Origin of the sequence: Actinoplanes sp. CA-015351, assembly GCF_050955685.1 — a bacterium.
Lineage (GTDB): Bacteria > Actinomycetota > Actinomycetes > Mycobacteriales > Micromonosporaceae > Actinoplanes.
On the sequence record NZ_CP192102.1, the window covers coordinates 626,918 to 681,953 of the forward strand.

The following is a 55,036-nucleotide window of genomic DNA, read 5'->3' on the forward strand; positions in this document are numbered from 1 at the left end:
TCGGGACACCAAGCTCGGCCCGGAGGAGATCACCCGCGACATCCCCAACGTCAGCGAGGAAATGCTCGCTGACCTGGACGAGCGCGGCATCATCCGGATCGGTGCCGAGGTTGTCCCCGGCGACATCCTGGTCGGCAAGGTCACGCCGAAGGGCGAGACCGAGCTCACCCCCGAGGAGCGTCTGCTCCGCGCCATCTTCGGTGAGAAGGCCCGGGAAGTCCGGGACACCTCGCTGAAGGTTCCGCACGGCGAGACCGGCACCGTCATCGGTGTCCGCACGTTCTCCCGCGAGGACGGCGACGAGCTGCCCCCGGGCGTGAACGAGCTGGTTCGCGTCTACGTGGCGCAGAAGCGGAAGATCCAGGACGGTGACAAGCTCGCCGGTCGTCACGGCAACAAGGGCGTCATCTCCAAGATCCTCCCGGTCGAGGACATGCCGTTCCTTGAGGACGGCACCCCGGTCGACATCGTGCTCAACCCGCTCGGTGTGCCCTCGCGTATGAACATCGGCCAGGTTCTGGAGACCCACCTCGGGTGGATCGCCAAGACCGGCTGGGAGGTCGAGGGCGACGACGCGGACTGGAAGCGTCAGCTCCGCGCCATCGAGGCTCACGAGTCCCCCGCCGACAGCAACGTCGCGACCCCGGTCTTCGACGGTGCTCAGGAGGAGGAGATCAAGGGCCTGCTCGAGTCGACGCTGGTGAACCGGGACGGCAAGCGCCTGGTGAACGGTGACGGCAAGGCGCAGCTGTTCGACGGCCGCTCCGGTGAGCCGCTGCCGGACCCGATCTCGGTCGGCTACGTCTACATCCTGAAGCTGAACCACCTGGTCGACGACAAGATCCACGCTCGGTCGACCGGTCCGTACTCGATGATCACGCAGCAGCCGCTCGGTGGTAAGGCCCAGTTCGGTGGCCAGCGGTTCGGTGAGATGGAGTGCTGGGCGATGCAGGCCTATGGTGCGGCTTACGCCCTCCAGGAACTGCTGACCATCAAGTCCGACGACGTCCTGGGCCGAGTGAAGGTCTACGAGGCCATCGTCAAGGGCGAGAACATTCCGGAGCCGGGAATCCCGGAGTCCTTCAAGGTGCTTCTCAAGGAGCTCCAGTCGCTGTGCCTGAACGTCGAGGTGCTTTCCAGCGACGGTGTTGCCCTGGAGATGCGCGAGACGGACGACGAGGTCTTCCGGGCCGCGGAGGAACTCGGCATCGACCTGTCACGGCGCCCGAACGAGGGCGTCAGCAGCGTCGAAGAGATCTGACGGAAGCGGCCCCGCCGGTGTGAGGAAACTCAGCCTGGCCGGGGCCGCACCCGCCGGCCTTGAATTCACCCGAGCAACGAAACACGAGGGATAGTCCAAGTGCTCGACGTCAACTTCTTCGACGAGTTGCGCATCGGCCTTGCTACCGCTGACGACATCCGGCAGTGGTCGCACGGCGAGGTCAAGAAGCCCGAGACGATCAACTACCGCACCCTCAAGCCCGAGAAGGACGGACTCTTCTGCGAGAAGATCTTCGGTCCTCAGCGGGACTGGGAGTGCTACTGCGGCAAATACAAGCGGGTCCGGTTCAAGGGCATCATCTGTGAGCGCTGCGGCGTCGAGGTGACCCGGTCCAAGGTCCGCCGTGAGCGCATGGGTCACATCGAGCTGGCCGCGTCGGTGACCCACATCTGGTACTTCAAGGGCGTGCCGAGCCGGCTGGGCTATCTGCTCGACCTGGCTCCCAAGGACCTTGAGAAGATCATCTACTTCGCCTCGTACGTCGTCACCAGCGTGGACGCCGAGTCGCGTCACCGTGACATGTCGACAATCGAGAACGAGATCTTCGCCGAGAAGCGGCAGTCCGAGAACGGCCGCGACTCCGAGATCGAGAAGCGTGCCGCCAAGCTGGAGCAGGACCTGGCCGAGCTTGAGGCCGAGGGTGCCAAGGCCGACGTGCGCCGCAAGGTCAAGGAAGCTGGCGAGCGCGAGATGCGCCAGATCCGGGACAAGGCGCAGCGCGAGATCGACCGCCTCGACGAGGTGCTCGACACCTTCCGCAAGCTCGACTCCAAGCAGCTGGTCACCGACGAGCTGCTCTACCGCGAGCTCCGTGACCGCTTCGGTGAGTACTTCACCGGTGGCATGGGTGCGGAGGCCATCAAGGCTCTGCTCGAGAACATGGACCTCGACGCCGAGGCGGAGAACCTTCGGGAGATCATCCGCACCGGTAAGGGCCAGCGGAAGATCCGGGCGCTCAAGCGGCTCAAGGTCGTCGCGGCGTTCCTGAACACCCGTAACTCGCCGCTCGGCATGGTGCTGGACTGCGTCCCGGTCATCCCGCCGGACCTGCGCCCGATGGTGCAGCTCGACGGTGGCCGCTTCGCGACGAGCGACCTGAACGACCTGTACCGCCGGGTCATCAACCGGAACAACCGCCTCAAGCGACTGATCGACCTCGGCGCTCCCGAGATCATCGTCAACAACGAGAAGCGGATGCTCCAGGAGGCCGTCGACGCGCTGTTCGACAACGGCCGTCGTGGCCGGCCGGTCACCGGTCCGGGTAACCGCCCGCTCAAGTCCCTCTCCGACATGCTCAAGGGCAAGCAGGGCCGGTTCCGTCAGAACCTGCTCGGCAAGCGCGTCGACTACTCCGGCCGTTCCGTCATCGTCGTCGGCCCCCGGCTCAAGCTGCACCAGTGCGGCCTGCCGAAGCAGATGGCGCTGGAGCTGTTCAAGCCGTTCGTGATGAAGCGCCTGGTGGACCTGAACCACGCGCAGAACATCAAGTCGGCCAAGCGCATGGTCGAGCGTCAGCGCCCGGTGGTGTGGGACGTCCTGGAAGAGGTCATCAGCGAGCACCCCGTGCTGCTGAACCGCGCGCCGACCCTGCACCGCCTCGGCATCCAGGCCTTCGAGCCCCAGCTGGTCGAGGGCAAGGCGATCCAGATCCACCCGCTCGTCTGTACGGCGTTCAACGCCGACTTCGACGGTGACCAGATGGCGGTGCACGTGCCGCTGTCCGCCGAGGCTCAGGCCGAGGCCCGGATCCTGATGCTGTCGTCGAACAACATCCTCAAGCCGGCCGACGGCAAGCCGGTCACCATGCCTACCCAGGACATGGTCATCGGTCTGTACTACCTGACCCACATGACCCGTGGTGCCAAGGGCGAAGGCCGGGTCTTCAGCTCGGACGCCGAGGCACGGATGGCGTTCGACAACGGTGAGCTGCACCTGCAGGCGCCGATCAAGCTCCGTCTGCAGAACGTCGTCGGTGTCGACAACGGCGCCAAGGGCGAGACCTGGGTCGCGCCGGAGGACTGGATCGAGGGTGGCCAGGTCACCGTCGAGACGACTCTCGGCCGCGTGATCTTCAACGAGACGCTTCCGGTCGGGTACCGGTACGTCAACTACGAGATCCGCAAGGGTCAGCTGTCGGCGATCGTCAACGACCTCGCCGAGCGCTTCCCGAAGGTCGTCCTCGCGGCAACCCTGGACGCACTCAAGGAGGCCGGCTTCCACTGGGCCACCTGGTCCGGTGTGACGATCGGTATGGGCGACGTCATCGCGCCGCCGCGTAAGCCGGAGATCCTCGCCAAGTACCAGGCCGAGGCCGACCGGATCGACAAGCAGTACCAGCGTGGCCTGATGACCGGTGAGGAGCGCCGCGGCGAGCTCATCGAGATCTGGACCAAGGCGACCAACGAGATCTCCAAGGAGATGGAGACCGCGCTGCCGCAGGAGAACCCGCTCTGGGTCATGATCAACTCCGGCGCCCGCGGTAACCTCCTCCAGCTCCGGCAGATCGCCGCGATCCGTGGTCTGGTGGCGAACCCCAAGGGCGAGATCATCCCGCGCCCGATCACCTCGTCGTACCGCGAGGGTCTGACCGTTCTGGAGTACTTCATCTCCACGCACGGTGCCCGCAAGGGTCTTGCCGACACCGCGCTGCGTACCGCCGACTCGGGTTACCTGACCCGTCGTCTGGTGGACGTGTCGCAGGACGTCATCATCCGCGAGGAGGACTGCGGCACCGACCGCGCCATCCCGATGGCGGTGACTGATGCGGAGCGGGTCGACGGCAAGCTGGTCGTGCACACGCACGCCGAGACTGGCGTGCACGCTCGTACCCTGGCCGACGACATCGACGACGCCAACGGCAACCGTGTGGTGTCGCGTGGTGACGACCTCAACTCGATCATGGTGGACGCGCTTGTCGCGGCCGGCGTCGAGACGGTCCGGGTGCGCAGCGTCCTGACCTGTGAGTCGAAGCTGGGTGTCTGCGCGGCCTGCTACGGCCGCTCGCTGCCGACCGGCAAGGCTGTCGACATCGGCGAGGCCGTCGGCATCATCGCGGCCCAGTCGATCGGTGAGCCCGGCACGCAGCTGACGATGCGTACCTTCCACACCGGTGGTGTCGCGGGTGAGGACATCACCCAGGGTCTGCCGCGTGTCCAGGAAATCTTCGAGGCCCGCGTGCCGAAGGGTAAGGCGCCCATCGCCGACACCCCCGGTCGCGTCCGCATCGAGGACGGCGAGCGCTCCCGCAAGATCATCGTGGTGCCGGACGACGGCAGCGAAGAGATCGTTTACGACAAGATCTCGAAGCGCGTCAAGCTCCGCATCCCGGACGGCGGCCACGTCGGCGTCGGCGAGAAGCTCACCGAGGGCACCATCGACCCGCACGAGCTGCTCCGCATCATGGGCCCGCGCGCGGTCCAGGTCCACCTGACCAGTGAGGTCCAGGAGGTCTACCGCTCGCAGGGTGTGCTCATCCACGACAAGCACATCGAGATCATCATCCGCCAGATGCTCAAGCGGGTGACGGTCATCGACTCCGGCGCGACCGAATTCCTTCCGGGTGTTCTGGTCGACCGGGCGCTCTTCGAGTCGGAGAACCGCCGGCTCGTGGGCGAGGGTGGCGAGCCCGCTGCCGGTCGTCCGGTGCTGATGGGTATCACCAAGGCCTCGCTGGCGACCGACTCGTGGCTCTCCGCGGCCTCCTTCCAGGAGACCACCCGGGTGCTCACCGACGCTGCGATCAACTCGCGCAGCGACTCGCTGGTGGGCCTCAAGGAGAACGTCATCATCGGTAAGCTCATCCCGGCCGGTACCGGTATCTCCAAGTACCGCAACATCCGGGTCGAGCCGACCGAGGAGGCCAAGGCCAAGGTGTACTCGATGACCGGGTACCCCGAGACCGACTACGGCTTCGGGCCGGCCAGCGGGCAGGCTGTGCCGCTGGACGACTTCGACTTCGGGTCGTACCGCTAAGGGTTTCTTCTGATGGGGCGGTCGCGCATGGCGCGACCGCCCCATCAGCCTTTATAAGATGGTTTTATGACTGTCTCCGTGGTGCCGGCACGGCACCCGATGGACCCGGACCCGGTGGCCTCCACCAAATCGCGGGCGGTTTTTGTGCTCGGGCTTGTGGGGCTGCTCACCGGTGTGTTCGTGGGTGGGGTCATCCCGGCCACCCTCGCCCTGCTGCTGGCCCGGCAGGCGCATCGTGAGGCATATGCGGCAGGCGGCTATCTGACCGGCTCAGCGTGGATCCTGCGGGGCCGGCGGCTGGCCTGGGCCGGCCTGGTGCTGGCATTGACGTCGCTGGTGGTCGCCGTGATCGTCGCCCTGCTGCATCTGGCGACGGCGCCCGGGGGACAGGACTTCGCACCCGGCACCGACTGATGCCGGGCTGCGCCCCGGCTCGTACGGGTGACATGCTTTCGGTATGACCCAGCCGCCGCAGTCCTCCTACTACGGCCCGCCACCTCAGCATCACTACGGCCCGCCGCCGGTGGCCCCGCCCTCAGCGGGCTGGGAGCTGGACCGGGTCGATGCGGTCGGCGGCACCGGGTTCGGCCTGGCGCAGCTGCGTGTCGCGCCCATCACGTCCGGGCTGGCGATCGGCTCGCTGGTGGCCGGCATCGGCTCGATCCTGGTCTCGGTGCTGGCTCTCTGCTTCAACGGTGTCGGCGCCGCCGAGGGCTGGGGTGTCTGGGTCGGTGGCGCGTTCACTCTCCTCAGCGTCCTGGCCGGTGGGGGAGCGGTGGCGGCCGGGATGATCGCTCTGCGGCAGATCCGCCGCTCCGGCCAGGTCGGCCGGGTCCGGTTCACCGGGCGGGGTGTCGGCATCGCCGGCATCATCTGCGGAGCGGCAGGCGCGGGAATAGGTCTGCTGGCTCTGTTGCTGGGACTGGTGTTGCAGATGTCCTGAACGGCCCCTCGGCGAGCGCCGTCCGGGAGCGTGCGACCCCTGTTCCGGCACCGCGACGATGTCACGCAGAAGCACCCGGTACACTGGTATACGGAGATGTCCATCATGGGAACCCGGCCCTCATTTTGACCTGGGTGCTCGTGATGGGTAATCTTTCCCTTCGTGCCCGGGCTAGCCCGGGCAACTCGTGCGTGCACCCGATTCGGAACGTGCGACGGGTATTGCAGCACGACGGGCGGAACCCGGTGAGGGTTCCTGTCCCGACAAAGACAAGAAAGACCCGGAGCGCGTGGGTAACCACGCGTAACGGGACCGTGAGCCGGACGACACGCCCGACCGCGGGTGTGGGAGACGCCCCTCCTGGGCGGCCCCCGCACACAGAAGCAGACTTACTCGGTGCGGCCGTAACACAAGGAAACGGCCGAAGGGAGCGGAGAAACCCGGTGCCCACGATCCAGCAGCTGGTCCGAAAGGGCCGCCAGGCGAAGACGAGCAAGACGAAGACGCCGGCGCTGAAGGGAAGCCCCCAGCGGCGCGGCGTGTGCACGCGCGTCTACACCACTACCCCCAAGAAGCCGAACTCTGCGCTGCGCAAGGTCGCTCGTGTGAAGCTGAGCAGCCAGATCGAGGTCACGGCTTACATCCCGGGCGTCGGTCACAACCTCCAGGAGCACTCCATCGTGCTCGTGCGCGGCGGCCGTGTTAAGGACCTTCCGGGCGTCCGTTACAAGATCGTCCGTGGTTCGCTGGACACCCAGGGTGTCCGGAACCGCAAGCAGGCCCGCAGCCGTTACGGCGCGAAGAAGGAGAAGAGCTGATATGCCGCGTAAGGGACCCGCTCCGCGCCACCCTGTGGTCGCAGACCCGGTGTACAACTCCCCGCTGGTGACTCAGCTGGTCAACAAGATCCTGGTGGGCGGCAAGCGCCAGCTCGCCGAGCGCATCGTCTACGGCGCCCTTGAGGGTGCCCGCGAGAAGAGTGGTGGCACCGACCCGGTGGTCATCCTCAAGCGCGCGATGGACAATGTGAAGCCGACCCTCGAGGTCCGCAGCCGCCGCGTTGGTGGCGCGACCTACCAGGTTCCGGTCGAGGTTCGCACTCCGCGGCAGTCGACCCTTGGTCTTCGCTGGCTCGTCCAGTACTCGAAGGCCCGCCGTGAGAAGACCATGATCGAGCGCCTCCAGAACGAGCTGCTCGACGCCAGCAACGGCCTTGGTGCCGCTGTCAAGCGTCGCGAGGACACTCACAAGATGGCGGAGTCCAACAAGGCCTTCGCGCACTACCGCTGGTAAGACCCTGCTGCGGGCCCGGCCATGTGCCGGGCCACGGCAGTCGTACCGGTCCACGAGACGACGACGAAGAAAAGTAGGGATGGAAGTGGCCGCCGCAGACGCGCTCGCCAAGGTTCGCAACATTGGCATCATGGCGCACATCGACGCTGGTAAGACCACGACGACTGAGCGCATCCTGTTCTACACCGGCATCACGTACAAGATCGGTGAGGTCCACGAGGGCGCAGCCGTCATGGACTGGATGGAGCAGGAGCAGGAACGCGGTATCACCATCACCTCCGCCGCCACGAAGTGCGAGTGGAAGGGCTACACGATTCAGATCATCGACACGCCCGGCCACGTCGACTTCACGGTCGAGGTCGAGCGGTCGCTGCGTGTGCTCGACGGCGCGGTTGCGGTCTACGACGGCGTTGCCGGCGTGGAGCCGCAGACTGAGAACGTCTGGCGCCAGGCGGACAAGTACCACGTCCCCCGGATGTGCTTCGTCAACAAGCTCGACCGGACCGGCGCGGACTTCTTCCGTTGCGTGCAGATGATGATCGACCGGCTGAACGCCACGCCGCTCGTTCTGCAGATCCCGATCGGGCTTGAGGGCGACCACATCGGCGTCGTCGACCTGATCAACATGAAGGCGCTCACCTGGCGCGGGGAGACCCAGAAGGGTGAGGACTACGCGATCGAGGAGATCCCGGCCGATCTGGCCGACTCCGCGGCCGAGTGGCGCGAGAAGCTCATCGAGACCCTCGCCGACGTCGACGACGCGGTGATGGAGAAGTACCTCGAGGGCGAAGAGGTTTCGATCGACGAGATCAAGGCCGCCATCCGGCGCGCCACGATCGCCAGCAAGGCCAACCCGGTCCTGTGCGGCTCGGCGTTCAAGAACAAGGGCGTTCAGCCCATGCTCGACGCCGTCGTCGACTACCTGCCGTCGCCGCTGGACGTTCCGGCCATCGAGGGCACGGCCACCGACGGCGAGACGCCGATGCTGCGCAAGCCGTCGAACTCCGAGCCGTTCTCGGGCCTGGCCTTCAAGATCCAGACCGACAAGCACCTCGGCAAGCTCACGTACGTCCGGGTCTACTCCGGCACGCTCGACTCCGGTTCCCAGGTGGTCAACTCCACCAAGGACCGCAAGGAGCGGATCGGCAAGATCTACCAGATGCACGCGAACAAGCGTGAGGAGCGCGCCACCGCGCAGGCCGGCGACATCATCGCCGTCCAGGGTCTCAAGCAGACCACCACCGGTGACACGCTGAGCGACCCGGCGAACCCGGTCATCCTGGAGTCGATGACCTTCCCGGAGCCGGTTATCCAGGTCGCCATCGAGCCGAAGACCAAGTCGGACCAGGAAAAGCTGGGCACCGCGATCCAGCGTCTGGCCGAGGAGGACCCGACTTTCCGCGTCTTCAACGACGAGGAGACCGGGCAGACCATCATCGCCGGCATGGGCGAGCTCCACCTCGACATCCTCGTCGACCGCATGCGGCGCGAGTTCAACGTCGAGGCGAACATCGGTAAGCCGCAGGTGGCGTACCGCGAGACCCTCCGCGGCAAGGTGGAGAAGCTCTCGTACGTCCACAAGAAGCAGACCGGTGGCTCGGGCCAGTACGCGAAGGTCGTCGTCACCGTCGAGCCGCTGCCGCTCGAGGCTGACGGCCCGACCTACGAGTTCGTGAACGCCGTCACCGGTGGCCGCATCCCCAAGGAGTTCATCCCCTCGGTGGACGCGGGTGCGCAGGACTCCCTGCAGTACGGTGTCCTCGCCGGCTACCCGCTCGTCGGCGTGAAGTTCACGCTGGTGGACGGTCAGTACCACGAGGTCGACTCCTCCGAGATGGCGTTCAAGATCGCTGGCTCCATGGCGATGAAGGAAGCAGCCCGCAAGGCTGACCCCGCGCTGCTGGAGCCGATGATGGCCGTTGAGGTCACCACCCCTGAGGACAACATGGGTGACGTCATCGGCGACCTCAACTCCCGCCGCGGCCTGATCCAGTCGATGGAGGAGCGCTCCGGCGCCCGCGTCGTCAAGGCTCTGGTTCCGCTGTCGGAGATGTTCGGCTACGTCGGCGACCTCCGGTCGAAGACGGCCGGCCGGGCGAGCTACAGCATGCTGTTCGACTCCTACGCCGAGGTTCCTGGGAACGTGGCGAAGGAGATCATCGCCAAAGCGACAGGTGCCTGACACCCGTCCTTGATCGATGAGGCACGTGCGGCCCGTCGAGGGCCGCACGTGCACTAGCAGTCGACAGAGTCCTGAGCGCCTTATCGGCGTGCCGGGCGAAAAGTAATGATCAGTCCACAGGAGGACACCAGTGGCGAAGGCGAAGTTCGAGCGGACTAAGCCGCACGTCAACATCGGCACCATTGGTCACATCGACCACGGTAAGACGACGCTGACTGCGGCCATCACGAAGGTCCTGCACGACGAGTTCCCCGAGCTGAACCCGTACACCCCGTTCGACGAGATCGACAAGGCGCCTGAAGAGAAGGCCCGTGGTATCACGATCTCGATCGCACACGTCGAGTACCAGACCGCGGCGCGTCACTACGCGCACGTGGACTGCCCCGGCCACGCCGACTACATCAAGAACATGATCACCGGTGCCGCGCAGATGGACGGCGCGATCCTGGTGGTTGCCGCGACCGACGGCCCGATGCCGCAGACCAAGGAGCACGTGCTCCTGGCCCGCCAGGTCGGCGTTCCGTACATCGTCGTCGCCCTGAACAAGAGCGACATGGTCGAGGACGAGGAGCTCCTGGAGCTCGTCGAGCTCGAGGTTCGCGAGCTGCTCAGCACCTACGAGTTCCCGGGCGACGACCTGCCGGTCGTTCGCGTGTCGGCGCTCAAGGCCCTCGAGGGTGACCCCGAGTGGACCGGCAAGCTCCTCGAGCTGATGAACGCGGTCGACACCGCGATCCCGCAGCCCGAGCGTGAGACCGAGAAGCCGTTCCTCATGCCGATCGAGGACGTCTTCACGATCACCGGCCGTGGCACCGTGGTTACCGGTCGCGCCGAGCGTGGCATCCTCAAGCCGAACGAGGAGGTCGAGATCGTGGGTATCCGCGAGAAGTCGACCAAGACCGTTTGCACCGGCATCGAGATGTTCCGCAAGCTGCTCGACGAGGCTCGCGCTGGCGAGAACGTCGGCCTGCTGCTCCGCGGCATCAAGCGCGAGGACGTCGAGCGCGGCATGGTCGTCGTGAAGCCGGGTACCTCTACTCCTCACACGGAGTTCGAGGGCCAGGTCTACATCCTCTCAAAGGAAGAGGGCGGCCGGCACACCCCGTTCTTCCAGAACTACCGCCCGCAGTTCTACTTCCGTACCACGGACGTCACCGGCGTCGTCACGCTGCCCGAGGGCACCGAGATGGTCATGCCGGGCGACTCCACCTCCATGTCCGTGAAGCTGATCCAGCCGATCGCCATGGAGCAGGGCCTGAAGTTCGCGATCCGTGAGGGTGGCCGCACCGTCGGCGCCGGAACGGTCACGAAGATCACCAACTAATTGACGGATGTTCACGGTGTGATGTCGTGAACAACCCTCATCGGTGACCCCGATTAGCGTTGTCGGAGACAATCCGGCATACTAGTCAGGTTGCGTCCGCGCGGGGTGGGCAGCTGCTCGTTCAGTTGCCCACCCTCGCCGGGTGTCCGGGTGTGTTCTTTGGCCACCCGCCACCCTTAGATCCCCGTGATCGACCCGCTTCAGGCAACTGAGGCGGAATCAGAGTGCCCAGCATTCTGGGGCACGGCGCGACACGCCCGACCGCGGGGGTCGGACAACGCAGGATCATTGGTCCTGCGGGCATGCGGAAGCCACCGCTTCCGCACGTAGCGGCATCGAGAGAAGGAAACAGAAGCCACCATGGCGGGACAGAAGATCCGCATCCGGCTCAAGGCCTATGACCACGAGGTCGTCGACTCCTCGGCGCGGAAAATCGTCGAGACGGTGACGCGCACCGGGGCACAGGTCGCAGGCCCGGTGCCGCTGCCCACGGAGATCAACCGTTTCTGCGTGATCCGTTCGCCGCACAAGTACAAGGACTCGCGCGAGCACTTCGAGATGCGCACGCACAAGCGACTGATCGACATCATCGACCCGACTCCGAAGACGGTCGACTCGCTTATGCGCCTCGACCTGCCGGCTGGGGTCGACATCGAGATCAAGCTGTAGGGATCCGACAAATGGACAGGCAAGTAAAGGGGATCCTGGGCGCCAAGCTCGGCATGACCCAGGTCTGGGACAACAACAAGGTTGTTCCGGTGACCGTGGTGCAGGCCGGCCCGTGCGTCGTGACCCAGGTCCGCACCGATGAGAAGGACGGCTACTCCGCTGTCCAGCTGGCATACGGCTCGATCGACCCCCGCAAGGTCAACAAGCCTGAGGCCGGCCACTACGCCAAGGCCGGTGTGTCGCCGCGGCGCCACCTCGTGGAGCTGCGCACCGCCGACGCCGGCGAGTACGAGCTCGGCCAGGAAGTCACTGTCGACGGTTTCGCCGCGGGCGGCTCGATCGACGTGACCGGCAAGACCAAGGGCAAGGGCTACGCCGGCGTTATGAAGCGGCACGGCTTCCACGGTCTGCGTGCCAGCCACGGTGTCGAGCGCAAGCACCGCTCGCCCGGCTCCATCGGCGCCTGCGCGACCCCGGGTCGTGTCTTCAAGGGCGTCAAGATGGCGGGTCGCATGGGTGGCAAGCGCTTCACCGTGCAGAACCTGACCATCCAGGCGGTCGACGCCGAGCGCAACCTGATCCTGGTCCGCGGCGCGGTTCCCGGTCCCAAGGGCGCTCTCATCCTGGTCCGTACCGCGGCGAAGAAGGGCGGTGCCAAGTGAGCTCGGTTGACGTGATCAACGCCGAGGGCAACAAGGCCGGCTCGGTTGACCTGCCCGGCAACGTCTTCGACGTCCAGGCGAACATCCCGCTGATGCACCAGGTCGTCGTGGCCCAGCTGGCCGCGGCCCGCCAGGGTACGCACAAGGCGAAGACCCGCGGTGAGGTCGCCGGCGGCGGCAAGAAGCCGTACAAGCAGAAGGGCACCGGTCGCGCCCGTCAGGGCTCGATCCGCGCGCCTCAGTTCACCGGCGGTGGCGTCGTGCACGGTCCCGTGCCGCGTGACTACAGCCAGCGGACCCCCAAGAAGATGAAGGCCGCCGCTCTGCGTGGCGCCCTCTCCGACCGGGCCCGTGACGGCCGCCTGTTCGTCGTCGAGTCCTTCGTCAGCGGCGAGAAGCCGTCGACCAAGGCCGCCGTCGCGACGCTGCGCAAGGTCGTACAGACGAGCAAGGTTCTCGTCGTTCTGGACAGCCAGGACGAGCTGAACTGGATCTCGCTGCGTAACGAGCCGTCCGTGCACCTCATCGAGGCCGGCCAGCTGAACACGTACGACGTGCTGGTCGCCGACGAGGTGGTCTTCACCAAGGTCGCGCTCGACGAGTTCCTGGGTGGTTCGGCCGAGACGTCCGAGGAGGGCGACAAGTGAGCACGATCGCCGACCCGCGCGACATCATCGTCGCCCCGGTGGTCTCTGAGAAGAGCTACAGCGTTCTTGACCAGAACTGGTACACGTTCCTCGTCGACCCTGACGCGAACAAGACCCAGATCAAGATCGCGATTCAGCAGATCTTCAACGTCCGCGTGCTGTCCGTGAACACCGCGAACCGTGAGGGCAAGCGCAAGCGGACCCGCACCGGCTGGGGCCAGCGTAAGGCCACCAAGCGCGCGATGGTGAAGCTGGCTGACGGTGACCGCATCGAGGCCTTCGGCGGCCCGGTCAGCTAAGGGGTTTACATCATGGCTATCCGTAAGTACAAGCCGACTACGCCGGGCCGCCGCGGCTCGAGCGTCGCCGACTTCGCTGAGATCACCCGGTCGACGCCGGAGAAGTCTCTGCTGGTTCCGCTGCCCAAGAAGGGTGGCCGCAACGTCCACGGCCGGATCACCACCCGGCACCAGGGCGGTGGCCACAAGCGGCAGTACCGGCTGATCGACTTCAAGCGCAACGACAAAGACGGCGTGCCGGCCAAGGTCGCTCACATCGAGTACGACCCCAACCGCACCGCTCGCATCGCGCTGCTCCACTACGCGGACGGCGAGAAGCGTTACATCGTGGCGCCGAAGGACCTCAAGCAGGGTGACCGGGTCGAGTCGGGCGTTGGCTCCGACATCAAGCCCGGCAACAACCTGCCCCTGCGCAACATCCCGGTCGGTACGACGATCCACAACGTGGAGCTTCGTCCCGGCGGTGGCGCCAAGCTGGCCCGTTCGGCCGGCGTGGGCATCCAGCTTCTCGGCCGTGAAAGTGTGTACGCCACGCTGCGTATGCCTTCCGGCGAGATCCGTCGCGTCGACGTGCGCTGCCGCGCCACCGTCGGCGAGATCGGCAACGCTGACCAGTCGAACATCAACTGGGGCAAGGCTGGTCGTATGCGGTGGAAGGGCAAGCGCCCGACCGTCCGTGGTGTCGCCATGAACCCCGTCGACCACCCGCACGGTGGTGGTGAGGGTAAGACCTCGGGTGGTCGCCACCCGGTGAACCCGGCGGGTAAGCCTGAGGGCCGTACCCGTCGCAAGGGCCAGCCGAGCGACAAGCTGATTGTTCGCCGCCGCTACGCCACCCGCAAGCGCGGGTAACGGGAGTAGAAGATGCCTCGCAGCCTGAAAAAGGGCCCGTTCATTGACGACCACCTCCTCAAGAAGGTGGAAGTCCAGAACGAGAAGAACTCTAAGAACGTCATCAAGACCTGGTCGCGACGCTCGACGATCATCCCCGACATGCTCGGGCACACGATCGCCGTGCATGACGGCCGCAAGCACGTCCCGGTCTTCATCAGTGAAGCCATGGTCGGTCACAAGCTCGGCGAGTTCGCTCTGACCCGGACGTTCAAGGGTCACGAGAAGGACGACCGCAAGAGCCGTCGTCGCTAGTCAGTCCACGGATAAGAAAGGGGTTACAGCGATGCCAGTAAAGAACGACGCTCCGGCGCTTCCGGGCTCTCGCGCAGTTGCGAAGCACGTCCGCATCTCGCCGAGCAAGGCACGCCGTGTCGTCAACCTCGTCCGCGGTCTGCCCGCGAAGGAGGCCCTGACGGTCCTGCAATTCGCGCCGCAGTCGGCGAGCGAGCAGGTCTACAAGGTGGTCGCGAGCGCCATTGCGAACGCGGAGAACAACGAGCGGCTCGACCCCGACGCACTCCTCATCAGTGAGGCGTTCGTCGACGAGGGCCCCACGCTCAAGCGGTTCCGTCCGCGGGCGCAGGGCCGGGCCTACCGGATCCGCAAGCGCACGTGTCACATCACCATTGCGGTCGAGGCGGTTCAGACGACCCGTCCGGCGAAGAAGGCCACGGCGAAGAAGGCCACTGCGGCCGCTGAGCCGAAGGCTGCCGAGTCCCAGAGCACGGAGGGTGCCGAGTAATGGGTCAGAAGGTTCACCCCACTGGGTTCCGTCTCGGCATCTCCACCGACTGGAAGAGCCGCTGGTTCGCGGACAAGCTCTACAAGGACTACATCGGCGAGGATGTCAAAATCCGCCGCATGATGTCCAAGGGCCTCGAGCGCGCCGGCATCTCCAAGGTGGACATCGAGCGGACCCGCGACCGGGTACGCGTCGACATCCACACCGCCCGGCCGGGCATTGTCATCGGCCGGAAGGGTGCGGAGGCCGACCGGATCCGTGGCGAGCTCGAGAAGCTCACCGGCAAGCAGGTCCAGCTGAACATCCTCGAGGTCAAGAGCCCCGAGTCGGACGCTCAGCTCGTGGCGCAGGGCGTCGCCGAGCAGCTGTCCAGCCGGGTCAGCTTCCGTCGGGCGATGCGCAAGGCCATGCAGTCGGCCATGAAGAACCCGATCTGCAAGGGCATCCGTGTGCAGGTCTCCGGTCGCCTCGGCGGCGCGGAGATGAGCCGCACGGAGTTCTACCGTGAGGGTCGCGTTCCGCTGCACACGCTCCGCGCGAACATCGAGTACGGCTTCTTCGAGGCCCGTACCACGTTCGGTCGGATCGGCGTGAAGGTCTGGATCTACAAGGGCGACGCCGTTCCGGGTCGTGAGGCTGTGGCTGAGGCGCCTGCGCGCCCCCGCCGCGACCGCGCTGACCGTCCCGAGCGTCCGCGCCGTGGCCGTTCCGGTTCGTCCGGCACGACCGCCGGCGGCACCGAGGCCGGCCGTGCGGCCCAGGCCGCGTCGGCCGCTGATGAAACCGCCGCTGCTCCGGTTGCGGCCGAAACGCAGCAGGAGGGCTGAGCCATGCTGATGCCGCGTAAGCCCCCGAAGGGCTTCCGCAAGCCGCACCACCCGGACCGCAGTGGCGCGTCCAAGGGCGGCAACCGGGTCGTCTTCGGCGAATTCGGTATCCAGGCGCTGGAGCCCGCGTACGTGACCAACCGGCAGATCGAGTCGGCGCGTATCGCAATGACCCGCCACATCAAGCGTGGTGGCAAGGTCTGGATCTCGATCTTCCCGGACCAGGCCCTGACGAAGAAGCCTGCCGAGACCCGCATGGGTTCCGGTAAGGGTTCTCCCGAGTGGTGGGTGGCGAACGTCAAGCCGGGACGCATTCTCTTCGAGATGTCGTTCCCGAACGAGACGGTCGCGCGTGAGGCGATGCGCCGCGCGATTCACAAGCTCCCGATGAAGTGCCGCATCGTGACACGCGAAGTGGGTGAAAGCTGATGGCAGCGGGCGTTAAGGCAACCGAGCTGCGCGAACTCTCCGACGAGGAGCTGGTCGCGAAGGTTCAGGAGGCCAAGGCGGAGCTGTTCAACCTTCGCGTGCAGCGTGCGACCGGGCAGCTCGACAATCACCGTCGACTCCAGGTTGTTCGCAAGGACATTGCGAAGATCTACACGATCATGCGCGAGCGCGAGCTTGGGCTCTCAATTGCGCCGGATGAGGTGACAGCATGAGTGAAAACACGGCTGCACCGCGCGCCCAGCGCAAGACGCGTGAGGGCCTCGTGGTCAGCGACAAGATGGACAAGACCGTCGTGGTCGAGGTCGAGGACCGGGTCAAGCACGCCCTGTACGGCAAGGTCATCCGCCGGACCCGCAAGCTCAAGGTGCACGACGAGCAGAACGCCGCGGGTATCGGTGACCGGGTCCTGATGATGGAGACCCGGCCGCTCTCCGCCACCAAGCGGTGGCGGATCGTGGAGATCCTCGAAAAGGCCAAGTGAGTGCGCTGGGCCGGCTTCGGCCGGCCCAGCGGCCCATCGTTCCGCCAAGCTTCGGGCGAGTTTTTCCGGAGAACTGGCAGACATAGGAGACAGACGTGATCCAGCAGGAGTCGCGACTGCGCGTCGCCGACAACACGGGTGCCCGGGAGATTCTGTGCATCCGCGTACTCGGCGGCTCCGGTCGCCGTTACGCGAGCATCGGCGACGTCATCGTGGCCACGGTCAAGGACGCTATCCCGGGTGCCGGTGTGAAGAAGGGTGACGTCGTGAAGGCGGTCGTCGTTCGCACCGCCAAGGAAAAGCGGCGTCCCGACGGCTCGTACATCCGCTTCGACGAGAACGCCGCCGTCATCATCAAGGACGGCGGGGACCCCCGCGGCACCCGCATCTTCGGCCCGGTCGGGCGCGAGCTGCGCGACAAGCGGTTCATGAAGATCATCAGCCTGGCGCCGGAGGTGCTCTGACCGTGAAGATTAAGAAGGGCGACACGGTCGTCGTCATCGCCGGCAAGGACAAGGGTGCCAAGGGCAAGGTCATTGCGGCCTTCCCGCGGCAGGACAAGGTCCTGGTCGAGGGCGTCAACCGGGTCAAGAAGCACGAGCGCATCCGCACGAACCAGCGGGGCTCGAAGACCGGTGGCATCGTCACTCAGGAAGCCCCCATCCACATCTCGAACGTGCAGGTGCTGGACGACCAGGGCAAGCCGACCCGCATCGGTTACCAGATCGACGGGAACGGCAACAAGGTCCGCATCGCGCGTACGACCGGTAAGGAACTCTGATGACTGCCGCCACCGAGACCAAGACGCTGCCGCGCCTCAAGCAGAAGTACCGCTCTGAGGTTGCGCCGGCCATCAACGAGCAGTTCACGTACGGCAACCCCATGCAGATCCCCGGCCTGGTCAAGGTCGTCGTGAACATGGGTGTCGGCGAGGCTGCTCGTGACGCCAAGCTGATCGACGGCGCGGTTCGGGACCTGACCACCATCACCGGTCAGAAGCCGCTGGTGCGCCGGGCGACCAAGTCGATCGCGCAGTTCAAGCTGCGTGAGGGCATGCCGATCGGCGCGAAGGTCACCCTTCGTGGCGACCGGATGTGGGAGTTCCTGGACCGGCTGCTGTCGATCGCGCTGCCGCGTATCCGTGACTTCCGCGGCCTCGACAGCCGGAAGCTGGACGGGCACGGCAACTACACCTTCGGTCTGACCGAGCAGTCGGTGTTCCACGAGATCGACCAGGACCGGATCGATCGTCCGCGGGGCATGGACATCACGGTGGTCACCACCGCCAAGACCGACGACGAGGGCCGGGCGCTGCTCAAGCTCCTGGGCTTCCCGTTCAAGGAGAACTGAGCATGGCGAAGAAGGCCCTGATCATCAAGGCTGCCGCGAAGCCCAAGTTCGCCGTGCGTGCCTACACCCGCTGCCAGAAGTGCGGTCGCCCGCACTCGGTGTACCGCAAGTTCGGCCTCTGCCGGGTTTGCGTGCGGGACATGGCCCACCGTGGTGAGCTCCCCGGCGTGTCCAAGGCCAGCTGGTAACCCATCCAACCGCCCCGCCCGCCGCTCGTCAGCGGAGTAGTGGCTGGGTTTGTGCAATACCGCTTCGCCGTAGGCCCGTTCGCGGGAACCCCGGCGAGAAAGGTTGACGAATACCCATGACGATGACGGACCCGATCGCAGACATGCTCACGCGTCTGCGTAACGCCAACCAGGCGTACCACGACAAGGTGACGATGCCCTACTCGAAGATCAAGGCGAACATCGCCGAGGTCCTCAAGGCTGAGGGTTACATCGCCTCGTGGTCGTCTGAGGAGCCCGAAGAGGGCGCGGTCGGCAAGCGTCTGGTCGTTGAGCTCAAGTACGGCCAGAACCGTGAGCGCAGCCTCGCCGGCATCAAGCGCGTCTCGAAGCCCGGCCTGCGGGTTTACGCCAAGTCCGACGAGCTGCCCCGTGTGCTCGGTGGTCTCGGTGTCGCGATCATTTCGACGTCCCAGGGACTGCTGACCGACAAGCAGGCCCGCAAGCGGAGCGTAGGCGGGGAAGTCCTCGCCTTCGTCTGGTAACTGGAGACTTAGACAATGTCGCGAATCGGACGTAAGTCGATCCCGGTGCCGACCGGCGTCGACGTCACCATCACGGGCCAGACCGTCAAGGTCAAGGGCCCCAAGGGCGAGCTCTCGCACACCGTCGCTGAACCGATCACGGTTGAGAAGGACGGCAGCGAGCTGCACGTCAACCGCCCCAACGACGAGCGCAAGGCCAAGGAACTTCACGGCCTCTCGCGCACGCTGGTCGCCAACATGATCGTCGGCGTCACCGAGGGCTACAAGAAGACGCTCGAGATCAACGGAACCGGTTACCGCGTGACCGCCAAGGGCAAGGACCTGGAGTTCGCTCTCGGTTTCTCGCACCCGGTGAACATCGTGCCGCCGACGGGTATCACCTTCTCCGTGGAGAAGCCGACCCAGTTCACGGTTGCGGGCATCGACAAGCAGCTCGTCGGTGAGGTCGCCGCGAACATCCGTAAGATCCGCCCGCCGGAGCCGTACAAGGGCAAGGGCGTCAAGTACCAGGGCGAGGTCATCCGCCGCAAGGCTGGAAAGGCAGGTAAGAAGTGACCGCCACGCTGCTCAAGCGCCGCAACGGCGGCGGGGTCTCCGCCGCGCGTGCCGTTGGCAAGGCGCGTCGGCACTTCCGGGTCCGCAAGAACGTTCGCGGTTCGGCCGAGCGTCCGCGCCTGGTCGTCACCCGTTCCACGCGGCACATCACCGCGCAGATCATCGACGACCTGGCCGGCCACACTCTGGTCTCGGCGTCCACGCTCGACACCTCGATCCGTGGTGGCGAGGGCGCGAAGAGCGCCCTGGCCGGCAAGGTCGGCGCGCTCCTGGGCGAGCGGGCCAAGGCCGCGGGCATTTCCAAGGTCGTCTTCGACCGCGGTGGCAACAAGTACGCGGGCCGGATCGCCGCGCTTGCGGACGCCGCCCGCGAAGCCGGACTCGAGTTCTAGGAGGAATTGACCAATGCCTGGTCAGCAGCGCCGAGGCGGCGGGTCCGGCGGTAACACCGAGGGTGGCAACCGCCGGGACAACCGTCGCGAGGGCGGCCGCGGTAACGCGCCCGTCGAAAAGACACCGCATCTCGAGCGGGTCGTCGCGATCAACCGTGTTGCGAAGGTCGTCAAGGGTGGTCGTCGCTTCAGCTTCACCGCCCTGGTGATCGTCGGCGACGGTGACGGCACCGTCGGTATCGGTTACGGAAAGGCCAAGGAGGTGCCCGCGGCAATCGCCAAGGGCGTCGAGGAGGCCAAGAAGCACTTCTTCAAGGTTCCGCGTATCGGTGCGACAATCCCGCACCCGATCACGGGCGAGGCTGCCGCGGGTGTCGTCCTGCTCAAGCCGGCTTCCGCTGGTACCGGCGTTATCGCCGGTGGCCCGGTGCGGGCCGTGCTCGAGTGCGCGGGCATCCACGACATCCTCTCGAAGAGCCTCGGCTCCTCGAACCCGATCAACATCGTGCACGCGACCGTGGCCGCTCTCAAGGGCCTCGAGTCGCCGGAGATGGTCGCGGCTCGCCGCGGTCTCCCGGTTGAGGACGTGGCGCCGGCTGCGATGCTGGCGGCGCGTGCGGAAGCGGCGGTGCGTTGATGGCACGCTTGAAGGTCACCCAGGTCCGGTCCGGTATCGGTCGCAAGCAGAACCAGCGGGACTCCCTGCGTTCGCTCGGCCTCAAGCGGATCAACGACGTGGTGGTCAAGGAGGACCGCCCCGAGATTCGGGGCATGATCTTCGCCGTGAACCACCTCGTGAGTGTTGAGGAGGTCGAGTAATGGCGATCAAGGTTCACCACCTGCGCCCGGCGCCCGGTGCCAAGACCGCGAAGACCCGTGTGGGTCGCGGTGAAGGCTCCAAGGGCAAGACTGCTGGTCGTGGTACCAAGGGCACCGGAGCCCGCAAGAACACTCCGGCATCGTTTGAGGGTGGGCAGATGCCTATCCACATGCGCCTGCCGAAGATGAAGGGCCTCCGGAACAGGCCGCGTAACAAGGTCGTCTTCCAGGTCGTCAACCTGGACCGCCTTGCCGAGCTGTTCCCGAACGGTGGCGAGGTCGGCCCGGCCGAGCTCGTCCAGGCCGGCGCGGTTCGCAAGAACCTGCCGGTCAAGGTTCTGGGCACGGGCGAGCTGGGAGGCGTGTCGCTGACCATCTCGGCGCACGCGTTCAGCGAGTCGGCCAAGGAGAAGATCGCTGCTGCCGGTGGTTCGGTCACCGAGCTGTAGCACGTGACAACGGCAGAGGCCGTGGCACCGGATCAGTCCGGTGCCACGGCCTCTTCGTTTATTTCCGCTGGGTGAGTGGCTGGTGACGCGCAGGAGGCCCTGTGCGTCGCCTGAGGCGGCGAATGCACCCGGAACCGGGCGGAACACGGTCGTAACATCTGGAGCCCTCAGAGGCGTTCTGAACGGGCCGCGCTGCCGTATGGTGGGAACCGGCCGGGAACGGGTGACCGGCCAAGGTGGAGCACGCCCGGTTCGGCCACTGATACAGACAGTTGTGTTGTACTGATGCATCGGACCATGCCACGCCGGTGGTTGAGTTCTCGGCGTTGCTGATACAGTGCTCCGCTGGCGGCCTATATGGCTGCCCAATGATGTGTGCCCGAACTTCCGGGATAACGCAACCCAGAGTGTGGCGACTACGCAGGAGGATCAGTTGTTGTCCGCCTTCTCGAGCGCGCTTCGGACGCCTGACCTGCGGAAGAAGCTACTCTTTACGGTAGCGATTGTCGCGATCTACCGTCTCGGTGCCACTCTCCCCAGTCCCGGTGTGTCATACGCCAACGTGAAGGCCTGCCTGGCCCTCACCGAGGCCTCCGGCAACGGCGTGCTGAACCTGCTCAACCTCTTCTCCGGCGGTGCGCTGCTTCAGCTCTCCGTTTTCGCGCTGGGCATCATGCCGTACATCACGGCATCGATCATCCTGCAGCTGCTCACGGTCGTCATTCCGCGACTCGAGCAGCTCCGCAAGGAAGGCCAGAGCGGCCAGGCGAAGATCACCCAGTACACCCGGTACCTGACGCTGGGCCTCGCTGTCCTCCAGGCCTCCGCGTTCGTCGCTCTGGCCCGGACCGGCCAGCTCTTCGGTAACGTGTGTGACCAGGACAACCCGGCGTACCAGATCATCCCGGAGAGCACGGGCCTGCCGATGTGGCTGACCCTGACCGTCCTGGTGATGACGATGACCGCCGGCACCGGCGTGGTCATGTGGCTCGGCGAGCTGATCACCGACCGCGGCGTCGGCAACGGCATGTCGGTCCTGATCTTCACCTCGATCGCTGCCCGCCTCCCCGGCGAGGGCTGGACGATCAAGACCTCCAGCGGCACCGGCAAGTTCCTGCTGGTCATCGGCCTGGTTCTGGTCATCATCGCTCTGGTCGTCTTCATCGAGCAGGCACAGCGACGCATCCCGGTCCAGTACGCGAAGCGCATGATCGGCCGGCGGATGTACGGCGGCACCTCCACCTACATCCCGCTGAAGGTCAACCAGGCTGGTGTCGTTCCGGTCATCTTCGGGTCCTCGCTGCTGTACCTCCCGCAGCTGTACCTGCAGTTCTTCGACCAGAACAACCTCAAGGGTTACCAGATCTGGATCCAGAACAACCTGGCTGACCCGACGAGCCCGATCTACATCGGCCTCTACTTCCTGCTGATCATCTTCTTCACTTACTTCTACGTGTCGATCACGTTCAACCCGACTGAGGTCGCGGAGAACATGAAGAAGTACGGTGGTTTTGTTCCGGGCATCCGTCCGGGCAAGCCGACCGCCGACTACCTGGACTTCATCCTCAGCCGTATCACGCTGCCGGGCGCTCTTTACCTGGCCCTGATCTCGGTTCTGCCGAACTTCTTCTTCATCTGGCTCAACCAGCAGCAGTACCAGAACTTCCCGTTCGGTGGTACCGCAGTGCTGATCATGGTGGGCGTGGGTCTGGAGACGGTGAAGCAGATCGAGAGCCAGCTCATGCAGCGGAACTACGAAGGGTTCCTCCGGTAGTGGGGACGCAGGGCCGGGGGGCTCTGGCGTCTACGGTGGGCGTGGTTTCTCCTGACCGAAGCGAGGCGATGTAGGTGCGGCTGGTACTGGTGGGCCCTCCGGGGGCCGGCAAGGGAACCCAGGCTGAGTTCATCGCCGCCCATCTCGCCGTGCCGAAGATCTCGACCGGGGACATCTTCCGGGCCAACGTCTCGCAGGGGACGCCGCTGGGCGTCGAGGCCAAGCGGTACATGGACGCCGGGCAGCTGGTGCCGGACGAGGTGACCATCAACATGGTCCGCGACCGGCTCGCCGAGCCCGACGCCAGCGACGGCTTCCTGCTGGACGGGTTCCCGCGTACGGTGCCGCAGGCTCAGGCGCTGGACAAGCTCCTGGCCGACCTGGGCACCGCCCTGGATTTGGTCATGGAGCTCGTGGTCGACGATGACGAGGTGATCCGCCGGCTCTCGGGCCGGCGGACCTGCCGTGGTTGCGGAAAGATCTGGCACGTCGAGTTCGACCCGACGAGCAAGGACAACATCTGCGACCGCTGCGGCAGCGAGCTGTTCCAGCGCGACGACGACAAGGCCGACACGATCGCCAACCGCCTGGTTGAGTACGCGGACAAGACCGCGCCCCTTGTCGACTTCTACGGCGCCCAGGGCAAGCTGGTCGGCATCGACGCGACGGGCCCGGTAGAGGACGTCACCGTGCGTGCGATCGACGCGCTGCGCTCCTACGGGGGCTGACGTGGGGCGTAACGACCAGAACATCCAGCTGAAGACGCTGGAGCAGATCGAGCTGATGCGCGCGGCCGGCCTTGTTGTCGCGGCCGCGCTGGACGCCATGCGGGACGCGGTCGCGCCGGGTGTCTCGACGGCCGACCTCGACGCGGTCGCGGAGAAAGTGATCCGCGACGCCGGAGCGGTCCCGTCGTTCAAGGGCTACCACGGGTTCCCGGCCTCCATCTGCGCGTCGGTGAACGAGCAGGTGGTGCACGGGATCCCGAGCACTGACCAGATCCTGCGCGAGGGCGACCTGATCTCCCTGGACTGCGGGGCGATCCTGGAGGGCTGGCACGGCGACTCGGCGATCACCGTCGGGGTCGGCGAGACGGACCCGGCCCTGCTGCGGATGGCCGAGGTGGCCGAGGACGCCATGTGGGCCGGCATCGCCGCGGCTGCCCGTGGCGTCGCCAACGGCCGGGGCCGGCTGACGGACATCTCCTTCAACATCGAGAAGGCCGTCCGCAAGGCCGGCCGGTACGGGATCGTCGACGGTTACGGCGGCCACGGCATCGGCACCGAGATGCACCAGGACCCGCACGTGCTCAACCACGGCAAACCGGGCCGCGGCGTCCGGGTGATCGCGGGCATGGCCCTGGCGATCGAGCCGATGATCACGATGGGCTCACCGCGCACGGTGGAGCTCGACGACGGCTGGACCGTGGTGACCCGGGACGGCTCCCGGGCCGCGCACGTGGAGCACACGATGGCCCTGCTCGAAGACGGCGTCTGGGTGACAACCGCCCACGACGGCGGCCGCGGCCGCCTGGGCGACCTCGTGACATCCCGCCAGCCGTAAAGCCAAAGCATCCCAGCGGCCCTCCAGCCGTAAGGCCAAAGCACTCCAGCGGCCCTCCAGCCGTAAGGCCAAAGCACTCCAGCGGCCCTCCAGCCATAAAGCCAAAGCACCCCCGAAGCCTCAGCGTCCTGCCAGTCGTAAAACCAGGCCCGGTGACACTCAGCCGTGGCCTGGGTGGATTGCGGCTGGCATGCTGGGGCTCATGGGGCGCGAGGGAATGCGTGCGAGTGACGCCGACCGCCAACAGGTCGCGGATCAACTGAAGGCCGCACTCGACGAGGGCCGGCTGGATCTGAACGAGTACGACGACCGGATTCAGAAGGCGTACGGAGCGACGACCTACGGCGACCTGGACGGGCTGCTTGACGATCTGCCGGGCACGATCCCGGTGCAGAAATCCCGGATCGAGCCCGCGCACAAGTCGCCGGTGGAGACCGCGGGCGCCCCGGAGCGGAAGAACGGGGTCCGGCCCATGCTCGGCATCTTCGTGATCTGCACGATCATCTGGGGCATCACGAGCCTGACTTCCGGCGACGCCCACTACTTCTGGCCGATGTGGGTTTTGATCCCGGTTGCCTTCGCTGTGCTGGCGCGACTCGGAGATCGGGACAAGCGCCGCCACTGAGGCGATAAAGTGGTACTTGTCCGGTGCAGACACGCCCGACCCCGGGTTACGGAACCCTCGGTTTGTCGTGACTGTAACGGGCGCGTAGACTAGCTTGCTGGCGCGCAGCGTCCTCTCTCCATGCCCTCAAGCGCTTCGAGGGCGGGGGAGCCGCGGCTGGTTCGAGGCGGATTTTCGACTCGGATGAGGCGTTGCACAAGCCAGCCCCATGAACCCGATGTACAGGTAGCGGAGGACATGCCAAAGAAAGACGGAGCCATCGAGATCGAAGGCCGAGTGATCGAGCCTCTGCCGAACGCTATGTTCCGCGTTGAGCTCGCTAATGGTCACAAGGTCCTGGCACACATCTCCGGCAAGATGCGGCAGCACTACATCCGCATCCTTCCCGAGGACAGGGTCGTCGTCGAGCTCTCGCCGTACGACCTGACCCGTGGGCGCATCGTCTACCGCTACAAGTAACCCGGGTCGCGGGGGATCCACTTCCCGTCTGACTGAGAGTTAAGGCAAACCGTGAAGGTCAAGCCGAGCGTCAAGCGGATCTGCAACAACTGCCGGGTGATCCGGCGGCACGGGCGGGTCATGGTCATCTGCAGCACCGACCCGCGCCACAAGCAGCGTCAGGGCTGATTTCAGCCTCAACGCAGGATCCGCACCACTGAACAAGCTCGTCCCGGTCGCATACACGCATGCGTGAGCGGCCACACCCCCGGTCGGAGGCCGGGGCCCGCCCGGGCAGGCGGGATGGGACAGGCACAGACCTCCGTGAGAGACCCTGAGGAGTACGCCCACTTATGGCTCGTCTCGTCGGCGTTGATCTTCCCCGCGACAAGCGGATGGAGATCGCGCTCACCTACATCTTCGGCATCGGTCGCACCCGTGCCGTCGAGGCACTGACTGCTACCGCGATTGACCTGAACAAGCGCGCCAAGGACCTCACAGACGAGGAGCTGGTCCAGCTCCGCGACTACATCGAGTCCAACTTCAAGGTTGAAGGTGACCTGCGCCGCGAGGTCGCCGCGGACATCCGCCGCAAGGTTGAGATCGGCTGCTACGCCGGCATCCGCCACCGCAAGGGCCTGCCCGTGCGTGGACAGCGGACCCGGACCAACGCTCGTACCCGTAAGGGCCCGAAGCGCACGGTCGCCGGTAAGAAGAAGCCCGGTCGGAAGTAATAGGAGCGCACTGACTTATGCCACCGAAGGCACGCGCAGGGGCCGCCGTCAAGAAGGTCCGGCGCAAGGAACGCAAGAACGTCGCCCACGGGCAGGCGCACATCAAGAGCACCTTCAACAACACCATCGTGTCGATCACCGACCCGACCGGTGCTGTCATCTCCTGGGCCTCTTCCGGCCAGGTGGGCTTCAAGGGCTCCCGCAAGTCGACTCCCTTCGCGGCGCAGCTGGCTGCCGAGGCCGCCGCGCGTCGTGCCATGGAGCACGGCATGCGCAAGGTCGACGTCTTCGTCAAGGGTCCGGGCTCCGGCCGGGAAACCGCCATCCGTTCGCTGCAGGCCGCCGGCCTCGAGGTCGGTCAGATCTCCGACGTCACGCCGCAGCCGCACAACGGATGTCGTCCGCCGAAGCGTCGCCGGGTCTAAGGGGGGTATCGAGATGGCTCGTTACACCGGTGCGGACTGCAAGCGCTGCCGCCGAGAGAAGATGAAGCTCTTCCTCAAGGGCAGCAAGTGCGACGGTCCGAAGTGCCCGTTCGAGTCCCGGCCGTTCCCGCCCGGACAGCACGGGCGTGGACGGACCAAGGAGACGGAATACCTGCTTCAGCACCGCGAGAAGCAGAAGGCCCGTCGTGCGTACGGCGTCCTCGAGAAGCAGTTCCGTGGCTACTACGAGGAAGCCGTCAAGAAGCAGGGCAAGACCGGCGAGGTCCTGCTGCAGATCCTCGAGACTCGTCTCGACAACGTTGTCTACCGGGCCGGCTACGCCGCTTCCCGGGACATGGGTCGGCAGCTGGTCAAGCACGGTCACTTCCTGGTGAACGGCGTCAAGGTCGACATCCCGTCGTACCGGGTCAAGGAACACGACATCGTCACCGTGCGTGAGAAGTCGAAGGAAATGACCCCGTTCGTCGTGGCGCAGGCTCAGGCCGGCTCCCGCGGCGTTCCGGCGTGGCTCGAGCCGATCCCGGCCGAGATGAAGATCCTGATCCACTCGATCCCGGCGCGCGCTGTCATCGACACGCAGGTCCAGGAGCAGTTGATCGTCGAGCTCTACTCCAAGTAGCAGCTCTTTCGCCGGTGCCGGCCTTCGGGCCGGCACCGGCGAAAAGAACAACAGACGGCCATCAAATAGTGGGTGGCCTGACAGAAAGAAGAAAAGCGTGCTCATCAGCCAGCGGCCGACCCTCTCGGAGGAGTCGCTCAGCGAGACCCGTTCCAGGTTCACCATCGAGCCTCTGGAGCCGGGCTTCGGCTACACCCTCGGTAACTCTCTCCGCCGGACTCTGCTGTCGTCCATCCCGGGCGCAGCGGTCACCAGCATCAAGATCGACGGCGTGCTGCACGAGTTCACCACGATCCCCGGTGTCAAGGAGGACGTGGTCGAGCTGGTCATGAACGTCAAGGAACTGACCGTCAGCTCCGAGCACGACGAGCCGGTCAGCATGTACCTGCGCAAGCAGGGCCCTGGCGACGTGACCGCCGGTGACATCCAGCCCCCGGCTGGCGTCTCCGTGCACAACCCCGATCTGAAGCTGGCCACCCTGAACAGCAAGGGCCGGCTCGACATGGAGCTCACCGTCGAGCGGGGCCGTGGCTACGTCACGGCAGCGCAGAACAAGAGCGCCGGCGCCGAGATCGGCCGGATCCCGGTCGACTCGATCTACTCGCCGGTTCTCAAGGTGACCTACCGCGTCGAGGCGACTCGTGTCGAGCAGCGCACCGACTTCGACCGTCTGATCATCGATGTCGAGTCGAAGGCGTCGATCTCGCCGCGGACCGCGCTGGCCTCGGCCGGCTCGACCCTCGTCGAGCTCTTCGGTCTCTGCCGTGAGCTGGACGAGACCGCTGAGGGCATCGACATCGGCCCGTCGCCGCAGGACGCTCAGCTGGCTGCCGATCTGGCCCTGCCGATCGAGGAGCTGGACCTCACCGTCCGGTCGTACAACTGCCTCAAGCGCGAGGGCATCAATAGCGTGGGCGAGTTGATAGGGCGTACGGAGGCTGACCTTCTGGACATCCGGAACTTCGGCCAGAAGTCGATCGACGAGGTCAAGATGAAGCTCGCCGGAATGGGCCTGGGACTGAAGGACAGCGCGCCGTCCTTCGACCCGGCGCACGTCGTGGACTCGTTCGGCGACGTGGATTACGACACCGACGACTACCGCGAGACCGAGCAGCTGTAAGTCCGGCTGCCGCGCCATAACTCTGCCTGCCTGAGGCGGCTCCGCCGCACTGCACAAAGGCATATCGACGAGGAGCATCTGAAATGCCCACGCCCACCAAGGGTGCCCGCCTCGGCGGCAGCCCGGCACACGAGAAGCTCATCCTGGCCAACCTGGCCACCGAGCTCTTCCGGCACGGGAAGATCAAGACCACCGAGACGAAGGCCCGGCGGCTCCGCCCGCTGGCCGAGCAGCTCATCACGAAGGCCAAGCGCGGCGACCTGCACGCCCGTCGCCGGGTTCTGGCCACCGTGAAGGACAAGGACGTCGTGTACGCCCTGTTCGAGCAGATCGCTCCGCGGTACACCAACCGCCCCGGTGGCTACACCCGCATCACCAAGACCGGCCCGCGCAAGGGCGACGCCGCCCCGATGGCGGTCATCGAGCTGGTCGAGGAGCTGCAGGTCGCGGCCACCACCGCCGCGCCGTCGAAGGCAGCCCGCAAGGCCGCCGCGCAGCAGGCCAAGGTCGAGGCGCTCGCGCCCGAGGACGAGGCGCCCAAGAGCGCTCCGGCCGCGGAGACCGAGGCCGACCAGGACGCCGAGGCGCCGGTCAGCGCTTCCGGCGACAAGGCTGAGGGCGACGACGCCAAGGCCTGAGTGCCACGTTGAAAGGCCCGGTGCCCACTCTGGGTGCCGGGCCTTTCGCTTTCTTTCGTACGGGAGACCGCAGCGCGATGAGCGATTCCATCCGTCTCAGGTTGGACGTGTCCTACGATGGCGCCGATTTCTCCGGGTGGGCCGTCCAACCCAGTCGCCGGACCGTCGCCGGTGTGCTCGTTGAAGCGCTCGGCCGCCTGGTCGGACCGGACACCCCGCTCGGACTGACCGTGGCCGGTCGCACCGACGCCGGCGTGCACGCCACCGGCCAGGTCTGCCACATCGACCTGCCCGTCGACGACTGGGAACGGCTCACCGGCTCGCTGCTGCGCAGGCTCGCGGCCCTGATGCCACCAGACGCCCGGGTACGCGCGGTCGCCCCGGTCCCGGACACCTTCGACGCCCGTTTCTCGGCCACGTTCCGCCGGTACGAGTACCGCGTCACCGACGACCAGTGGGGCCCGGAGCCGCTTCGCCGGCACGACACCCTCGGCTGGATGCGCCCTCTCGACCTGGACCGGCTGAACGCCGCCGCGGCAGGTCTGCTCGGCGAGCACGACTTCGCCGCGTTCTGTAAGCGCAAGGAACACGCCACGACCATCCGGGCGATCAGCCGCCTGGACTGGCGCCGCGACCCGGACCGGATCCTGGTGGCGACCGTGCAGGCGGACGCGTTCTGCCAGGCCATGGTCCGCAGCCTGGTCGGCGCGATGCTCTTCGTCGGCGACGCCCGCAAGGAGCCCGAGTGGCCGGCCCGCCTGCTGACCCTCCGCGAACGGTCCAGCGAGGTCACGGTAGCTGCCGCACACGGCCTGACCCTGGTGGAGGTCGGGTACGCCGACGAGGCCGATTACGCCGCCCGAGCCGAAGCCACCCGCCGCCTCCGAGCCTGATTCCCGCCGCTGACCGCTCTCGCGGCCAGCCTGGCCAGCGGCACACGCAAGGGGCCGGGTGTGCGCGGGGGAGGGTTATGTGGCGGGAGAGGTCAGCGACTGGGGCAGGTGGGTTTCCAGGACCTCGGTCATGATGCGGGCCACCGACGGGTCGTCGTTGGTCAAGGGCTCGCCTCCGGGGCTGACGATCACGCAGTAGAGCAGGTAGTGGTCCAGGGTTCGCCAGACGACCGGGGTGCCCAGCGGGGTTTCGGCTCCGGTCAGGCTGGTGAAGCCGCCGTCGTTGGTTTCCACCTGGGCGCGGATCAGCTCGCTCACCGCCGCGGCGCTCTGGGCGTCCGGCAGATTCAGGACGCCTGCGGTCACCTGGTGCGGGGCGTACGGGACGGTCAGGTCGGCGCGGACCGCCTGCGTACACCCGTACCCCTGAAGAAGTGAGCGCAAGCCGCCGGAGACGGCGAGCGGGCAATCGGCCTCGACCCGCGCCTGGCTGACCCGGAAGAGGGACGCCTGATCGGGGAAGACGTCCGTGCTGGTGAGAGGCGTGCGCGGATCGCGCGTCGAGCCGGTGGAGGGCAAGCGGTCGTCGGCGAGGATGAGGACGCCCACCATCACGACGATGCCGAGCACGATGAGGGCAGCCAGGCCGTGGCTGAGCAGACGGGCTGTCCGTAGGGGCTCCCGTCGCAGGTGCCGCTGGCTGCGTGCGCGGAAACGGGCCGGAGTGCGGTGCTGTCCGGCGGTTCCCGGTAAAGGTCGCAGAATCAGGGCGTGCGCGGAGCGCGTCGAGGTGGCGTACCGCATGGACCCCAAATTAGGTGGGGACGCTGATCTATGAACGCACACCGTGTGCGGCACCCCGCCGTGCTGCCGCTCGTTGCGCGGCGGGAGACTTGCCGGGTGAGTGCCGACCATTACTTCACTGCCGAGCCGGACGCGCCGCTGCGACGCAGCGAGATCGAGTTCAGCGTCGCCGGCAAGAACTACCGGCTCGTCGTCGCCTCCGGGGTGTTCTCGGCCGGACGGCTCGACCCGGGCACTGCCGTGCTGCTGCGCAAGGCCACCCTGCCGACCGTCACCACCGAGGGCACGCTGCTCGACCTCGGCTGCGGTTACGGTCCGATCACCTGTGTGCTGGCCACCGAGGCGCCGCAGGCCACGGTGTGGGCGGTGGACGTGAACTCCCGGGCGCGCGAGCTGACTACGGAGAACACGAAAAAATACGAGAAAAGGGTCAAAGTCGCAGAACCGGGCGACGTTCCGGCGGACATCACGTTCGACGAGATCTGGAGCAACCCGCCGACCCACGTCGGTAAGGCCGAGCTGCACGTGCTGATGGAACGCTGGCTGCCGCGCCTGGCGCCGGCCGGCACCGCCTGGCTGGTGATCAACCGGAACCTCGGCGGTGATTCGCTGCATACCTGGCTGACCGGCCTCGGCTGGCAGGTGGAGAGAATCGCCAGCCAGCGAGGCTTCCGGGTGCTTCGGGTCACCCGAAATTCGGCTGACTGACGGCTCGTCGCACGGGAGGATGCCGCAATGGGTTACGTGGATGTCGCCGGAGTCGGCTTTGTGCTCCCCGATGGGCGGGAACTCTTCTCCGATGTCGCGTTCCGGGTCGGCGAGGGCGCGAAAGTGGCGCTGGTCGGGCCGAACGGCGCCGGCAAGACGACGCTGATGCGCATGGTGGCGGGCGACATCGCGACGCAGAGCGGGACGATCGCCCGGTCCGGCGGGCTCGGTGTGATGCGCCAGTTCATCGGCATGATCGGCGACGACCGTACCCTCGAAGATCTTGCGTTGTCCCTGGTCGCGCCCGCGCTTGGCGCGGCAGGCGCGCGACTCGCCGCAGCGGCCGCGGCTCTTGGTGAGACCGAGAAGAGCCAGATCGCGTACGCGAACGCGCTCACGCACTGGGGTGAGGTCGGCGGATACGAGGCCGAGGTCCTCTTCGACACCGTGACCGTCTCGATCCTCGGCAAGCCGTGGGAGGAGGCGAAGGACCGCGTCGTGCGGACGCTTTCCGGCGGTGAGCAGAAGCGGTTCGCCCTTGACCTGCTGCTTCGCGGCGGTGACGAGGTGCTGCTGCTCGACGAGCCGGACAACTTCCTCGACGTGCCCGCGAAACGCTGGCTGGAACAGCGGATGCGGGAGTCGTCCAAGTCGATCCTCTTCGTGTCGCACGACCGGGAGCTGCTGGCGCAGACCGCCGACCGGGTGGTGGCCGTCGAGGGCGGCAGCGCCTGGACCCATCCGGGCGGGTTCGCCTCCTGGCACGAGGCGCGGTCGAACCGGCACGAGCGCATGGAGGAGCTGCGCCGCCGCTGGGAGGAGGAACACGAGAAGCTCAAGGAACTCGTCTTCACGCTGAAGAACAAGGCGATGTTCAACGACGGCCTCGCCTCGCGGTACCAGGCAGCTCAGACGAGGTTGCGCAAGTTCGAGGAGGGCGGCCCGCCGCCGCTTCCGCCGAAGGACCAGTCGGTACGGATGAACTTGCGCGGCGGACGCACCGGCAAACGCGCGGTGATGTGTGAGCGGCTCGAACTGGAGAACCTGACGTTCCCGTTCGACCTGGAGATCTGGTACGGCGACCGGGTGGCCATCCTCGGCGCGAACGGCACCGGCAAGTCGCACTTCCTGCGACTGCTCGCGGCCGGCGGCTCCGAGCCGGACCTGGAGCACAAGCCGGTCGACGGAGCGCCGCTGACGCACGTGATGCACGAGGGTGTGGTCCGGCTCGGCGCGCGGGTTCGTCCCGGGCACTTCTCGCAGACCCACGACCGGCCCGAGCTCACCGAGAAGACACTCGTCGAGATCCTCTGGCGTGGTGACGAACATCGCTCCGGGATGGACCGGGCCGGCGCGATGAAGTCGCTCAACCGGTACGAACTCGCGGCACAGGGCGACCAGCGGTTCGGCACCCTCTCCGGTGGACAGCAGGCCCGGTTCCTGGTGCTGTTGCTGGAACTCTCCGGAGCGACGTTGTTGCTGCTCGACGAGCCTACCGACAACCTGGACCTGGCGTCGGCGGAGGCGCTCGAAGAGGGATTGAAGGCGTTCGACGGCACGGTCATCGCGGTCACCCACGACCGCTGGTTCACCCGGTCCTTCGACCGTTTCGTGCTGTTCGGTTCCGACAACGAGGTTGTCGAGGTTCCTGAACCGGTCTGGGACGTGCGCTAGCTTTTCTCGTCACGGACCGGTTAGGGTCCGATTACAAGAAACCCACGGGAGTCCGGGCACCGGGCTGAGAGGGGGGCTGATGCGGCCCCCGACCGTCGAACCTGATCCGGGTCATGCCGGCGCAGGGAGGAGTGCTTCATGCACAATTCGTTTCCTCGGATCCACGTCATCACCGATTCGCTTGATGTGATCCGTGCCGTGGCCGGCCAGGATGATGTGGCCGTTCAGATCAGAGTCAAGACCACCGACGCGCAGGCGTACGCGCTGACCCTCGCGGCCCTGGAGATTCTTCGCCCGGCCGGCACGTTGTGCCTGGTCAACGATCGGATCGGGGTGGCGCTCGCGGCCGGCGCGGACGGGGTGCACCTGGGTGCCGACGATCTGCCGATCGATGCGGCGCGGCGGGTGCTCGGCCCGTCCGCCGTGATCGGTGCGACCTGCCGGAACCCGACGTCGGCGCGGGAAGCGGTCGCCGCGGGTGCGAGTTACCTCGGCACCGGGCCCGCGTTCGCGACCTCCACGAAGGACGGTCTGCCACCGCCGATAGGGCCGGCCGGCGTGGCGGCTGTGGTCGACGCGGTGCCGGGTGTTCCGGTGCTGGCGATCGGCGGCATCACGGCCGACCGGGTGCCGGTGCTCCCATCCCATGGCGTTGCCGCGATCGGCGCGTTCGTGGTCGATCCGAAGCGGGCGGTCGCCGAGTTCATCGAGGCGCTGCGATGAGGGTCGCTGTTGTCGGCGGCGGGATCATCGGGCTGGCTATCGGCCGTGAGTTGTTGCTGCGTGGCGCTGATGTGACGGTTTACGACCCGGGCGGCTCTGATGGCGCCTGGCATGTGGCGGCCGGGATGCTGGCACCGGGTGGGGAGTCGGCGTTCGAATTCCCTTTTCTGGAGCCGTTGCTGGAGGCGTCCAACGCGCTCTGGCCTTCTTATGCGGCTTCTCTAGGAAATGTCGGTTATGACGAAGCCGGCACTCTCAGCGTGGCGCTGACGGCTGATGACGTCGCCAACGCCTCCCGGGAATGGAAGCACCAGAAGCTCAGCACTCTGACCGGCTCCCAGGTACGCGAACTGGAGCCGGCGTTGTCGCCTCGGGTGCGGGCCGGCGCGTTCTCGGCGACTGAGCGGCAGGTTGATCCGCGCAAGGTGGTCTCTGCGCTGCGGACCGTCCTCAAGGGTCGAATCGTCGCCCGGAAGATTCATGATTTGTCCGAAATCGGCGCGGAACACATCGTCGTCGCTGCCGGCGTCGGCACAGCCGCGCTCACCGGCCTCCCGATCCGCCCGGTGAAAGGCCAGGTCCTGCGACTCCGCGGCGAACCCGGCCTGCTCACCCATGTGATCGACGGCGAGGCCGACGGCCGCCATGTCTACCTGGTACCGCGCGCCGACGGCGAGGTCGTGGTCGGCGCGACCATGGAGGAACGCTCCGACCGCTCGACCACCGCCGGCGGTGTGCACGACCTGCTGCGCGCCGCTCTCGATCTGGTGCCCGGCCTGTCCGAGCACGAACTCACCGAGATAACCGCCGGGCATCGCCCCGGCACACCCGACAACGCGCCCATTCTCGGACGACTCGGAGGCCTCGGCGACACGACAGTGGTGGCCGCCGGTCATCACCGCAACGGGGTGCTGCTCACCCCGATCACCGCGCGGCTCATCGCCGATCTGGTGCTGACCGGAACCGCGGATCCGCTGCTCGACGCGTTCACCCCCGGGAGATTCGGATGCGCCTGACGATCAACGGCCAGGACCGGAGCAGGACCGAGAGTTGCACGGTCGCGACCCTGGTCGCCGAGCTCATCGCCGCGCAGCGCGGAGTGGCGGTCGCGGTAAACGGGACCGTGGTGCCCCGTTCCACCTGGGCAGACGTCGACCTCGCCGACGGTGACCGGGTCGAGGTGCTGACCGCGGCGCAGGGCGGTTGAGGATGTTCCTTCCGGAGAACGGCCTGATTCTGGGCACCGGCGGCGCGCAGAGCCTCGCCGCACTCGAAGAGGCGATCAAGGCATCCGAGACCACTCTCGTCACCGTCGCGCTGCGCCGGGTCGACGCGGCCGGTCCGGGACTGCTGCCGATGCTGGACCGGCTCGGTGTGCGTGTGCTGCCCAACACCGCTGGTTGCTACACGGCCGGTGACGCGGTGAAGACCGCCCAGATGGCCCGCGAGGCCTTCGAGACCGACCTGATCAAACTTGAGGTGATCGGCGACGAGCGGACGCTGCTGCCCGACGGTGTGGAATTGCTGCGGGCCGCCGAGACGCTGGTCGCTGACGGGTTCACGGTTCTGCCGTACACCACCGACGACCCGATCCTGGCTCGCCGTCTCGCCGACGCCGGATGCGCCGCGGTGATGCCGGCCGGTTCGCCGATCGGTTCCGGTCTCGGCATCTCCAACCCGCATCACATCGAGCTGATCCGCCAGATGGTCGACATCCCGGTGGTCCTGGACGCCGGCATCGGCACCGCCTCGGACGCCGCGCTCGCCATGGAGTTGGGCTGCGACGCGGTCCTGATCGCCAGCGCGATCACCAGGTCCGGCGATCCGGCGGCGATGGCGTCGGCCATGCGGCATGCGGTCGCTGCCGGTCGGCTCGCTCGCGCTGCGGGCCGGATACCACGACGGTTCCACGCTCTCGCGTCCACAGCGGACGACGGGATCGCCTCATGGTGACACCCGGCGGGCTCGTCGTACTCACCGACAGGCGGTCCGCCGCCGGGCCGTTGGTCGAGGTGGTCGCGGCCGCGATCCGCGGCGGCGCCGCGTGGGTCATCCTCCGGGAGAGAGACCTTGGGTACGCGGAACGCACAACGCTAGCGGCTCAACTGCGACCGCTGCTGCCACCGGGCCACTTGATCGTCGCCGGGCCGGATCCGCTCGGCGGCTCGGCCGTCCACCTGTCGGCCGCCGATCCGGTGCCGGCCGGGGTGCCGCTGGTCGGCCGGTCCTGGCACGGCACCGAGCCGCTGCCCGATGTGGATTACATGACGCTCTCGCCGGTTTATCTGACGGCCACCAAGCCGGGTTATGGACCGGCGCTCGGCGCCACAGGTGCGGCGGAGCTGGCCGGCAACGTGCCGTGGCTCGCGCTCGGCGGGGTGGACTCGGCGGCGCGGGCGGCCGAGTGCGCCGAAGCCGGCGCCGAGGGCATCGCGGTGCTCGGGGCGATCATGCGGGCCGCGAATCCGGCGCGGGTCGCGAGCCAGCTGGCAGGGGCGTTCGCGGCAGCTGTTGCCCGGCCCAGTCCCGATCTTGTGGAGTTCCCCGACAGTGGTGCGCCGGAATTTCACAAGATCGGGACTGGGGGTGCGCTGTGACGCCGCCGGTGGTGCTCACCATTGCCGGGTCGGATTCCGGTGGGGGAGCCGGGGTACAGGCCGATCTGAAGACGTTTGCGGCGCTCGGGGCGTTCGGGACGTCGGTGATCACCGCTATCACCGCGCAGAACACGCTCGGCGTCACGGCCATCCACGCTGTCCCGGCCGACATCGTGGCGGCGCAGCTGGATGCCGTGTTGTCCGATCTACCGGTGGCGGCCGTGAAGATCGGGATGATCTCCGATCCGGCGGTTGCCAAGGTGATCGCAGAGCGGGCTGCCGACCTGCCGCAACTTGTCGTCGACCCGGTTCTGGTGGCCACCGCCGGAAGCAGACTTGGTGAACCGGCGGTGGTCGGGGTGCTTATTCCGTACGCAAGTGTTCTGACGCCGAACCGGCACGAAGCCGGCGCCCTCCTCGGGAGGGTGATCGAGACGGCCGAGGAGATGGTCTCGGCGGCGGCCGAGCTTGCGGAACTCGGGGCGCGGACCGTTGTGGTGACCGGAAGCGAGCTTGCGGTCGACGCGATGTGGCACGCGGGAGACGCCACCCTGCTGCGGGGTGAGCCGGTGCTGACTGAAAACAACCATGGTTCGGGCTGCACGTTCTCGTCGGCGATCGCGGTGCGGCTCGCTGCGGGTGACACGGTGCCGGACGCGGTCGTGACGGCGAAGGATTACGTGCGACGCGGGCTGCGCGGCGGCAGCTCGTGGCGGCTGGGCGCGGGCCCAGGCCCCCTGGACCACTTCGGCTGGTCCGTCTAGATCCATTGTGGCTCGGCAGTGGGCGCAATGCTGCCTCGTGCTGCCGTTTTTATCCTAGTTTGGGGAGGAATCGACGTGAGGCAAAAGGTCTATGTGGACGGTGCACGTCCGGACATCCGGGTGCCGTTCAGCGAGGTGCTGCTGACCGGTGACGAGCCGCCGTTCCGGCTCTATGACACGTCCGGTCCGGGCAGCGAACCGTCGGAAGGGCTGCCGCCGCTGCGCAGACCCTGGTGGGCCGGGCAGACCCAGCTCGCCGCCGCGCGGGCCGGTGTCGTCACGCCGGAGATGGAGTTCGTCGCGGTCCGCGAGGGCGTCACCCCCGAGCTGGTGCGCGACGAGATCGCGGCGGGCCGGGCGGTGCTGCCGGCCAACCGGAACCACCCGGAGAGCGAGCCGATGATCATCGGGTCGCGGTTCCTCGTGAAGGTCAACGCGAACATCGGCACCTCCGCGGTCACCTCGTCGGTCGCCGAGGAGGTGGAGAAGCTGACCTGGGCCACCCGGTGGGGCGCCGACACCGTGATGGACCTGTCCACCGGGCCCAGGATTCACGAGACAAGAGAGGCGATCGTCCGGAATTCGCCCGTCCCGATCGGGACCGTGCCGATCTATCAGGCGCTGGAGAAGGTCAAGGGTGACCCGCTCGGCCTGAGCTGGGAGATCTTCCGGGAGACCGTGATCGAACAGGCCGAACAGGGCGTCGATTACATGACCATCCACGCCGGCGTGCTGCTCGCTTATGTGCCGCTCGCCGCCGAACGGGTCACCGGCATCGTGTCCCGAGGCGGTTCGATCATGGCGGCCTGGTGCCTCGCCGAACACCGGGAAAACTTCCTCTACACCCACTTCCGGGAACTCTGCGAGATCTTCCGGGAGTACGACATCACGTTCTCACTCGGCGACGGCCTGCGCCCCGGATCGATCGCTGACGCCAACGACGAAGCGCAGTTCGCGGAGCTGCGCACCCTCGGCGAACTCACCCATATCGCGTGGGAGTACGACGTGCAGGTCATGGTCGAAGGCCCCGGCCACGTGCCGATGCACAAGATCAAGGAGAACGTCGATCTGCAGGTGGAGCTGTGCGGTGGGGCGCCGTTCTACACGCTGGGGCCGCTCGCTACCGACATCGCGCCGGCCTATGACCACATCACGTCGGCCATCGGGGCCGCGATGATCGGGTGGTTCGGGACGGCGATGCTCTGTTACGTCACCCCGAAGGAGCATCTCGGGTTGCCGAACAAGGAGGACGTCAAGGCGGGGATGATCGCGTACAAGATCGCGGCGCACGCTGCTGACCTGGCGAAAGGCCATCCCGGGGCGCAGGAGTGGGACAACGCGCTGTCCCGGGCGCGGTTCGATTTCCGGTGGGAGGACCAGTTCGAGCTGTCGCTGGATCCGGAGACAGCCCGGGCCTATCACGACGAGACGCTGCCTGCGGCGCCCGCGAAGACGGCGCATTTCTGCTCGATGTGCGGGCCGAAGTTCTGCTCCATGAAGATCAGCCATGAGCTACGGGCAGCCGGGATGAAGGCCAAGTCGAACGAGTTCGTGGATGCGGGCGGGCGGGTCTATTTACCGGTCACGCCGTCTGCCTGATCGGGGTTCGCGGTTGTGGCTGCCGGCTTTGCGTGTGGCAGGAAGTCGTAGATCGGCTCGTGCGGCGTCTCGGGTTTCGCAGTCGGGACGCCGCCCACCGATTTGTTGAGCTCAGCGAGGGACTCGAGGGACTCGAGGGACTCGATGGCTTCGACGGCTTGGCGTTCGGCCTCTGGCTTGCGGCGGATGGGACGTTTGAGGGGAGGTTTCGGCGGCATTTCCTCGGCGGGGGTGGTCGCTTTCGGTGCTGCTTTCTTTCGTGGCGCGCGGGGTGGTTTCGCGGGTGCTGTTTCTTTCGCGACGGGTGCTGGTTCCTCCGAGGCCGTGGTCTTTTCCGGCGCCGGCTTCGATTCGGGCTCCGAGGGTACGGCCGGAGGCTCGATCCGATACCGATAGGTCACCCCGTCGTCGCGCACCACGAAGTCCTCGGCCCCGTCCGGCCGAGTCCAGGTGAGGATCATCTGCCCGTACTTCTCGGCCAGCTTCACCAACGCGGGAAATTTGTCGACGATGACAACGGGCTTGCCGGGCGGGCTGGGCATCGGCTCGACCGGCACCAGCAGATGGGGATAGCGCCGCTCGATCTGCTCCCGGCTCCTCAGCGGAACCTGGCGAAACGCGATGGTCGCGACGACTCCGGCGCAGAGCAGAGCTGCGAGCAGCAGGAATACGGCGTACTTGCGAGCCTGGGCGGCGGTGAGCAGATCTCGGCCGAACGCGGAAATCTGCCGGGGATAGATCGCGCCGCTGGAGGCGACCGACGAGCCGTCGATCACGAGACTCGACGCGCCGCCGGTCAGGGAGAACTGCACCGCGTTGAGTGCGAACGACAGTTGTGGCTCAAACGTCGAGCCGTCGCTGTGCTTGACCCGCGCGGTGATCGCCACCGTCGTCGCGCCGATCTCCGCACCGATGGCCTCGCTCGCCTCTTCAGCCCGATCCTCCATGCCGTTCAGATCGAGCGACACCGTCCCGGTGAACCGTTCGGAGGAGAACTCCTTGGCCTGGGCCAGCTGCATGGTGGAATGCCAGCCGCTCTCCGAGGAAAGGCGGGCGAATACGTCGACCTCGCCGGGTTTCCCGAGGTACTCCAGCCGTAGCACGACGAATCGGACGAGCTTCCGATAGATCGGGTCGGGCGAGTAGGCGGTGGTGCCGTCGTACGCGGCGCTGCGCGGCACCTCGGCGGAGTAGGAGAAGGTCATCTTCTCGTTCTCGGCGCTGGAACCGCTGGTGGTCTGGGTCGCCGGTTTCATCCAGCCGAGTACACCGATCGCCAGCGCACACACGGTCAGCACGATCGAGAGCACGGCGACGGCCCGCAACGCGGGGTGGAGCCGCCTGACCGCCTTGGCCACGGTCAGCGCCGCAGCCCAGGACCCGCCTTGGCCGGACATACCCTTGATGACCCTCTTCTTCTGGCGGCCCCGGGGGATGTCCCGGCGGTTCCGGATCTTGGCCGCCCGGCTGCCGACGAACAGGAAACCGAGCATGCCCAGGCTCGTCGGGCTGACCAGCAATCGCAGCCAGGTGCCGACTTTCGGCACGTGAAGAACGGCCCGGCCGAGTACTTCGTCGGCGGTGGGAGTGTCCGTATCGATCGACTCGTTGTTGTCGCCCTTGAGGACGAAACCGGACTCGGCGTCACCACCGATGATGCGGTGCAGAACTTTCTTGCGGCCGTCAGCACCATGATATGCGGTGATGTCGCCTATCTCGTACGAATCGAATTTGGCGATGACGACAAGATCGCCGGCGTAGTAGACGGGGTTCATGCTGACGCCGTAGGTCACCACGTAACCGATTTGATGGGTGGAGATGGCCCAACCGCCGATGGCCGCCATCACGAGGATGGCGGCCATGACGTAAAGCTTGGCGGACTTCGAAATCGCGCTTACACCTGAGATCTCGAGGTCACGCATGACCTGCGATTAGACGACGGTGGCGTTGGTCACGACGTTGATGTCGAGCGTCTGAATGTTGCCATAGTAGCCAGTGCTGGCGGTGGTTCCGTCAGCTTTCTTCACGGTGCAGGTCCAGGCATCGCGCTCGGCGTCCGGCACGCAGATGAACTTGGCTGCGGAGTCACCGGTGAAGCCGGTACCGCCGTTGGGCGTGAGCGTGATCTTGTAGCCGGACGGGACGCCCGCTGCGGTGTTGACGACAACCTGGCTCAGCTGGGTGTTGGCGGTGGGGCCGCCGCCCGCAGTGTCGAGGAACGTGTAGTCCGTGCTCGACACGGTCACCCCGCCGTCGACGGTCTGGCGGACCGAGCCGCCGATGACCGACTCCGAGGTCTCGGTCAGGATGACGCCGCCGCCGGTGAAAGCGGTCGCGCCGGCGGCGACGACACCAGCAGCAGCGATACCACCGAGAAGCTGAATCATGTTGCGCATGTAGAGGTTCTCCCCAAGGTCGGTAGCCCAGCCAGCCCGGTGGGCTCTGTGGCTTTGCGTCCCCGGCTTGCGCCGGGTTTGCTCTGTTCGGCCGAGCGGGTTGCTCGATCTCGCTTACGCCAGGTTGTTCGGCTGGCGCCCCTGGTGGCTAAGCGTTAGAAGCCAATTTCCCGGCGCATTCTTCGAGGTTTCTACACCTGAGTGCAGCTCGGGTGCTAAGGGGTCGCGAGGCCGTCGTTTCCGGGGGAGAAACAGCGCACGGCGGCCGTCGGGAGGACGGCCGCCGCGGGTACCCAAGAAGGGGTCAGAGCTTGTAGAACGTCACGTAGTGGTCCGGGGTGAAGTAGGCGACCCGGGTGCTGCGGTTGACGACGATCCGGTATGCGTCACGGCTGGCGCCGCGGGCGCGGGAGTAGACGTCGTATTCGCTGTACGTGGCCGTCGGGAGCTGGCCTTCGCGGTTCTGGAACGTGCCGCCGGTGTAGTTGTATTTGCCGTACGGCCAGGAGTACCAGCCGGCGCTCGTCGGCCAGCCCAGGGACTGCCAGCCGGTGAAGGCGGTACGCGCGGCCGAGCAGCGGCTGATCGTGCAGCTGCTGTAAACCGCCGCCTGTGCCGCGTCGGTGGCGGCCGGCGCCACGATGGCGGGTGCCACCAGTGCGGTGCCCGACAGGGCGAAGACCAGGGCGACGCCTGCGAAGAGGCGGCCGATTCGGGACAGCGGGCGGGCTTGCCGGTCAGTGATCATGATCGGACTCCGATGCCGTGGGGGGATTGACCCGGACATCGACTATCCTCACTGTGATGTCGGCTGCTGGGTACCTCCCGATCCGGTCATTCCACCGGAGTTCGGCAAAGCTTTACGAGTTGCCGAGACCCTTCATCCAGTCTTCGTATTCCGACTCTTGCTGACCCTGCGGGCCCCGGCGCGGCGGCGGGCCGCTGATCGAGGTCGGCTCGACGACCTGCGGGCGCGGCATCGTGGCGTTCACCCGTGGCAGCTCGGCGGTGTCGATCCCGGTACGCGGGCTCGGGTTCGCCGTGGTGAAGCCGTCGAACGAGTTACCTGGGGAAGGTGGGTTCTCCGGTGCTGGACGACGGGTCCGCCAGCCGCGGCGAGGGCTCGGACCGGGGTCCTGCTGACCGGAGAACCGGGCCGGAGCCTCGGGCGCGGGCGGACCGGAGTGCCGGGGCGCGGGGGCCTGCTGCTGGTTCTGCTGCTGGTTTTGGTGCTGGTTTTGCTGCTGGCCGAACGGCGTACCGCTGCCGGAGGAGAAGGGTGAGGCGGGCGCGTTGGCCGGCGCTTGGTTGGCCAGGTCGGCGAAGGGGTGCGGCCGGTCGCCGGCGTAACCGATCACGCCGGTATCCGAGGGGCGCAGCTGCGCGTCCGGGCGCTGCGCCGCGGCCGCCGCCAGGTTGGCGTGGTGAGGCTGGTGCGAAGGCTGAGGATGCCGCGATTGCTGGGGCTGCTGAGGTGCCGGGTCGCGCCGGGGCAGCGGCGGGAATTCGGCATCCAGCGCCTGTGCCGTGTTCAGAGCGCGGTTGTGCGAGGCAGCGCTGCCAGATGCAGCGCTGCCAGATGCAGTGCTGTCAGGTGCAGTGCTGTCAGAGGCGGCAGCCGCGTTGTGGGCGGTCCCGGCGGGTGCGTCACCCACTGAACTCGGCGTTCCTCGCACGATCGCGGCCAGCACCGACCCGAGCACGCCGGCGCCGCTCGCCGTCATCGCCGCCCAGTACGGATCGAAGGTGAAGCCGGTCGACTCGCCGGGGCCGGCGATCAGGTAGGCCACCGTCAGCAGCGCCGGGCCGGCCAGGCCGGTGAGCGCCACCGTGGTGATCGGCATCCGGCGGCCGCGGGCCACCCAGCCGAGAATCAGACCGGTGAGCAGGGCGAGCACCGGCATCGTGACGAACGGGGTGTGCTCGACGACCGCGGCCGGGATGAGGCTGCCGTCCAGCACGCCGAGGCGCACCGGGGCCGGGGTGCGGCCGGGCAGCAGCGACGGCGTCACCGCGATCAGCGCGACGATCCAGACCAGCACGGTCATGGTGCCGAGGTTCCACCGGGCGACCGCACGGGCGGCGGCGGCCCAGGCCGCGAAGATGCCGACCGCGGCGCCGAGGACCGCGCACACGCCGATGACGAAGACCGGGTCGACGCCGGCGACCGAGGCGGACCGGGCCGGCTGCATGGTCAGCGGGAGCACCACGAGTGCGCCGAGGCCGCCGGCGAGGCCGACGCCGAGTGCGCCGCCGGTGCCGACCGGCTGCGGCAGCCAGCGAGGCCGGAAGCCGGTGCCGACGATCGCGCCGACCGCGGCCGCTGTCATCGCGATCCAGGCGACCCAGGCGAGCTGGGACGTCCATAGATCACTCGCAGTGACGTCGAGATCCCGATCGAGCCGAACCATGCTGAGCCCGTAGGCGAGGCCGAGCTGTCCCGCGCCGACCACAGCGGCTGCTGCGGTTGTCGTCGCCAGTAGCTTCACCCAGCTCCGAAATCCCATGCCGCGCACGTTACGGAATCCGCACACTGACACGCCAGTCTGGGGCCCGCTTATTAAGACACCCTAAAGTCTGGATCATTAGTATCGATCCGTGTCACTATGTGTGTCATCACCCAGGGTGACCGGTGGGCGACGTAGGGGTTGGTTGCCACGTGCACCGTCCGCAGTGGACACTATTGCCGCACCGGACAGCGAGTCCGTCGCGTCGTGCCAATCCTTGCGAACGTGAGAACCTCACAAGGTCACGGGACGGAAATCTCAGTGGCTGGAACGGTGGCGGTGACTTCTTGGAAGGTCGCGGGTGAGGCATTCGCGCACGTCAAACCGGACTTCACCATCGTTTCCCGCGTCCGCGCGTTGTTATCACCCGGACAGCCGGGCATTTCCGGGGAGGATCCGCACTTCCCAAAAGGACCGGCGTTCTGGTGAAATCGCCGCCGTGCCGAATTCGGCGCGGGCTTTGCTGCGGGCACCGGACGGGGCCGGACCGCGGACCCTTGTGCGCCGGCCACCCCGCCGGAGCCGATCGGGGACGACCACGAAGGAGATGTCGTGAGCACGGGATCCTCGGCCCAGGCTGCACGACGCGGTGGCCTCCTAGGGCTTCGGGACGCGCGGATGCGCGCCAAACTGGCCGCTCTGCTCTTCGTGCCCCTCGCCGCGGTGCTGGTCCTCGCGACCGTGCGGCTCGCGGAGGTCGGCGAACAGGCCGGTGATGCCGGACGAGTGGCCGACCTGACCGCGCTCGGCACCGACCTGTCCCGGCTGACCGGTCTGCTGCACGACGAGCGGATGGCCGCGCTCGCGTACCTGGCCGTGCCGGACGCCGCGGACACCGGTTATCGGGAAGCGGTCAAGGCTGTCGACACGCAGGTGCAGGTCTTCCGTACGGATCGGGCCGCGATCGACGAGATTCCCTCGCTGGTGACCGACCGGCTGGCGGTCGTCGACACCGCGCTCAGCGGGCTGCCCGCGGCTCGCGGTGGCGTCTCCGACCGGTCCGCCGCGATCGCCGACACCACCCAGCGGTACGGCGACGCGCTCGCCGGCCTGGGCGGTTTCGACAACACGCTGAGCCGGGTTGCCGAGCCGGGAGCGGTCGCCGACGGACTGCGGACCCTCGCCGCGTTCGCACGGATCGAGTCGGCGGCGGCACAGCAGGCGGCGGTCACCTTCTTAGCGCGTACCCAAGGGGGGGTGGACGCGGCACGGCAGCAAGCGATCGTCGCAGCGCAAGCAAGTCGCGCGGAGGCGCTGACCGACCTCCGGTCGGTCGCGACGGAGCGGCAGATCGCCCTGGTCGAGTCGGTCGTCGAGGACGATGCGGTGGCTCGAGCCGACACCCTCTCCACCGACGGGCGCGGGCTCGGCGCGACCGCGCCCAACGACGTTGTCGAAGCCTTCGGTACGGTGACCGGCCTCTTCCGGGCCGCTGACGTCCAGCTCGGTGAGCAGGCCGTGGCGGCCGCGCAGGACAGCGGCACCGACGCCTCCCGGCGCGCCACGATCGAGTTCGTCCTGGTCCTGCTCGTGCTGCTGCTCGCCGTCGTCGTCGCGATCTACCTGGGGCGATCGATGCACCTCGCGGTACGCAGGCTGCGGGAGGGCGCGCTCGCGGTGGCGAACCGGGATCTTCCCGAAGCCGTGACTCGTTTGCAGGACGTGGAGAACCTGGGCGAAGGCGGCGTCGAGCGGATCCTCGCCGAGACCCGGGACCCGATCATGGTCACCGAGCACGACGAGTTCGGGCAGGTGGCCGAGGCCTTCAACATGGTGCACCGGGAAGCCATCCGGGTCGCTGCCGAGCAGGCCGCGCTGCGCACCAGCGTCTCGACGATGTTCCTCAGCCTCGCCCGGCGCAGCCAGGCCCTTGTCGACCGGATGATCGGCGAGCTCGACCAGATCGAGCGCCTGGAGGAGGACCCGAAGCGGCTGGCCCGCCTCTTCGAGCTCGACCACCTCGCCACCCGGATGCGCCGCAACGACGAGAACCTGCTGGTCCTGGCGGGCGCCGAGGTCGGTGCGCCGCGCCGCGAGGACGCGCTGCTGATCGACGCGCTGCGGGCTGCCCAGTCCGAGGTCGAGCTCTACCACCGGATCGAGTTCGGCTCGATCGACACCGACGTGCTCGTCTCCGCCGCGGCCGTCAACGACGTGGTACGCCTGCTCGCCGAACTGCTCGACAATGCCACCCGGTTCTCGCCGCCGTCGACGCTGGTGATGGCGCACGGCGGCCGGGTCGGCGACCAGGCCGTGATCCAGGTCGAGGACCGTGGTCTCGGCATCACCGCCGATCAGATGGACCAGATCAACCGGCGTCTCGACGAACCGACCGCGGTGGATGTCAGCGCGTTCCGGCTGATGGGTTTCGCCGTGATCGGTCGTCTCGCCGCCCGGCACGGCATCGGCGTCGAGCTGCGGCCGGGCAGCGAGGGCGGCACGATCGCCGAGATCACGCTGCCGTCCGATGTCGCCGTGGTGCCGGGTGGGGTGCCGTCGGTTCCGGCCCGTGCCGCCAGCTGGACCCGGCCTGGCCCGGCGCCGCTGGGGCCCGGCCGGGTTCCCGGGCGTCCCGAGGTTCCCGGGCGTCCCGAGCCGCGGGCCGAGGTGCGGCCGCCGGTGCGGTCGGCGCCGATGCCTGCTGAGCCGTTGTTCCGGCAGCAGCAGCTAGCAGCCGGGCCGGTGTCCGATTTGGATCTTCGGCCGACGCCGGATCGGCCGCCGTTGCCCTCCCGGGCGCCGGCCGAGCCGGTTGCTCCGGTTTCGTTCGGCGGATTTGCCGCTGACGACCGGATCCAGCTGGAGATGCAGCACAACTGGTTCGATCAGAGTGAGGACGCGCAGAGCCAGGTAGGTATGCCGACGGCGGGTTATGCGCCGCCGCCCGCACCTGCTCCGGTCTCTGCTCCGCCGGTCTCTGCTCCGCCGGTCTCTGCTCCGCCTGTTTTTGGTCCGCCGGTCTCTGCCCCGCCGATTCCGGTCTCTGCCCCGCCGATTCCGGTTTCTGTTCCTCCGGCGCCGGTTTCGGCCCCTCCGGTCACCGCCGCTGTGCCGAAGCCGCGTCAGTCGCCTGAGGACCGGTGGCGGACCACCGCTGACGAGGGCTGGCAGCGGGCGATGGCCGCCGCCGTCCCTCAGGACGCCGGCATCACCCGATCCGGACTTCCCAAACGAGTCCCGCAGGCACAATTGGTGCCCGGCGGGGTGCAGACCCAGCCGCGGACCCAGCACCGTCGCAATCCGGACGAGGTGCGTGGCCTGCTTTCCTCGTACCACCGCGGGGTGCAAAGAGGGCGGACGGACGGCGTTGCCGACTCCGGCGCCACAGCTCCTAAGGAGAATGAACAGTGACCAGGCCCCCCACCATGCACGACATGGGTTGGCTGCTCAGCAACTTCGCCGACAGCATCGCGGGCATTGCGCACGTGATCGCCGTCTCGGCGGACGGTCTGCTGCTGGCCTCGTCGCGTGATCTGCCAGCGGACCGGGCGGATCAGCTCGCCGCGATCACCTCCGGCGTGGTCAGCCTGACCGACGGCGCGTCCCGGATGTTCAACGCCGGGAAGGTGCAGCAGACCATTATCGAAATGGACAGCGGTTATCTTTTCCTGATGTCCATCAGCGACGGATCATCGATGGCTGTCCTGGCGGCGCGCAGTTGCGACGTCGGCCAGGTCGGTTACGAGATGGCCCTCGTGGTGGAACGGGTCGGCGCGGCACTGTCGCCGGCGCCACGCGAGGCTGTCAGTTACTGATCTTTCAAACATGGCGAGGTGACCGCGACATGTCAGAGCCGCATGATCCCAGGGGCAACCTGGTGCGGCCGTACGCGGTCACCCGTGGCCGGACCGAGCCGATCCGGGAGATCCCGATCGAAGCGGTTCTGGTCGCGAGCGCGGCGGCCGTGCAGGAATCGAGGTTCGCCGGGCATGACAAGTACCGCCTAGCCGTGTTGTGCGAGCCGAAGGCCCAATCGCTCGCTGAACTCGCGGCGCTCACCCGGTTACCGCTGGGGGTGACTCGGGTGCTCGTCGCCGACATGGTGGCCGACGGGTTGTTGACGCTGCACAGTGCCGCTCCCCGGACTGGATTCGCGGAGCGGATGGATCTTCTGGGAAGGGTGTTAGGTGGATTACGCAAGCTCTGAGGGGGCCGGAGCGCGTCCCACGGAGATCACGTCCGCGAAGATCGTCGTCGCCGGTGGGTTCGGCGTGGGCAAGACGACTCTCGTGGGCGCCGTCTCCGAGATCGAGCCGCTGACCACGGAAGCCGTGATGACCGCGGCCGGCGAGGGCATCGACGACGCTTCGAAGGTGCCCGGTAAGGGCTCGACCACGGTGGCGATGGACTTCGGCCGCATCACGATGGCCGACGACCTGATCCTCTATCTGTTCGGCACGCCCGGGCAGACCCGCTTCTGGTTCATGTGGGATGAGCTGATCAGGGGAGCGGTCGGTGCGGCGGTTCTCGTCGACACCCGGCGGCTCACCGACGCGTTCGCGCCGCTGGACTACTTCGAGAACCGGCATCTTCCGTACCTCGTCGCGGTGAACTGCTTCGAGAGCGCGCCGCGTTACGAGCCGGAAGAGGTCCGTGAGGCGCTCGCCATCCCGGCGCGGGTGCCGCTGCTCATGTGTGACGCGCGGCATCGCGAGTCCGCCAAGGCCGTACTGATCGGGGTGGTCGAGCATGCGATGGCGACCCTTGTGGCCGAGCACGAAGGCCACCCAGCCTCGGTCGGCTAGATTTCCCGACCTGATCCTGCGGACGGAGCGCCTGGTCCTGCGGCCACTGCGCGATTCGGACGCGCAGGACGTGGTGGCCGGCGCTTCCGATCCGGTCACCCAGCAGTGGCTGCCGCTGCCACGCCCGTACACGGTCGACCACGCCCGCGCCTTCATCAACCGCCTGGCGCCCGGTCTGCACGCGGTCGGCCACGGCGTGGTCCGCGCCATCGAACACAACGGTGCCTTCGCCGGCGTCATCGACCTGAAGCGGACCGACTGGATCGCCCGCGTGACCGAAATCGGTTACTGGGCGATGCCCGCTTTCCGTGGCCGGGGCGTGATGACCGAGGCGACGGCGGCACTGTCCCGCTGGGCACTGCACGACGGAGGCTTCGAGCGCGTCGAGCTGCGGATCGCCCCGGGGAACGTGGCCTCCAACCGGGTGGCGATCAAGTCCGGTTTCGCCCGCGAGGGGGTCGCCCGCAGCGCCGGCCAGATCCACGGCACCCGCGTCGACCTGGTCATTTACAGCCGGATCCCGACAGACCTTTGATCTTGGATATCGCTGGTGCTGGTGCTGGTGCTGGTGCTGGTGCTGGTGCTGGTGCTGTTTTGGCGGGCGGGGTGCTGGGGTTCGGTGTGTTGATTTGGGGTGCGATTCGCACCCGATGTCCACACGCACACCGGGAGACGGCTCCTGCGTGTCGAGTTCAGGTGCGAATCGCACCCTAAATCAACACGCGTTGGGTGGTGTGGTGGCTGGAGGCCCTACCGTGCTGCACATATCGGCTACCGGCCTGCCTTGCCGTGACAGCGCGTGACACCTGGCAGCCAGAAGTCTCCAAGATCGCGGGGAGTAGTCGGCTCGTGCCACTCAGCGGGACGCTGGGGCTGGTCAGGCGGGGATGCGGTAACCGCGTTTCACAACTGTTTGGATTACGCCCGGGACGGCCAGGCCGGCTCGGAGGCGGGCCACCGCCATCTCGACCGCGTGCTCGTCGGCGCCGCGGGGGAGGGCCTGCAGCAGCGAGGCGCGGGAGAGCACCCGTCCGGGTGAGCCGGCGAGTTCTCGCAGCACGGCCATCGGGGCCGGGGCGAGTGGTCGAAGCTCGCCGTCGACGATCGCGGCGTGGCCTCGCAGTGTCAGCGAGTGGCCGGCCACCTCCAGGGTGACGGCACGTTTTGGCAGCTCGTCGACGATCGTGCGGACCATGGCGCTGAGCCGGGCCCGGCCGGGTGTGACAACCGGGATGCCCTGCCGGCGCAACGGGGCCGCGGTGACCGGGCCCACGCAGGCGGCCAGAACGTCGCCGCGGAGCGATTCGAGAACCGTGTCGGTGCCCGTCCCGGCGGCGCGGAGCACGGCCTGGACGGCGGCGGCCGAGGTGAACGTCACGGCGTCCACCAGCCTGCCGAGGATCAGGTCGACCAGCCGGTGCAGCGGTGCCGGGTCGACCGGCGGCGCCCAGCGGTAGACCGGCACCTCGATGACCCGGGCGCCGGCGCGCTGCAGGGCCTCGGTGTATTCGGGCTGGCTCTCACCATGCAGTTGCAGCGCCACGGTGAGACCGGCCACGCCCCTGCTGGTCAGGTGGTCGACGACTTCTTCGTAGCCCTCGCCCTCGGGGGTCCACTGATCGTGCAGGCCGGCTGCGCGGACCGCGGCGCGGGCCTTGGGTCCGCGGGCCACCAGGTACGACCGGGAGAGCACTGTGCGCAGCGGCTCGGCCAGTCCCCAGCTCTCGGCGGCCTCGAGCCAGCCGCGCATGCCGATGCCGGTGTTTACCAGCACGATGTCGGGTGGTGTGTCGAGGCAGGCCCGGGTTGCCGCACGTAGCTCGGCGTCGTCGGCGATGGGCACGATGCGCAGTGCCGGCGCCAGCACCACGCGGGCGCCGCGTGCTTCGAGCAGGGTGGCGAGCTCGTCCTTACGCCCGTCGGCGGTGACCCCGATCGTGTAACCGGAGAGGGCCGCGGCCGGCTCGGCGAGCGCGGCAGCAGTCAGCACCGCCCGGCGAGAGCCCGGGTTCCGATCCGTCATCCCAGACCCGGTTTGAGAAGGTCCAGGCCCGGTTTTGGAAGACCCAGGCCCGGTTTTGGAAGACCCAGGTCCGGCTTCAGGAGAGCCGATTCTGGGGCGAGAAGTCGCGGCGTGGCCGAACGGTCCACCGAAGGGCACGCTCGAAGCCCGCCGTCCTCAGCGTCGACCCGCTCCCACGTCACGCCTGCGTTCTTCGCCGTACCTCCGTCCGGGGCACGCCGCGACTCCTCCTCGCCGAACCGGCGAACCGGTCCGGCGGACATCGTCAGGTCCGTCCTCAACCCTGACGATGGTCTTTCCATGGTGCGCCCCCGGAGGCGGCTTCGGCCAATCCCGAACCGCATCGTTGGGAGAACCGCACCGTTGGCCATGACCGAAGCGTGCCGGGGGCGAATTTCGGAAGAGCGTCCCATTTGTTTCAAGCCTGCTAAGTCAGGCACGATCGGTTGCGGCACCCGGTTCGGCAGTGTCCGGCCCGCGGAGTATGCTTGCCTCGATTGGGTTCCACCGGGCTGAGTGTCTGCAACCAGGATGCTCGCCGGGTTTCTGGTGCCCTGATCACTGCCTGTTTTGACCACGCGCCGCGCAGCCGGGTATTGTTTCCTGCTGTTGTGCGACTGTTGCGAGTGGTCCCTCTGCGGGGTCGCTTGACGCATCGACTCGATGTGACCGGCGCGCTCCCCCAGACCGACGACGAGACAAGGTAATTCTGTGCGTACGTACACCCCGAAGCCGGGTGAGATCGAGCGTCAGTGGCACATTATCGACGCTTCTGACGTCGTTCTGGGCCGGCTCGCCACCCACACCGCCACCCTCCTGCGTGGCAAGCACAAGCCGACGTTCGCCCCGCACGTTGACACCGGTGACTTCGTGGTGATCATCAACGCTGGCAAGGTCGCTCTGACCGGCAACAAGCGGCAGACCAAGATCGCTTACCGGCACTCCGGTTACCCGGGTGGCCTCAAGCAGGTCAGCTACGAGGAGCTTCTGACGAAGCGCCCCGAGCGGGCGATCGAGCTGGCCGTCAAGGGCATGCTCCCGCACAACAAGCTGGCGCGGCAGATCATCAAGAAGCTGAAGGTGTACCCGGGTGCCGAGCACCCGCACGCCGCCCAGCAGCCGCAGCCGTTCGAGATCAAGCAGATCGCGCAGTGAGCGCGGGAGAAGGTAGCAACAGCGTGTCCGACAACATCGAGCCCGAGGTTACCGAGGTCGTCGAGACCGTCGAGACCGTTGAGGCCGTCGAAGAGCCCGCCGCCGAGACGGCTGTCGTCGTCGAGACGCCGGCTCCGGCTCCGGTTCGCGCCCCGCGTCCGGGTGACCGCCCGATCCAGACCGTTGGCCGCCGCAAGGAGGCCATCGTCCGGGTGCGTCTCGTGCCCGGCACCGGCAAGATCACCTGCAATGGCCGCGAGCTCGAGAACTACTTCCCGAGCAAGGTGAACCAGCAGCTCATCCGTGAGCCGTTCGTCACCACCGAGCGCGCCGAGCAGTTCGACGTCATCGCGAACCTGCGTGGCGGCGGCATCACCGGCCAGGCCGGTGCGCTGCGCCTCGCCATCGCCCGCGCGCTCATCACGAGCGACCCGGACGACCGCCCGGCCCTGAAGAAGGCCGGCTTCCTGACCCGTGACGCCCGGGTCAAGGAGAGCAAGAAGTACGGTCTCAAGAAGGCCCGTAAGGCTCCGCAGTACTCGAAGCGCTGATTTTTGCGCCGCTTCTGACCGACGGTCGAGCGCACCCCTGTTCACAAGGGGCGTGCTCGGCCGTCGCTGTTTTTCTCCCTCCCCAACCAGCCGTTCCGGTACTCGGAAACAGGCACGCCCTGAGGCAGTCTTGTTTGACGTGTCACCGGCGAAAGGAAGCCGCCATGGGGCGACTCTTCGGCACCGACGGCGTTCGCGGTCTCGCGAACGGCGATCTGCTCACCCCCGAGCTCGCGCTCTCTGTCGCTGTCGCGGCCGCGCGGGTTCTGGTCGAGGCTGACAGCAGCCACCAGCCGCTTGCGATAGTGGGGCGTGACCCCCGGGCCAGCGGAGAAATGCTGGAGGCGGCCGTCGTGGCCGGCCTGACCAGTGCCGGGGCCAACGTGGTGCGGGTCGGCGTGCTACCCACGCCGGCGGTGGCGTACCTGGTGGGGCAGACGAATGCCGATCTCGGAGTGATGCTCTCCGCATCGCACAACCCCATGCCGGACAACGGGATCAAGCTCTTCGCCGCCGGTGGCGCCAAGCTGCCGGACGAGTTGGAGGAGCGGATCGAGCAGGCCGTCGCGGACGGCCACGGACTGGTCGGGCGCCCGACCGGCGGCGCGATCGGCCGGGTGCACGACCTTCTCGACGGCGCCGAGCACTACATCCGGCATCTGGTCGAGTCGGCTCCGCACCCGCTGGCCGGAATCAAGGTCGTCGTGGACTGCGCCAACGGTGCGGCGAGCGACGTGGCGCCGGTGGCGTACCGGGAGGCCGGCGCGGAGGTCATCGCGATCCACGCCGAGCCGGACGGCCTCAACATCAACGAGGAGTGCGGCTCGACGCACCTGGACAAGGTGCGCGAAGCGGTGCTGCGTGAGGGTGCCGACCTCGGCTTGGCGCACGACGGCGACGCCGACCGGTGCCTCGCGGTCACCGCGGCCGGTGACGTCGTCGACGGCGACCAGATCATGGCGATCCTGGCGCTGGCCATGCGCGACGCCGGCACGCTCACCGACGACACCCTGGTCGCCACCGTGATGAGCAACCTCGGCCTGCGGATCGCGATGAAGCAGTCCGGGATCAAGCTGATCGAGACGAAGGTCGGCGACCGGTACGTCCTGGAGGAGCTGCAGAGCGGCGGCCTCGCGCTCGGCGGTGAGCAGAGCGGGCACATCGTCATGCCGGCCTTCGCCACCACCGGCGACGGCGTGCTGACCGGCCTGCACCTGATGGCCCAGGTGGCGTCGAGCGGCAAGTCGCTCGCTGACCTGGCCTCCGTGGTGCACACGCTGCCGCAGGTGCTGATCAACGTGAAGGTCGGTGACCGGGAAGCCGGCGCTGCCGCGCCGACCGTGCAGGCCGCGGTCGCTCTCGCGGAGAACGAACTGGGCGAGACCGGCCGGGTGCTGCTGCGCCCGTCGGGCACCGAGCCGCTGGTCCGGGTGATGGTCGAGGCCGCCACCGAGGAGAAGGCTCGCGCTGTCGCCGAGCGGATCGCCGAAGAGGTGCGGGCCGCGAGCCCGGCCTGATCGATCTGGGTTGAGTCCCGGCCGGGACTCAACCCAGCCTCTTCAGGCGGCTCACCGCCTCGTCGATGACGTCGAGCCGCTTGCAGAACGCGAACCGGATCAGGTGTCGGCCGGCTTCCTGATTGTCGTAGAAGACCTGGGTCGGCACGGCGACCACACCGCACCGGACCGGCAGCTCCCGGCAGAACTCGATGCCGTCAGTGCCGCCCAGCGACCGGATGTCGGCGGTCACGAAGTACGTGCCCTCCGACGGCAGAACGGTCAGGCCGGCGTCGGTGAGCCCGGAGACCAGACGGTCCCGGCGTTCCCGCAGCCCCGCCGTGAACCCGGTGAAGTACGCGTCCGGAAGACCCAGTGCCACCGCCACGGCAGGCTGAAGCGGTCCCGCGTTGACGAACGTCAGGAACTGCTTGACCCGTTGCACCGCGGAGACCAGCGCGGCCGGGCCGGTGGCCCAGCCGACTTTCCAGCCGGTGCAGGAGAACGTCTTGCCGGCCGAGGAGATCCGCAGGGTGCGCTCCCGCATCCCGGGCAGGCTCGCCAGCGGCACGTGTTCGCTCTCGAAGACCAGATGCTCGTACACCTCGTCGGTGACGGCGTAGGTGTCGTGCTCCCGGCAGAGCTCGGCGATCAGGTCCAGCTCGGCGCGGGTGAAGACCTTGCCGGTCGGGTTGTGCGGGGTGTTGAGCAGCACCAGCCGGGTACGCCCACCGAAAGCCGCCCGCAGCTCCGCCTCGTCGAACTCGTACCGCCCGGAGGGGCCGGGTCGCAGCGTGACCGGCCGACGGACCGCGCCGGCCAGGGTGATCGAGGCGGCGTACGAGTCGTAGTACGGCTCGAAGCAGACCACCTCGTCGCCGGGCTCACAGAGCGCCAGGATGGCAGCCGCGATCGCCTCGGTGGCGCCGGCCGTCACGACGACCTCGGAGTCCGGATCCCGGGCGAGTCCCCAGAACCGCTGCTCGTGCGCGGTGATCGCGTACCGCAGCGCCGGAATGCCGGGCAGCGGCGGGTATTGGTTCGCCCCTCCGGCGAGCGCCTCGGCGGCCGCCGCGAGCATCTCGGCCGGTCCGTCGGTGTCCGGGAAGCCCTGCCCGAGGTTGACCGCCTCGGTACGCGCGGCGAGCGCGGACATCTCACTGAAGATGGTCGTGCCGAACGGGCGCATCCGCTCGACCAGTGGATCGAAGCTGGGCAACCGCGCTCCTCAGAGTCAGTCGAAGACGAGTTGATTGCAGGTCGTCGTCGCGTACGGCCCGGAGCCGGTCTGTTTCGCGACCTCCTTGCCGTCCACGGTTGCCCGGCAGGTGATGTCGCCCTCGCTGCCGTCGGTCCGCTGCGCGGTGACCGAGATCAGGGCCACACCCTTCATCGTGGTGGTGACCTTCCACGGCAGTTTCACGCCGCTCACCACCGTGGGCGTGGTGCCGAGCTGCTCGGTGTAGAGGATCTCGGCCGGCCCGTCACCGGTGATCTCGT

66 protein-coding genes and 2 riboswitches (2 of these 68 cut by a window edge) are annotated in these 55,036 nt (G+C 67.4%); of the genes, 58 read left to right on the top strand and 8 right to left on the bottom strand.

Annotation, left to right across the window (positions count from 1 at the left end; genetic code table 11):
- The 41 genes from ACQP2E_RS02805 to truA all read left to right on the top strand — a co-directional run.
- Positions 1–1,261: the end of a DNA-directed RNA polymerase subunit beta gene (locus ACQP2E_RS02805; protein WP_433828323.1), read on the top strand. 2,180 nt of this gene lie to the left of the window's left edge; the window shows 1,261 of its 3,441 coding nt (coding positions 2,181–3,441); its start codon lies off the left edge, out of view; the stop codon is at positions 1,259–1,261.
- Between the two features lie 99 nt (positions 1,262–1,360).
- Positions 1,361–5,254 carry a DNA-directed RNA polymerase subunit beta' gene (locus ACQP2E_RS02810; RefSeq protein WP_433828324.1) on the top strand — a complete coding sequence of 1,298 codons (3,894 nt, stop codon included), beginning with the start codon at positions 1,361–1,363 and terminating at the stop codon, positions 5,252–5,254.
- A gap of 66 nt (positions 5,255–5,320) precedes the next feature.
- On the top strand, positions 5,321–5,668 hold the full coding sequence (locus ACQP2E_RS02815) for a hypothetical protein (protein ID WP_433828325.1): 348 nt from the start codon (positions 5,321–5,323) through the stop codon (positions 5,666–5,668).
- A 109-nt stretch (positions 5,669–5,777) separates the two neighbouring features.
- Positions 5,778–6,197 (top strand): hypothetical protein, encoded by a 420-nt coding sequence (locus ACQP2E_RS02820; RefSeq protein ID WP_433833734.1) that lies wholly within the window; start codon positions 5,778–5,780, stop codon positions 6,195–6,197.
- Positions 6,198–6,640: 443 nt separating this feature from the next.
- Complete coding sequence (gene rpsL / locus ACQP2E_RS02825) at positions 6,641–7,015, top strand: 30S ribosomal protein S12 (RefSeq protein WP_014440718.1); 375 nt, start codon at positions 6,641–6,643, stop codon at positions 7,013–7,015.
- 1 nt (position 7,016) lies between these two features.
- Positions 7,017–7,490, top strand: a complete 474-nt coding sequence (gene rpsG / locus ACQP2E_RS02830) for a 30S ribosomal protein S7 (RefSeq protein ID WP_433828326.1) — start codon at positions 7,017–7,019, stop codon at positions 7,488–7,490.
- Positions 7,491–7,575: 85 nt separating this feature from the next.
- A complete protein-coding gene (fusA, locus tag ACQP2E_RS02835) occupies positions 7,576–9,672 on the top strand; it encodes an elongation factor G (RefSeq protein ID WP_433828327.1) in 2,097 nt (698 codons plus the stop codon).
- A gap of 130 nt (positions 9,673–9,802) precedes the next feature.
- A complete protein-coding gene (gene tuf / locus ACQP2E_RS02840) occupies positions 9,803–10,996 on the top strand; it encodes an elongation factor Tu (protein WP_433828328.1) in 1,194 nt (397 codons plus the stop codon).
- A 360-nt stretch (positions 10,997–11,356) separates the two neighbouring features.
- On the top strand, positions 11,357–11,665 hold the full coding sequence (rpsJ, locus tag ACQP2E_RS02845; protein ID WP_007073037.1) for a 30S ribosomal protein S10: 309 nt from the start codon (positions 11,357–11,359) through the stop codon (positions 11,663–11,665).
- 11 nt (positions 11,666–11,676) lie between these two features.
- Positions 11,677–12,327 (top strand): 50S ribosomal protein L3, encoded by a 651-nt coding sequence (rplC, locus tag ACQP2E_RS02850; RefSeq protein WP_433828329.1) that lies wholly within the window; start codon positions 11,677–11,679, stop codon positions 12,325–12,327.
- Positions 12,324–12,974, top strand: coding sequence for a 50S ribosomal protein L4 (gene rplD / locus ACQP2E_RS02855; RefSeq protein ID WP_433828330.1), 651 nt, complete (start codon positions 12,324–12,326; stop codon positions 12,972–12,974). Before rplC ends, rplD begins: the two co-directional genes overlap by 4 nt.
- Positions 12,971–13,273 (top strand): 50S ribosomal protein L23, encoded by a 303-nt coding sequence (gene rplW, locus ACQP2E_RS02860; protein ID WP_111648506.1) that lies wholly within the window; start codon positions 12,971–12,973, stop codon positions 13,271–13,273. The genes rplD and rplW overlap by 4 nt, the downstream gene beginning before the upstream one ends.
- Before the next feature lie 12 nt (positions 13,274–13,285).
- Positions 13,286–14,125 carry a 50S ribosomal protein L2 gene (gene rplB, locus ACQP2E_RS02865; RefSeq protein ID WP_433828331.1) on the top strand — a complete coding sequence of 280 codons (840 nt, stop codon included), beginning with the start codon at positions 13,286–13,288 and terminating at the stop codon, positions 14,123–14,125.
- A 12-nt stretch (positions 14,126–14,137) separates the two neighbouring features.
- Entirely contained in the window at positions 14,138–14,419 is a 282-nt protein-coding gene (gene rpsS, locus ACQP2E_RS02870; protein ID WP_092548802.1) for a 30S ribosomal protein S19, read from the top strand.
- A gap of 31 nt (positions 14,420–14,450) precedes the next feature.
- Positions 14,451–14,909 (top strand): 50S ribosomal protein L22, encoded by a 459-nt coding sequence (rplV, locus tag ACQP2E_RS02875; RefSeq protein WP_433828332.1) that lies wholly within the window; start codon positions 14,451–14,453, stop codon positions 14,907–14,909.
- Positions 14,909–15,736: a 30S ribosomal protein S3 gene (gene rpsC / locus ACQP2E_RS02880; RefSeq protein ID WP_433828333.1), complete on the top strand. Its 828-nt coding sequence runs from the start codon at positions 14,909–14,911 to the stop codon at positions 15,734–15,736. Before rplV ends, rpsC begins: the two co-directional genes overlap by 1 nt.
- 3 nt (positions 15,737–15,739) lie before the next feature.
- Positions 15,740–16,165, top strand: a complete 426-nt coding sequence (rplP, locus tag ACQP2E_RS02885) for a 50S ribosomal protein L16 (RefSeq protein ID WP_014440729.1) — start codon at positions 15,740–15,742, stop codon at positions 16,163–16,165.
- On the top strand, positions 16,165–16,398 hold the full coding sequence (gene rpmC, locus ACQP2E_RS02890; RefSeq protein WP_433828334.1) for a 50S ribosomal protein L29: 234 nt from the start codon (positions 16,165–16,167) through the stop codon (positions 16,396–16,398). The genes rplP and rpmC overlap by 1 nt, the downstream gene beginning before the upstream one ends.
- Positions 16,395–16,667 (top strand): 30S ribosomal protein S17, encoded by a 273-nt coding sequence (gene rpsQ, locus ACQP2E_RS02895; protein WP_433828335.1) that lies wholly within the window; start codon positions 16,395–16,397, stop codon positions 16,665–16,667. Before rpmC ends, rpsQ begins: the two co-directional genes overlap by 4 nt.
- A gap of 95 nt (positions 16,668–16,762) precedes the next feature.
- A complete protein-coding gene (gene rplN, locus ACQP2E_RS02900) occupies positions 16,763–17,131 on the top strand; it encodes a 50S ribosomal protein L14 (protein WP_007073026.1) in 369 nt (122 codons plus the stop codon).
- Positions 17,128–17,448 (top strand): 50S ribosomal protein L24, encoded by a 321-nt coding sequence (gene rplX, locus ACQP2E_RS02905; protein ID WP_433833736.1) that lies wholly within the window; start codon positions 17,128–17,130, stop codon positions 17,446–17,448. Before rplN ends, rplX begins: the two co-directional genes overlap by 4 nt.
- Positions 17,448–18,017, top strand: a complete 570-nt coding sequence (gene rplE, locus ACQP2E_RS02910; RefSeq protein WP_111648499.1) for a 50S ribosomal protein L5 — start codon at positions 17,448–17,450, stop codon at positions 18,015–18,017. The genes rplX and rplE overlap by 1 nt, the downstream gene beginning before the upstream one ends.
- A gap of 2 nt (positions 18,018–18,019) precedes the next feature.
- On the top strand, positions 18,020–18,205 hold the full coding sequence (locus ACQP2E_RS02915) for a type Z 30S ribosomal protein S14 (RefSeq protein ID WP_014440734.1): 186 nt from the start codon (positions 18,020–18,022) through the stop codon (positions 18,203–18,205).
- A gap of 116 nt (positions 18,206–18,321) precedes the next feature.
- A complete protein-coding gene (gene rpsH, locus ACQP2E_RS02920; protein ID WP_111648498.1) occupies positions 18,322–18,729 on the top strand; it encodes a 30S ribosomal protein S8 in 408 nt (135 codons plus the stop codon).
- Positions 18,730–18,744: 15 nt separating this feature from the next.
- Entirely contained in the window at positions 18,745–19,284 is a 540-nt protein-coding gene (rplF, locus tag ACQP2E_RS02925) for a 50S ribosomal protein L6 (protein WP_433828336.1), read from the top strand.
- The gene (rplR, locus tag ACQP2E_RS02930) at positions 19,281–19,676 is read left to right on the top strand and encodes a 50S ribosomal protein L18 (protein WP_111648496.1); all 396 of its coding nucleotides are present in this window, start codon (positions 19,281–19,283) and stop codon (positions 19,674–19,676) included. The genes rplF and rplR overlap by 4 nt, the downstream gene beginning before the upstream one ends.
- Before the next feature lie 13 nt (positions 19,677–19,689).
- The gene (rpsE, locus tag ACQP2E_RS02935; protein ID WP_111648495.1) at positions 19,690–20,313 is read left to right on the top strand and encodes a 30S ribosomal protein S5; all 624 of its coding nucleotides are present in this window, start codon (positions 19,690–19,692) and stop codon (positions 20,311–20,313) included.
- Positions 20,313–20,495, top strand: coding sequence for a 50S ribosomal protein L30 (rpmD, locus tag ACQP2E_RS02940; RefSeq protein WP_014440739.1), 183 nt, complete (start codon positions 20,313–20,315; stop codon positions 20,493–20,495). Before rpsE ends, rpmD begins: the two co-directional genes overlap by 1 nt.
- Entirely contained in the window at positions 20,495–20,944 is a 450-nt protein-coding gene (rplO, locus tag ACQP2E_RS02945) for a 50S ribosomal protein L15 (protein WP_433828337.1), read from the top strand. Before rpmD ends, rplO begins: the two co-directional genes overlap by 1 nt.
- Before the next feature lie 433 nt (positions 20,945–21,377).
- On the top strand, positions 21,378–22,718 hold the full coding sequence (secY, locus tag ACQP2E_RS02950; protein ID WP_433828338.1) for a preprotein translocase subunit SecY: 1,341 nt from the start codon (positions 21,378–21,380) through the stop codon (positions 22,716–22,718).
- Positions 22,719–22,792: 74 nt separating this feature from the next.
- Positions 22,793–23,446, top strand: coding sequence for an adenylate kinase (locus ACQP2E_RS02955; protein WP_111648492.1), 654 nt, complete (start codon positions 22,793–22,795; stop codon positions 23,444–23,446).
- Positions 23,447–23,501: 55 nt separating this feature from the next.
- Positions 23,502–24,281 carry a type I methionyl aminopeptidase gene (map, locus tag ACQP2E_RS02960; RefSeq protein WP_433833738.1) on the top strand — a complete coding sequence of 260 codons (780 nt, stop codon included), beginning with the start codon at positions 23,502–23,504 and terminating at the stop codon, positions 24,279–24,281.
- A gap of 202 nt (positions 24,282–24,483) precedes the next feature.
- Positions 24,484–24,906, top strand: a complete 423-nt coding sequence (locus tag ACQP2E_RS02965; protein ID WP_433828339.1) for a DUF1707 SHOCT-like domain-containing protein — start codon at positions 24,484–24,486, stop codon at positions 24,904–24,906.
- A 237-nt stretch (positions 24,907–25,143) separates the two neighbouring features.
- Positions 25,144–25,365 (top strand): translation initiation factor IF-1, encoded by a 222-nt coding sequence (gene infA, locus ACQP2E_RS02970; RefSeq protein ID WP_007073013.1) that lies wholly within the window; start codon positions 25,144–25,146, stop codon positions 25,363–25,365.
- 51 nt (positions 25,366–25,416) lie between these two features.
- Positions 25,417–25,533 (top strand): 50S ribosomal protein L36, encoded by a 117-nt coding sequence (gene rpmJ / locus ACQP2E_RS02975; protein WP_014440745.1) that lies wholly within the window; start codon positions 25,417–25,419, stop codon positions 25,531–25,533.
- A gap of 164 nt (positions 25,534–25,697) precedes the next feature.
- Entirely contained in the window at positions 25,698–26,078 is a 381-nt protein-coding gene (gene rpsM / locus ACQP2E_RS02980) for a 30S ribosomal protein S13 (protein WP_433828340.1), read from the top strand.
- A 17-nt stretch (positions 26,079–26,095) separates the two neighbouring features.
- Entirely contained in the window at positions 26,096–26,503 is a 408-nt protein-coding gene (gene rpsK, locus ACQP2E_RS02985) for a 30S ribosomal protein S11 (protein WP_014440747.1), read from the top strand.
- 13 nt (positions 26,504–26,516) lie between these two features.
- The gene (rpsD, locus tag ACQP2E_RS02990; RefSeq protein ID WP_111648487.1) at positions 26,517–27,143 is read left to right on the top strand and encodes a 30S ribosomal protein S4; all 627 of its coding nucleotides are present in this window, start codon (positions 26,517–26,519) and stop codon (positions 27,141–27,143) included.
- Positions 27,144–27,240: 97 nt separating this feature from the next.
- Positions 27,241–28,263, top strand: coding sequence for a DNA-directed RNA polymerase subunit alpha (locus tag ACQP2E_RS02995; protein ID WP_014440749.1), 1,023 nt, complete (start codon positions 27,241–27,243; stop codon positions 28,261–28,263).
- A gap of 83 nt (positions 28,264–28,346) precedes the next feature.
- A complete protein-coding gene (rplQ, locus tag ACQP2E_RS03000; protein WP_433828341.1) occupies positions 28,347–28,901 on the top strand; it encodes a 50S ribosomal protein L17 in 555 nt (184 codons plus the stop codon).
- A 77-nt stretch (positions 28,902–28,978) separates the two neighbouring features.
- On the top strand, positions 28,979–29,794 hold the full coding sequence (gene truA, locus ACQP2E_RS03005; RefSeq protein ID WP_433828342.1) for a tRNA pseudouridine(38-40) synthase TruA: 816 nt from the start codon (positions 28,979–28,981) through the stop codon (positions 29,792–29,794).
- A 75-nt stretch (positions 29,795–29,869) separates the two neighbouring features.
- On the opposite strand, the gene ACQP2E_RS03010 is transcribed toward truA, so the two are convergent.
- Positions 29,870–30,598 carry a hypothetical protein gene (locus ACQP2E_RS03010; RefSeq protein WP_433828343.1) on the bottom strand — a complete coding sequence of 243 codons (729 nt, stop codon included), beginning with the start codon at positions 30,596–30,598 and terminating at the stop codon, positions 29,870–29,872.
- Positions 30,599–30,694: 96 nt separating this feature from the next.
- On the opposite strand from ACQP2E_RS03010, the gene ACQP2E_RS03015 reads away from it, so the two are divergent.
- From ACQP2E_RS03015 to thiC, 9 genes are all read left to right on the top strand, one after another.
- On the top strand, positions 30,695–31,306 hold the full coding sequence (locus ACQP2E_RS03015; RefSeq protein WP_433828344.1) for a class I SAM-dependent methyltransferase: 612 nt from the start codon (positions 30,695–30,697) through the stop codon (positions 31,304–31,306).
- Between the two features lie 27 nt (positions 31,307–31,333).
- Positions 31,334–32,980: an ATP-binding cassette domain-containing protein gene (locus tag ACQP2E_RS03020; protein ID WP_433828345.1), complete on the top strand. Its 1,647-nt coding sequence runs from the start codon at positions 31,334–31,336 to the stop codon at positions 32,978–32,980.
- 34 nt (positions 32,981–33,014) lie between these two features.
- Positions 33,015–33,125: riboswitch (TPP riboswitch) on the top strand.
- The gene (locus tag ACQP2E_RS03025; protein ID WP_433828346.1) at positions 33,119–33,703 is read left to right on the top strand and encodes a thiamine phosphate synthase; all 585 of its coding nucleotides are present in this window, start codon (positions 33,119–33,121) and stop codon (positions 33,701–33,703) included. (Overlaps the previous riboswitch by 7 nt.)
- A complete protein-coding gene (gene thiO / locus ACQP2E_RS03030) occupies positions 33,700–34,719 on the top strand; it encodes a glycine oxidase ThiO (protein WP_433828347.1) in 1,020 nt (339 codons plus the stop codon). The genes ACQP2E_RS03025 and thiO overlap by 4 nt, the downstream gene beginning before the upstream one ends.
- Positions 34,710–34,910, top strand: coding sequence for a sulfur carrier protein ThiS (thiS, locus tag ACQP2E_RS03035; protein WP_433828348.1), 201 nt, complete (start codon positions 34,710–34,712; stop codon positions 34,908–34,910). Before thiO ends, thiS begins: the two co-directional genes overlap by 10 nt.
- Positions 34,911–34,912: 2 nt before the next feature.
- Complete coding sequence (locus ACQP2E_RS03040) at positions 34,913–35,656, top strand: thiazole synthase (protein ID WP_433828349.1); 744 nt, start codon at positions 34,913–34,915, stop codon at positions 35,654–35,656.
- Positions 35,650–36,300, top strand: a complete 651-nt coding sequence (locus ACQP2E_RS03045) for a thiamine phosphate synthase (RefSeq protein WP_433828350.1) — start codon at positions 35,650–35,652, stop codon at positions 36,298–36,300. The genes ACQP2E_RS03040 and ACQP2E_RS03045 overlap by 7 nt, the downstream gene beginning before the upstream one ends.
- Positions 36,297–37,064: a bifunctional hydroxymethylpyrimidine kinase/phosphomethylpyrimidine kinase gene (gene thiD, locus ACQP2E_RS03050; protein ID WP_433828351.1), complete on the top strand. Its 768-nt coding sequence runs from the start codon at positions 36,297–36,299 to the stop codon at positions 37,062–37,064. The genes ACQP2E_RS03045 and thiD overlap by 4 nt, the downstream gene beginning before the upstream one ends.
- A 69-nt stretch (positions 37,065–37,133) precedes the next feature.
- A complete protein-coding gene (gene thiC / locus ACQP2E_RS03055) occupies positions 37,134–38,663 on the top strand; it encodes a phosphomethylpyrimidine synthase ThiC (protein WP_433833740.1) in 1,530 nt (509 codons plus the stop codon).
- Here the strand turns inward: thiC and ACQP2E_RS03060 are convergent.
- From ACQP2E_RS03060 to ACQP2E_RS03075, 4 genes are all read right to left on the bottom strand, one after another.
- Positions 38,636–40,585 (bottom strand): signal peptidase I, encoded by a 1,950-nt coding sequence (locus ACQP2E_RS03060; RefSeq protein WP_433828352.1) that lies wholly within the window; start codon positions 40,583–40,585, stop codon positions 38,636–38,638. The two genes, thiC and ACQP2E_RS03060, sit on opposite strands and share 28 nt — an antisense overlap.
- Positions 40,586–40,594: 9 nt before the next feature.
- Complete coding sequence (locus ACQP2E_RS03065) at positions 40,595–41,059, bottom strand: hypothetical protein (protein WP_433828353.1); 465 nt, start codon at positions 41,057–41,059, stop codon at positions 40,595–40,597.
- Positions 41,060–41,077: 18 nt separating this feature from the next.
- A riboswitch (cyclic di-GMP riboswitch) is annotated at positions 41,078–41,152 on the bottom strand.
- 211 nt (positions 41,153–41,363) lie between these two features.
- A complete protein-coding gene (locus ACQP2E_RS03070) occupies positions 41,364–41,807 on the bottom strand; it encodes a ribonuclease domain-containing protein (protein WP_433828354.1) in 444 nt (147 codons plus the stop codon).
- A gap of 112 nt (positions 41,808–41,919) precedes the next feature.
- Positions 41,920–43,566 (bottom strand): hypothetical protein, encoded by a 1,647-nt coding sequence (locus tag ACQP2E_RS03075; protein WP_433828355.1) that lies wholly within the window; start codon positions 43,564–43,566, stop codon positions 41,920–41,922.
- A 618-nt stretch (positions 43,567–44,184) separates the two neighbouring features.
- Here ACQP2E_RS03075 and ACQP2E_RS03080 point away from each other — a divergent pair.
- From ACQP2E_RS03080 to ACQP2E_RS03100, 5 genes are read left to right on the top strand one after another with little or no spacing between them, the layout of a single operon-like run.
- On the top strand, positions 44,185–46,917 hold the full coding sequence (locus ACQP2E_RS03080; protein ID WP_433828356.1) for a nitrate- and nitrite sensing domain-containing protein: 2,733 nt from the start codon (positions 44,185–44,187) through the stop codon (positions 46,915–46,917).
- Positions 46,914–47,321 (top strand): roadblock/LC7 domain-containing protein, encoded by a 408-nt coding sequence (locus tag ACQP2E_RS03085; protein ID WP_111648470.1) that lies wholly within the window; start codon positions 46,914–46,916, stop codon positions 47,319–47,321. Before ACQP2E_RS03080 ends, ACQP2E_RS03085 begins: the two co-directional genes overlap by 4 nt.
- Positions 47,322–47,350: 29 nt before the next feature.
- A complete protein-coding gene (locus ACQP2E_RS03090) occupies positions 47,351–47,713 on the top strand; it encodes a DUF742 domain-containing protein (protein WP_433828357.1) in 363 nt (120 codons plus the stop codon).
- Positions 47,694–48,311 (top strand): GTP-binding protein, encoded by a 618-nt coding sequence (locus ACQP2E_RS03095; protein ID WP_433828358.1) that lies wholly within the window; start codon positions 47,694–47,696, stop codon positions 48,309–48,311. Before ACQP2E_RS03090 ends, ACQP2E_RS03095 begins: the two co-directional genes overlap by 20 nt.
- Positions 48,256–48,846, top strand: a complete 591-nt coding sequence (locus ACQP2E_RS03100; RefSeq protein ID WP_433828359.1) for a GNAT family N-acetyltransferase — start codon at positions 48,256–48,258, stop codon at positions 48,844–48,846. Before ACQP2E_RS03095 ends, ACQP2E_RS03100 begins: the two co-directional genes overlap by 56 nt.
- Before the next feature lie 342 nt (positions 48,847–49,188).
- Here the strand turns inward: ACQP2E_RS03100 and ACQP2E_RS03105 are convergent, their stop codons facing one another.
- Positions 49,189–50,334, bottom strand: coding sequence for a uroporphyrinogen-III synthase (locus tag ACQP2E_RS03105; RefSeq protein ID WP_433828360.1), 1,146 nt, complete (start codon positions 50,332–50,334; stop codon positions 49,189–49,191).
- A 711-nt stretch (positions 50,335–51,045) separates the two neighbouring features.
- Here ACQP2E_RS03105 and rplM point away from each other — a divergent pair.
- The 3 genes from rplM to glmM all read left to right on the top strand — a co-directional run bounded on the left by rplM (position 51,046) and on the right by glmM (position 53,557).
- The gene (gene rplM, locus ACQP2E_RS03110) at positions 51,046–51,489 is read left to right on the top strand and encodes a 50S ribosomal protein L13 (RefSeq protein ID WP_433828361.1); all 444 of its coding nucleotides are present in this window, start codon (positions 51,046–51,048) and stop codon (positions 51,487–51,489) included.
- A gap of 23 nt (positions 51,490–51,512) precedes the next feature.
- A complete protein-coding gene (rpsI, locus tag ACQP2E_RS03115; protein WP_433828362.1) occupies positions 51,513–52,040 on the top strand; it encodes a 30S ribosomal protein S9 in 528 nt (175 codons plus the stop codon).
- 164 nt (positions 52,041–52,204) lie between these two features.
- A complete protein-coding gene (gene glmM, locus ACQP2E_RS03120) occupies positions 52,205–53,557 on the top strand; it encodes a phosphoglucosamine mutase (protein WP_433828363.1) in 1,353 nt (450 codons plus the stop codon).
- A 28-nt stretch (positions 53,558–53,585) separates the two neighbouring features.
- On the opposite strand, the gene ACQP2E_RS03125 is transcribed toward glmM, so the two are convergent.
- Together ACQP2E_RS03125 and ACQP2E_RS03130 are read right to left on the bottom strand one after the other, a co-directional pair.
- Positions 53,586–54,725, bottom strand: coding sequence for a pyridoxal phosphate-dependent aminotransferase (locus ACQP2E_RS03125; protein WP_433833742.1), 1,140 nt, complete (start codon positions 54,723–54,725; stop codon positions 53,586–53,588).
- A 45-nt stretch (positions 54,726–54,770) separates the two neighbouring features.
- Positions 54,771–55,036: the end of an MmpS family transport accessory protein gene (locus tag ACQP2E_RS03130; protein WP_433828364.1), read on the bottom strand. The gene runs 562 nt beyond the window's last position; only the last 266 of its 828 coding nucleotides appear in the window; its start codon lies beyond the right edge, outside the window; it ends in the stop codon at positions 54,771–54,773.

Coding starts and splice junctions, on each gene's coding strand:
- rpsK (WP_014440747.1), top strand. CDS start 26,096: ATGCCACCGAAGGCACGCGCAGGGGCCGCCGTCAAGAAGGTCCGGCGC.
- ACQP2E_RS03100 (WP_433828359.1), top strand. CDS start 48,256: ATGCGATGGCGACCCTTGTGGCCGAGCACGAAGGCCACCCAGCCTCGG.
- rplE (WP_111648499.1), top strand. CDS start 17,448: ATGACTGCCGCCACCGAGACCAAGACGCTGCCGCGCCTCAAGCAGAAG.
- rpsH (WP_111648498.1), top strand. CDS start 18,322: ATGACGATGACGGACCCGATCGCAGACATGCTCACGCGTCTGCGTAAC.
- rpsQ (WP_433828335.1), top strand. CDS start 16,395: ATGAGTGAAAACACGGCTGCACCGCGCGCCCAGCGCAAGACGCGTGAG.
- rplF (WP_433828336.1), top strand. CDS start 18,745: ATGTCGCGAATCGGACGTAAGTCGATCCCGGTGCCGACCGGCGTCGAC.
- rplV (WP_433828332.1), top strand. CDS start 14,451: ATGCCAGTAAAGAACGACGCTCCGGCGCTTCCGGGCTCTCGCGCAGTT.
- ACQP2E_RS03080 (WP_433828356.1), top strand. CDS start 44,185: ATGCGCGCCAAACTGGCCGCTCTGCTCTTCGTGCCCCTCGCCGCGGTG.
- rplP (WP_014440729.1), top strand. CDS start 15,740: ATGCTGATGCCGCGTAAGCCCCCGAAGGGCTTCCGCAAGCCGCACCAC.
- ACQP2E_RS03020 (WP_433828345.1), top strand. CDS start 31,334: ATGGGTTACGTGGATGTCGCCGGAGTCGGCTTTGTGCTCCCCGATGGG.
- ACQP2E_RS03070 (WP_433828354.1), bottom strand. CDS start 41,807: ATGATCACTGACCGGCAAGCCCGCCCGCTGTCCCGAATCGGCCGCCTC.
- map (WP_433833738.1), top strand. CDS start 23,502: ATGCGCGCGGCCGGCCTTGTTGTCGCGGCCGCGCTGGACGCCATGCGG.
- glmM (WP_433828363.1), top strand. CDS start 52,205: ATGGGGCGACTCTTCGGCACCGACGGCGTTCGCGGTCTCGCGAACGGC.
- rpsD (WP_111648487.1), top strand. CDS start 26,517: ATGGCTCGTTACACCGGTGCGGACTGCAAGCGCTGCCGCCGAGAGAAG.
- ACQP2E_RS03075 (WP_433828355.1), bottom strand. CDS start 43,566: ATGGGATTTCGGAGCTGGGTGAAGCTACTGGCGACGACAACCGCAGCA.
- rplQ (WP_433828341.1), top strand. CDS start 28,347: ATGCCCACGCCCACCAAGGGTGCCCGCCTCGGCGGCAGCCCGGCACAC.
- ACQP2E_RS02965 (WP_433828339.1), top strand. CDS start 24,484: ATGGGGCGCGAGGGAATGCGTGCGAGTGACGCCGACCGCCAACAGGTC.
- ACQP2E_RS02915 (WP_014440734.1), top strand. CDS start 18,020: ATGGCGAAGAAGGCCCTGATCATCAAGGCTGCCGCGAAGCCCAAGTTC.
- ACQP2E_RS03065 (WP_433828353.1), bottom strand. CDS start 41,059: ATGCGCAACATGATTCAGCTTCTCGGTGGTATCGCTGCTGCTGGTGTC.
- rpmD (WP_014440739.1), top strand. CDS start 20,313: ATGGCACGCTTGAAGGTCACCCAGGTCCGGTCCGGTATCGGTCGCAAG.
- ACQP2E_RS03090 (WP_433828357.1), top strand. CDS start 47,351: ATGTCAGAGCCGCATGATCCCAGGGGCAACCTGGTGCGGCCGTACGCG.
- rpmC (WP_433828334.1), top strand. CDS start 16,165: ATGGCAGCGGGCGTTAAGGCAACCGAGCTGCGCGAACTCTCCGACGAG.
- rplO (WP_433828337.1), top strand. CDS start 20,495: ATGGCGATCAAGGTTCACCACCTGCGCCCGGCGCCCGGTGCCAAGACC.
- ACQP2E_RS03045 (WP_433828350.1), top strand. CDS start 35,650: ATGGTGACACCCGGCGGGCTCGTCGTACTCACCGACAGGCGGTCCGCC.
- ACQP2E_RS03125 (WP_433833742.1), bottom strand. CDS start 54,725: ATGCGCCCGTTCGGCACGACCATCTTCAGTGAGATGTCCGCGCTCGCC.
- rpsC (WP_433828333.1), top strand. CDS start 14,909: ATGGGTCAGAAGGTTCACCCCACTGGGTTCCGTCTCGGCATCTCCACC.
- ACQP2E_RS03025 (WP_433828346.1), top strand. CDS start 33,119: ATGCACAATTCGTTTCCTCGGATCCACGTCATCACCGATTCGCTTGAT.
- ACQP2E_RS03010 (WP_433828343.1), bottom strand. CDS start 30,598: ATGCGGTACGCCACCTCGACGCGCTCCGCGCACGCCCTGATTCTGCGA.
- thiS (WP_433828348.1), top strand. CDS start 34,710: ATGCGCCTGACGATCAACGGCCAGGACCGGAGCAGGACCGAGAGTTGC.
- rplB (WP_433828331.1), top strand. CDS start 13,286: ATGGCTATCCGTAAGTACAAGCCGACTACGCCGGGCCGCCGCGGCTCG.
- infA (WP_007073013.1), top strand. CDS start 25,144: ATGCCAAAGAAAGACGGAGCCATCGAGATCGAAGGCCGAGTGATCGAG.
- rpsS (WP_092548802.1), top strand. CDS start 14,138: ATGCCTCGCAGCCTGAAAAAGGGCCCGTTCATTGACGACCACCTCCTC.
- ACQP2E_RS03105 (WP_433828360.1), bottom strand. CDS start 50,334: ATGACGGATCGGAACCCGGGCTCTCGCCGGGCGGTGCTGACTGCTGCC.
- rpsG (WP_433828326.1), top strand. CDS start 7,017: ATGCCGCGTAAGGGACCCGCTCCGCGCCACCCTGTGGTCGCAGACCCG.
- truA (WP_433828342.1), top strand. CDS start 28,979: ATGAGCGATTCCATCCGTCTCAGGTTGGACGTGTCCTACGATGGCGCC.
- rpsM (WP_433828340.1), top strand. CDS start 25,698: ATGGCTCGTCTCGTCGGCGTTGATCTTCCCCGCGACAAGCGGATGGAG.
- rpsJ (WP_007073037.1), top strand. CDS start 11,357: ATGGCGGGACAGAAGATCCGCATCCGGCTCAAGGCCTATGACCACGAG.
- rplC (WP_433828329.1), top strand. CDS start 11,677: ATGGACAGGCAAGTAAAGGGGATCCTGGGCGCCAAGCTCGGCATGACC.
- ACQP2E_RS03040 (WP_433828349.1), top strand. CDS start 34,913: ATGTTCCTTCCGGAGAACGGCCTGATTCTGGGCACCGGCGGCGCGCAG.
- rpsE (WP_111648495.1), top strand. CDS start 19,690: ATGCCTGGTCAGCAGCGCCGAGGCGGCGGGTCCGGCGGTAACACCGAG.
- ACQP2E_RS02815 (WP_433828325.1), top strand. CDS start 5,321: ATGACTGTCTCCGTGGTGCCGGCACGGCACCCGATGGACCCGGACCCG.
- ACQP2E_RS03060 (WP_433828352.1), bottom strand. CDS start 40,585: ATGCGTGACCTCGAGATCTCAGGTGTAAGCGCGATTTCGAAGTCCGCC.
- thiO (WP_433828347.1), top strand. CDS start 33,700: ATGAGGGTCGCTGTTGTCGGCGGCGGGATCATCGGGCTGGCTATCGGC.